General features: G+C 72.7%; 52 protein-coding genes, 1 pseudogene and 1 riboswitch. Of the genes and pseudogenes, 31 read left to right on the plus strand and 22 right to left on the minus strand.

Annotated features, from left to right (window positions below; translation table 11 throughout):
• Positions 1-193: pseudogene (locus F1615_RS37055) on the plus strand (IS481 family transposase); the annotation flags it as partial.
• Positions 194-257: 64 nt separating this feature from the next.
• Positions 258-364, plus strand: a riboswitch (ZMP/ZTP riboswitch).
• A 32-nt stretch (positions 365-396) separates the two neighbouring features.
• The gene (locus tag F1615_RS02775) at positions 397-1,845 is read left to right on the plus strand and encodes a glycine hydroxymethyltransferase (protein WP_149547252.1); all 1,449 of its coding nucleotides are present in this window, start codon (positions 397-399) and stop codon (positions 1,843-1,845) included.
• 62 nt (positions 1,846-1,907) lie between these two features.
• On the opposite strand, the gene F1615_RS02780 is transcribed toward F1615_RS02775, so the two are convergent.
• The 3 genes from F1615_RS02780 to F1615_RS02790 form a co-directional block, all read right to left on the minus strand.
• The gene (locus tag F1615_RS02780) at positions 1,908-2,624 is read right to left on the minus strand and encodes a hypothetical protein (protein ID WP_149547253.1); all 717 of its coding nucleotides are present in this window, start codon (positions 2,622-2,624) and stop codon (positions 1,908-1,910) included.
• 138 nt (positions 2,625-2,762) lie between these two features.
• Positions 2,763-3,638, minus strand: coding sequence for a hypothetical protein (locus tag F1615_RS02785; RefSeq protein ID WP_341873406.1), 876 nt, complete (start codon positions 3,636-3,638; stop codon positions 2,763-2,765).
• Complete coding sequence (locus F1615_RS02790) at positions 3,631-4,191, minus strand: RNA polymerase sigma factor (protein ID WP_149547255.1); 561 nt, start codon at positions 4,189-4,191, stop codon at positions 3,631-3,633. The genes F1615_RS02785 and F1615_RS02790 overlap by 8 nt, the downstream gene beginning before the upstream one ends.
• Positions 4,192-4,378: 187 nt before the next feature.
• Between F1615_RS02790 and trpS the strand changes: the two genes are divergently transcribed.
• Both trpS and F1615_RS02800 read left to right on the plus strand, forming a co-directional pair.
• Complete coding sequence (trpS, locus tag F1615_RS02795) at positions 4,379-5,389, plus strand: tryptophan--tRNA ligase (protein WP_280118883.1); 1,011 nt, start codon at positions 4,379-4,381, stop codon at positions 5,387-5,389.
• Positions 5,390-5,575: 186 nt separating this feature from the next.
• Complete coding sequence (locus F1615_RS02800) at positions 5,576-6,154, plus strand: 2'-5' RNA ligase family protein (RefSeq protein ID WP_149547257.1); 579 nt, start codon at positions 5,576-5,578, stop codon at positions 6,152-6,154.
• A 16-nt stretch (positions 6,155-6,170) separates the two neighbouring features.
• Here the strand turns inward: F1615_RS02800 and F1615_RS02805 are convergent, their stop codons facing one another.
• Entirely contained in the window at positions 6,171-6,926 is a 756-nt protein-coding gene (locus tag F1615_RS02805) for a decaprenylphospho-beta-D-erythro-pentofuranosid-2-ulose 2-reductase (RefSeq protein WP_149547258.1), read from the minus strand.
• Between the two features lie 32 nt (positions 6,927-6,958).
• Positions 6,959-8,314 (minus strand): FAD-binding oxidoreductase, encoded by a 1,356-nt coding sequence (locus F1615_RS02810; RefSeq protein WP_149547259.1) that lies wholly within the window; start codon positions 8,312-8,314, stop codon positions 6,959-6,961.
• Between the two features lie 133 nt (positions 8,315-8,447).
• Between F1615_RS02810 and F1615_RS02815 the strand changes: the two genes are divergently transcribed.
• The 4 genes from F1615_RS02815 to F1615_RS02830 are packed head-to-tail and all read left to right on the plus strand — an operon-like array spanning position 8,448 to position 11,252.
• Complete coding sequence (locus F1615_RS02815; protein WP_149547260.1) at positions 8,448-8,981, plus strand: phosphatase PAP2 family protein; 534 nt, start codon at positions 8,448-8,450, stop codon at positions 8,979-8,981.
• Complete coding sequence (locus F1615_RS02820; protein WP_149547261.1) at positions 8,978-9,913, plus strand: decaprenyl-phosphate phosphoribosyltransferase; 936 nt, start codon at positions 8,978-8,980, stop codon at positions 9,911-9,913. Before F1615_RS02815 ends, F1615_RS02820 begins: the two co-directional genes overlap by 4 nt.
• On the plus strand, positions 9,910-10,347 hold the full coding sequence (locus tag F1615_RS02825) for a GtrA family protein (protein WP_167533645.1): 438 nt from the start codon (positions 9,910-9,912) through the stop codon (positions 10,345-10,347). Before F1615_RS02820 ends, F1615_RS02825 begins: the two co-directional genes overlap by 4 nt.
• The gene (locus tag F1615_RS02830) at positions 10,335-11,252 is read left to right on the plus strand and encodes a YihY/virulence factor BrkB family protein (RefSeq protein WP_149547262.1); all 918 of its coding nucleotides are present in this window, start codon (positions 10,335-10,337) and stop codon (positions 11,250-11,252) included. The genes F1615_RS02825 and F1615_RS02830 overlap by 13 nt, the downstream gene beginning before the upstream one ends.
• Here F1615_RS02830 and F1615_RS02835 read toward each other — a convergent pair.
• Positions 11,200-12,483: a D-alanyl-D-alanine carboxypeptidase family protein gene (locus tag F1615_RS02835; RefSeq protein ID WP_244328623.1), complete on the minus strand. Its 1,284-nt coding sequence runs from the start codon at positions 12,481-12,483 to the stop codon at positions 11,200-11,202. The two genes, F1615_RS02830 and F1615_RS02835, sit on opposite strands and share 53 nt — an antisense overlap.
• 172 nt (positions 12,484-12,655) lie before the next feature.
• On the opposite strand from F1615_RS02835, the gene F1615_RS02840 reads away from it, so the two are divergent.
• The 3 genes from F1615_RS02840 (at position 12,656) to F1615_RS02850 (ending at position 14,959) form a co-directional block, all read left to right on the plus strand.
• Positions 12,656-12,907: an SCO4848 family membrane protein gene (locus F1615_RS02840; RefSeq protein ID WP_149547264.1), complete on the plus strand. Its 252-nt coding sequence runs from the start codon at positions 12,656-12,658 to the stop codon at positions 12,905-12,907.
• A gap of 24 nt (positions 12,908-12,931) precedes the next feature.
• A complete protein-coding gene (locus F1615_RS02845) occupies positions 12,932-14,248 on the plus strand; it encodes a metallophosphoesterase (protein WP_149547265.1) in 1,317 nt (438 codons plus the stop codon).
• Between the two features lie 240 nt (positions 14,249-14,488).
• Positions 14,489-14,959, plus strand: a complete 471-nt coding sequence (locus F1615_RS02850) for a carboxypeptidase regulatory-like domain-containing protein (protein WP_425385616.1) — start codon at positions 14,489-14,491, stop codon at positions 14,957-14,959.
• On the opposite strand, the gene F1615_RS02855 is transcribed toward F1615_RS02850, so the two are convergent.
• The 6 genes from F1615_RS02855 to F1615_RS02880 form a co-directional block, all read right to left on the minus strand.
• Positions 14,952-15,740 carry a TetR/AcrR family transcriptional regulator gene (locus tag F1615_RS02855; RefSeq protein WP_149547266.1) on the minus strand — a complete coding sequence of 263 codons (789 nt, stop codon included), beginning with the start codon at positions 15,738-15,740 and terminating at the stop codon, positions 14,952-14,954. The genes F1615_RS02850 and F1615_RS02855 overlap by 8 nt on opposite strands.
• A 216-nt stretch (positions 15,741-15,956) precedes the next feature.
• On the minus strand, positions 15,957-16,736 hold the full coding sequence (locus F1615_RS02860) for a succinate dehydrogenase iron-sulfur subunit (protein ID WP_149547267.1): 780 nt from the start codon (positions 16,734-16,736) through the stop codon (positions 15,957-15,959).
• Positions 16,736-18,490 (minus strand): succinate dehydrogenase flavoprotein subunit, encoded by a 1,755-nt coding sequence (sdhA, locus tag F1615_RS02865; RefSeq protein ID WP_149547268.1) that lies wholly within the window; start codon positions 18,488-18,490, stop codon positions 16,736-16,738. Before sdhA ends, F1615_RS02860 begins: the two co-directional genes overlap by 1 nt.
• A gap of 19 nt (positions 18,491-18,509) precedes the next feature.
• Entirely contained in the window at positions 18,510-18,992 is a 483-nt protein-coding gene (locus F1615_RS02870; protein WP_149547269.1) for a succinate dehydrogenase hydrophobic membrane anchor subunit, read from the minus strand.
• A gap of 5 nt (positions 18,993-18,997) precedes the next feature.
• The gene (gene sdhC / locus F1615_RS02875; RefSeq protein ID WP_078903214.1) at positions 18,998-19,378 is read right to left on the minus strand and encodes a succinate dehydrogenase, cytochrome b556 subunit; all 381 of its coding nucleotides are present in this window, start codon (positions 19,376-19,378) and stop codon (positions 18,998-19,000) included.
• 169 nt (positions 19,379-19,547) lie between these two features.
• On the minus strand, positions 19,548-20,084 hold the full coding sequence (locus tag F1615_RS02880; RefSeq protein ID WP_341873407.1) for a 2-oxo-4-hydroxy-4-carboxy-5-ureidoimidazoline decarboxylase: 537 nt from the start codon (positions 20,082-20,084) through the stop codon (positions 19,548-19,550).
• A 320-nt stretch (positions 20,085-20,404) separates the two neighbouring features.
• Between F1615_RS02880 and F1615_RS02885 the strand changes: the two genes are divergently transcribed.
• The 4 genes from F1615_RS02885 to F1615_RS02900 all read left to right on the plus strand — a co-directional run bounded on the left by F1615_RS02885 (position 20,405) and on the right by F1615_RS02900 (position 23,862).
• Complete coding sequence (locus tag F1615_RS02885; RefSeq protein WP_149547729.1) at positions 20,405-22,021, plus strand: beta-N-acetylhexosaminidase; 1,617 nt, start codon at positions 20,405-20,407, stop codon at positions 22,019-22,021.
• A 111-nt stretch (positions 22,022-22,132) separates the two neighbouring features.
• A complete protein-coding gene (locus F1615_RS02890; RefSeq protein WP_149547730.1) occupies positions 22,133-22,639 on the plus strand; it encodes a hypothetical protein in 507 nt (168 codons plus the stop codon).
• A 108-nt stretch (positions 22,640-22,747) separates the two neighbouring features.
• Positions 22,748-23,308 carry a hypothetical protein gene (locus F1615_RS02895; RefSeq protein WP_149547271.1) on the plus strand — a complete coding sequence of 187 codons (561 nt, stop codon included), beginning with the start codon at positions 22,748-22,750 and terminating at the stop codon, positions 23,306-23,308.
• A 158-nt stretch (positions 23,309-23,466) separates the two neighbouring features.
• Complete coding sequence (locus F1615_RS02900; RefSeq protein ID WP_208818236.1) at positions 23,467-23,862, plus strand: hypothetical protein; 396 nt, start codon at positions 23,467-23,469, stop codon at positions 23,860-23,862.
• Positions 23,863-23,992: 130 nt separating this feature from the next.
• On the opposite strand, the gene F1615_RS02905 is transcribed toward F1615_RS02900, so the two are convergent.
• Positions 23,993-26,686 carry an FG-GAP-like repeat-containing protein gene (locus F1615_RS02905; RefSeq protein ID WP_149547273.1) on the minus strand — a complete coding sequence of 898 codons (2,694 nt, stop codon included), beginning with the start codon at positions 26,684-26,686 and terminating at the stop codon, positions 23,993-23,995.
• A 287-nt stretch (positions 26,687-26,973) separates the two neighbouring features.
• On the opposite strand from F1615_RS02905, the gene F1615_RS02910 reads away from it, so the two are divergent.
• The 6 genes from F1615_RS02910 (at position 26,974) to F1615_RS35530 (ending at position 32,482) form a co-directional block, all read left to right on the plus strand.
• Entirely contained in the window at positions 26,974-27,402 is a 429-nt protein-coding gene (locus F1615_RS02910; protein ID WP_244328624.1) for a hypothetical protein, read from the plus strand.
• Positions 27,403-27,644: 242 nt separating this feature from the next.
• The gene (locus tag F1615_RS02915; protein WP_425385617.1) at positions 27,645-28,433 is read left to right on the plus strand and encodes a DUF3152 domain-containing protein; all 789 of its coding nucleotides are present in this window, start codon (positions 27,645-27,647) and stop codon (positions 28,431-28,433) included.
• Positions 28,434-28,604: 171 nt separating this feature from the next.
• Entirely contained in the window at positions 28,605-29,222 is a 618-nt protein-coding gene (locus F1615_RS02920; protein ID WP_149547274.1) for an RNA polymerase sigma factor, read from the plus strand.
• A 209-nt stretch (positions 29,223-29,431) separates the two neighbouring features.
• Positions 29,432-30,364, plus strand: a complete 933-nt coding sequence (locus F1615_RS02925; RefSeq protein WP_149547275.1) for a hypothetical protein — start codon at positions 29,432-29,434, stop codon at positions 30,362-30,364.
• Between the two features lie 388 nt (positions 30,365-30,752).
• On the plus strand, positions 30,753-31,415 hold the full coding sequence (locus F1615_RS02930) for an RNA polymerase sigma factor (RefSeq protein ID WP_149547733.1): 663 nt from the start codon (positions 30,753-30,755) through the stop codon (positions 31,413-31,415).
• Positions 31,415-32,482, plus strand: a complete 1,068-nt coding sequence (locus tag F1615_RS35530; protein ID WP_167533646.1) for a hypothetical protein — start codon at positions 31,415-31,417, stop codon at positions 32,480-32,482. The genes F1615_RS02930 and F1615_RS35530 overlap by 1 nt, the downstream gene beginning before the upstream one ends.
• Before the next feature lie 187 nt (positions 32,483-32,669).
• Here the strand turns inward: F1615_RS35530 and F1615_RS02940 are convergent, their stop codons facing one another.
• Positions 32,670-33,515, minus strand: coding sequence for a L,D-transpeptidase family protein (locus F1615_RS02940; RefSeq protein ID WP_149547276.1), 846 nt, complete (start codon positions 33,513-33,515; stop codon positions 32,670-32,672).
• 304 nt (positions 33,516-33,819) lie between these two features.
• On the opposite strand from F1615_RS02940, the gene F1615_RS02945 reads away from it, so the two are divergent.
• Together F1615_RS02945 and leuE are read left to right on the plus strand one after the other, a co-directional pair.
• Positions 33,820-35,418 carry an acyl-CoA mutase large subunit family protein gene (locus F1615_RS02945; protein ID WP_149547277.1) on the plus strand — a complete coding sequence of 533 codons (1,599 nt, stop codon included), beginning with the start codon at positions 33,820-33,822 and terminating at the stop codon, positions 35,416-35,418.
• A 65-nt stretch (positions 35,419-35,483) separates the two neighbouring features.
• Positions 35,484-36,134, plus strand: coding sequence for a leucine efflux protein LeuE (gene leuE / locus F1615_RS02950; RefSeq protein ID WP_149547278.1), 651 nt, complete (start codon positions 35,484-35,486; stop codon positions 36,132-36,134).
• Positions 36,135-36,155: 21 nt separating this feature from the next.
• On the opposite strand, the gene F1615_RS02955 is transcribed toward leuE, so the two are convergent.
• From F1615_RS02955 to F1615_RS02980, 6 genes are all read right to left on the minus strand, one after another.
• Positions 36,156-37,073 (minus strand): class I SAM-dependent methyltransferase, encoded by a 918-nt coding sequence (locus tag F1615_RS02955; RefSeq protein WP_149547279.1) that lies wholly within the window; start codon positions 37,071-37,073, stop codon positions 36,156-36,158.
• Between the two features lie 177 nt (positions 37,074-37,250).
• Positions 37,251-38,345 carry an acyltransferase gene (locus tag F1615_RS02960; protein WP_149547280.1) on the minus strand — a complete coding sequence of 365 codons (1,095 nt, stop codon included), beginning with the start codon at positions 38,343-38,345 and terminating at the stop codon, positions 37,251-37,253.
• Between the two features lie 88 nt (positions 38,346-38,433).
• Complete coding sequence (locus F1615_RS02965) at positions 38,434-39,789, minus strand: polysialyltransferase family glycosyltransferase (protein WP_149547281.1); 1,356 nt, start codon at positions 39,787-39,789, stop codon at positions 38,434-38,436.
• Positions 39,790-39,792: 3 nt separating this feature from the next.
• Complete coding sequence (locus tag F1615_RS02970; protein ID WP_149547282.1) at positions 39,793-40,758, minus strand: glycosyltransferase family 2 protein; 966 nt, start codon at positions 40,756-40,758, stop codon at positions 39,793-39,795.
• A 45-nt stretch (positions 40,759-40,803) separates the two neighbouring features.
• Positions 40,804-43,023, minus strand: a complete 2,220-nt coding sequence (locus F1615_RS02975; protein WP_149547283.1) for a polysaccharide pyruvyl transferase family protein — start codon at positions 43,021-43,023, stop codon at positions 40,804-40,806.
• The gene (locus F1615_RS02980) at positions 43,020-44,273 is read right to left on the minus strand and encodes a tetratricopeptide repeat protein (RefSeq protein ID WP_149547284.1); all 1,254 of its coding nucleotides are present in this window, start codon (positions 44,271-44,273) and stop codon (positions 43,020-43,022) included. The genes F1615_RS02975 and F1615_RS02980 overlap by 4 nt, the downstream gene beginning before the upstream one ends.
• A 309-nt stretch (positions 44,274-44,582) precedes the next feature.
• Between F1615_RS02980 and F1615_RS02985 the strand changes: the two genes are divergently transcribed.
• Positions 44,583-45,827 carry an RCC1 domain-containing protein gene (locus tag F1615_RS02985; RefSeq protein WP_149547285.1) on the plus strand — a complete coding sequence of 415 codons (1,245 nt, stop codon included), beginning with the start codon at positions 44,583-44,585 and terminating at the stop codon, positions 45,825-45,827.
• Here F1615_RS02985 and F1615_RS02990 read toward each other — a convergent pair.
• Both F1615_RS02990 and F1615_RS02995 read right to left on the minus strand, forming a co-directional pair.
• Positions 45,824-47,155, minus strand: coding sequence for a polysialyltransferase family glycosyltransferase (locus F1615_RS02990; protein ID WP_149547286.1), 1,332 nt, complete (start codon positions 47,153-47,155; stop codon positions 45,824-45,826). The genes F1615_RS02985 and F1615_RS02990 overlap by 4 nt on opposite strands.
• The gene (locus tag F1615_RS02995; protein ID WP_149547287.1) at positions 47,155-48,141 is read right to left on the minus strand and encodes a glycosyltransferase family 2 protein; all 987 of its coding nucleotides are present in this window, start codon (positions 48,139-48,141) and stop codon (positions 47,155-47,157) included. Before F1615_RS02995 ends, F1615_RS02990 begins: the two co-directional genes overlap by 1 nt.
• Before the next feature lie 199 nt (positions 48,142-48,340).
• Here F1615_RS02995 and F1615_RS03000 point away from each other — a divergent pair, with 199 nt between their 5' ends.
• The 7 genes from F1615_RS03000 (at position 48,341) to F1615_RS03030 (ending at position 57,153) form a co-directional block, all read left to right on the plus strand.
• Entirely contained in the window at positions 48,341-49,648 is a 1,308-nt protein-coding gene (locus F1615_RS03000) for a DUF6716 putative glycosyltransferase (RefSeq protein ID WP_149547288.1), read from the plus strand.
• Positions 49,649-49,692: 44 nt separating this feature from the next.
• Complete coding sequence (locus F1615_RS03005; RefSeq protein WP_149547289.1) at positions 49,693-50,910, plus strand: acylneuraminate cytidylyltransferase; 1,218 nt, start codon at positions 49,693-49,695, stop codon at positions 50,908-50,910.
• 13 nt (positions 50,911-50,923) lie between these two features.
• Positions 50,924-51,862 carry an N-acetylneuraminate synthase family protein gene (locus F1615_RS03010; RefSeq protein WP_149547290.1) on the plus strand — a complete coding sequence of 313 codons (939 nt, stop codon included), beginning with the start codon at positions 50,924-50,926 and terminating at the stop codon, positions 51,860-51,862.
• A 59-nt stretch (positions 51,863-51,921) separates the two neighbouring features.
• Entirely contained in the window at positions 51,922-53,010 is a 1,089-nt protein-coding gene (locus F1615_RS03015; RefSeq protein ID WP_149547291.1) for a hypothetical protein, read from the plus strand.
• A 307-nt stretch (positions 53,011-53,317) separates the two neighbouring features.
• Positions 53,318-54,541, plus strand: coding sequence for an amidohydrolase (locus F1615_RS03020; protein WP_149547734.1), 1,224 nt, complete (start codon positions 53,318-53,320; stop codon positions 54,539-54,541).
• Positions 54,542-54,791: 250 nt separating this feature from the next.
• On the plus strand, positions 54,792-55,841 hold the full coding sequence (locus tag F1615_RS03025; protein WP_149547292.1) for a BMP family lipoprotein: 1,050 nt from the start codon (positions 54,792-54,794) through the stop codon (positions 55,839-55,841).
• Positions 55,842-56,103: 262 nt separating this feature from the next.
• The gene (locus tag F1615_RS03030; protein WP_149547293.1) at positions 56,104-57,153 is read left to right on the plus strand and encodes a BMP family lipoprotein; all 1,050 of its coding nucleotides are present in this window, start codon (positions 56,104-56,106) and stop codon (positions 57,151-57,153) included.
• The last annotated feature ends 181 nt before the right edge of the window (positions 57,154-57,334 follow it).

The following is a 57,334-nucleotide window of genomic DNA, read 5'->3' on the forward strand; positions in this document are numbered from 1 at the left end:
TGACCGACAACGCCTGGGCTTACACGAAGAACACCTGGCGCGACACCTGCCGGAATCTGGGGATCCAGCCGCGCTGGACCCGGCCGTGGCGACCGCAGACCAACGGCAAGGTCGAACGCACCGACCCCACACCGGCATCGACGGCCACACACCCGCCAGCCGCGTCACCAACCTGTCGGAACAACACATCTAGGGCCCCTGCTGTCGCCCGCATGATGGACGCCTCCCCATGGCACTTCGTGCCAGCCGGTAACCTGACCGTGGGCCGTGACTGGCGCGCTGGGATGGAGCAACCATCAGGAAGCGGCCCCCGGAACCGTGACCCGCAGGGACCGGAAATGTGCCGTGCGCCTGGGCCGTACCGTGAACGCTGAACGCCACGTCCGGAGGTCCCTCATGTCTGCCGAGCCCCTCTCCACCGCTTCCACCGCCTTCCGCGCCGCCCTCGACGTGATCCGCGCCGTCGAGCCGCGCGTCGCCGACGCCATCGGCCAGGAGGTCGCCGACCAGCGCGAGATGCTCAAGCTGATCGCCTCGGAGAACTACGCCTCCCCGGCCACCCTCCTCGCGATGGGCAACTGGTTCAGCGACAAGTACGCCGAGGGCACCGTCGGACGCCGCTTCTACGCCGGCTGCCGCAATGTCGACACCGTCGAGTCGCTCGCCGCCGAGCACGCCAAGGAACTCTTCGGCGCCCGACACGCCTACGTCCAGCCGCACTCCGGCATCGACGCCAACCTCGTCGCCTTCTGGTCCGTCCTCGCCGACCGCGTCGAGGCCCCCTTCCTGGAGAAGGCCGGCGCCCGCCAGGTCAACGACCTCTCCGAGGCCGACTGGGCCGAACTCCGCCAGGCCTTCGGCAACCAGCGCATGCTCGGCATGTCCCTGGACGCCGGCGGCCACCTCACCCACGGCTTCCGCCCGAACATCTCCGGCAAGATGTTCGACCAGCGCTCCTACGGCACCGACCCGGCCACCGGCCTGATCGACTACGAGGCCCTGCGCACCTCCGCCCGTGAGTTCAAGCCGCTGATCATCGTCGCCGGCTACTCCGCCTACCCCCGTCTGGTGAACTTCCGGATCATGCGCGAGATCGCCGACGAGGTCGGCGCCACGCTCATGGTCGACATGGCGCACTTCGCCGGTCTCGTCGCGGGCAAGGTCCTCACCGGCGACTTCGACCCGGTCCCGCACGCCCAGATCGTCACCACCACCACCCACAAGTCGCTGCGCGGCCCGCGCGGCGGCATGGTGCTGTGCGACGACTCCCTCAAGGACCAGGTCGACCGCGGCTGCCCGATGGTCCTCGGCGGCCCGCTCCCGCACGTCATGGCCGCCAAGGCCGTCGCCCTCGCCGAGGCCCGCCGGCCCGCCTTCCAGGACTACGCCCAGCGCATCGTCGACAACTCCCGCGCCCTCGCCGAGGGACTGATGCGCCGCGGTGCCGCCCTGGTCACCGGCGGCACCGACAACCACCTCAACCTGATCGACGTCGCCACCTCCTACGGCCTCACCGGCCGCCAGGCCGAGGCCGCGCTGCTCGAGTCGGGCATCGTGACCAACCGCAACGCCATCCCCGCCGACCCCAACGGAGCCTGGTACACCTCCGGCATCCGCATCGGCACCCCCGCGCTGACCACCCGCGGCCTGGGCACCGCCGAGATGGACGAGGTCGCCGGCCTCATCGACCGCGTCCTCACCACCACGGAGCCCGGCACCACCAAGTCCGGCGCCCCGTCCAAGGCCTCCCACGTCCTCGACGCGAAGGTCGCCGACGAGATCTCCCGCCGCGCCACCGACCTGGTCGCCGGCTTCCCGCTGTACCCGGAGATCGACCTCGGCTGAGGCGTCCCCTCGCGAGCGACGCACGGCGGTCCGGTTGCGCACCGGGCCGCCGTGCGCCGTCGTCAGACGTCCAGCAGTTCCTGCCGCGGACCGGGGTCGTCCTTCCGCCGGTGGATCAGCCGTGCCACATGCGGGCGCAGCAGCAGGGCCAGCGCCGCTCCGGCCACCACCCCCGGTATCACCCACCACCAGTCGGTGGAGTCGGCCGGCGCAGCGCGGGTCTCGGATGCCGCTGCGGCCGTACCTTCGTCGGTCGCCGGGCCGGCCTGCGCCGTCTCCCACGGTGCCGGGTACACCCCGGATGCCGGTGCCGGGGCTGTCGTCGTGCCCATGACGCCCAACTCGAACAGGAACTTGTACACATCCGAAGGGTTATCGGCACGGTGCCAGAACCCGTTCGGCGACTCAGGGACGTGCGACGCCGTGTGTATCCATACGTCATCGTTCGGGAGCCCCACGAAGACCCGGTCCACGCGCCAAGGCGTCACGTCGTGCACCATCCATGTCACATTGATCAGCCGGGCCGATCCCGAGACGGCTTCCGGCGGCCTCTCACGGGTGCCTTCGCCGACCGGGCCGAGCAGTCTCTCCAGCCGGCCGTACTCCGCGTCGGAGTAGAACAGCGAGGCCGTCTCCCGGCTCTCCGGCGAGACCACCAGCACGCTCGTCGGCCCCCCGGCGACGGCCGGCGACGCTCCCCACATCATCAGGGCCAGCGCGGCCGCCAAGGCCCCCGCACTCGCCGTCAGTTGTCGGACACTGCCCTTCCATCCGCGCATCCGGGCCCCCACTCGGCCGGTCGATCCCCGTGCGGCCCGCGCACGAGCCGCCTGTCACTTCTGGTACACCGCCCGGACCGCCCAGGTTCCCCACCGGTCCACCTCGATTCCGCGACATCCGCCGGCGAGGCCCAGCCGTCACCCGCCCGATTCCTCGGCCGTCGCCGCGATCTCCAGCGCCCGCGCCTTGGACGCCACCCCCTCCAGCCGCAGCGTCACACCGTCCGCCGCCGCCCCCTGACCGTCCACCGCACCCCTGTGACCCCACAGCAGCGTCGGCCCCGCCGTGCGCTCCGCCCGGGTGAACCGGTGCCCGTCCGTGTCGACCATCCAGAAGGTCAGCACATGCGGCCGCGGGAACCACAGAACCGGCTCCGCACCCCGGTCCTCCGTGCCCTCCTCGCCCAGCGACGCCCACTCCGGCTGCTCGCGCACGCTCTTGACGAAGGTGATGTCCAGGCGGCCCGGGAACTCGTCCAGCCGGATCGTGCGCCCCTTCTCCCGCCAGCACAGGCTCACCTGGGACCGTCCCCGCGGCAGCCCGCTCACCGTCACCGCGTCCGGAAGCCCCAGCGCCTTCGGCACCAGCGGCGTGAACCCGGCCCGCCGTTCCGCCTCACCGAGCGGCACCGACCGCCCGCAGCCGGGCACCTCTGCCCCCGAAGAGGGCACCGCCGACGGGTCGTACCGCACCTCGACCCCTCCGAAGGCGAACCAGTCGGTCACCGCGGCCCGCACGGGGGGCGTCAGCGCCAGCACCGTCAGCAGCCCGCACACCGCCGCGACCAGCTTCCGCCGGCGCGCCCGCGCCCAGCGCCGCACCGTCAGCAGCCGCGCCCGGGCGCCCGTCGGCTCGGCGACCGGAACCGGCACCCGCTCGGCGAGTATCTGCCCCAGCACCCGCTCGACCATCGACTCGGACCCCGCGGCCCCGCCCGGCCCGTCCAGGGACCGGCCGAGGGCCCGCAGCTCCTCCCGCAGCCGCTCGGCCTCGCCGTCGTGGCGCTCACCCACACCTCTCACCCCCTTCCCGGGGCCGGAAGTCCGGCAGCAGGCGCTCCAGCTTGCGCAGGGCGCGGTTCAGCCGGGACTTCACCGTGCCCCGCGGCCAGCCCAGGGCCTGGGCGGTCTCCCGCTCGTCCATCTCCAGCAGATAGCGGTAGGTGACGACGAGCCGGTGCTCCTCGCTCAGCTTCTCCAGGGCGGCCACCAGCGCCCCGCGGCGCTCCGTCTCCAGCGTCGCCACCGCCGGATCGGCCGATTCCGGTATCACGGGCTCCGCCTCCACGAACGCCGCCTCACGGCCGGCGAGGGTGCTTCTCCGCACCGCCGCGCGCACGGTGTTCCTCGTCTCGTTGGCCACGATCGACAGCAGCCACGGCCGGAACGCCGTCCCGTCCCGGAACCGGCCCAGCGCGCAGTACGCCTTCACGAACGCCTGCTGCACCACGTCCTCCGCGTCCGCCCCCGCACCGAGCGCGGCGGCCGCCCTGAGCGCGATGCCCGTATGGGCCCGCACCAGCTCCGCGTACGCCTCCGGCTCCCCGGCGCGTACGCGTGCGATCACCGCGGCCTCATCGACGATGCGGCCCCCCTCCCGCGTCCTCACACCCTTGTTACACCGCCGGGCTCGGATCGGTTCCCACCTGTTTCCGGTCGGTTCCGGACCGCTCGGCGGGACCTGAGAGAATGAGGGCATGGCTCCTGACCGCCCGCCCGTCTCCCACCACCACCCTCAGGGGAATGGCTTCGCCATGCAGCATCGTCCTCGCGTGCTCTCCGGAATCCAGCCCACCGCAGGCTCGTTCCACCTCGGCAACTACCTCGGTGCCGTCCGCCAGTGGGTGGCCCTGCAGGAGACCCACGACGCGTTCTACATGGTCGTCGACCTGCACGCGATCACGCTTCCGCAGGACCCGAAGGAGCTGCGCGCCAACACCCGCCTCGCGGCCGCCCAGTTGCTGGCCGCCGGACTGGACCCGGACCGCTGCACGCTCTTCGTGCAGAGCCATGTGCCCGAGCACGCCCAGCTCGCCTGGGTGATGAACTGCCTCACCGGCTTCGGCGAGGCCTCCCGGATGACCCAGTTCAAGGACAAGTCCGCCCGGCAGGGCGCCGACAGCGCCTCCGTCGGCCTGTTCACGTACCCGATCCTCCAGGTCGCGGACATCCTGCTCTACCAGGCGGACGAGGTGCCGGTGGGCGAGGACCAGCGCCAGCACATCGAGCTCACCCGCGACCTGGCCGAGCGGTTCAACGGCCGGTTCGGCGAGACGTTCACCAAGCCGAAGCCGTACATCCTCAAGGAGACGGCGAAGATCTACGACCTCCAGGACCCGTCGATCAAGATGAGCAAGTCGGCGTCCACGCCGAAGGGCCTCATCAACCTCCTGGACGAGCCGAGGACCACCGCCAAGAAGGTGAAGAGCGCGGTCACCGACACCGACACGGTGATCCGCTACGACGTCGTGGAGAAGCCCGGTGTGAGCAATCTCCTCACGATCTATTCGACCCTCACCGGAGCGGACATCCCCGCACTGGAGCAGAAGTACGCCGGCAAGGGCTACGGTGCGCTCAAGACGGACCTCGCCGAGGTCGTGGTCGACTTCGTCACCCCGTTCAAGGAGCGCACCCAGCAGTACCTGGACGACCCCGAGACGCTTGACTCGGTCCTGGCCAAGGGCGCGGAGAAGGCGCGTGCCGTCGCCGCGGAGACCCTTGCGCAGGCGTACGAACGGGTGGGTTTCCTGCCCGCCAAGCACTGAACCGGCGCTGAACCGGCACACGGCGCGATCCGTACCACCGCACAGCGCTGCACATCACTCCGGTTGCGCCTGCCCGCATCCGGGTCGTGGTCGTACAGTCGATATCCGGGTGACCGTTTCGGCGGTCACCGGGTGCTCACCGCAGTTTCACCACCGCGCTTCACCACCACTACGACAGGAGACGACGTGGGGACCGTAACGATCGGTGTGTCGATCGCGGTCCCGGAGCCTCACGGCAGCCGGCTTCAGCAGCTGCGCGCGGGCTTCGGCGACGCCGCGGCTCACGGCATCCCCACCCACGTCACCCTGCTGCCGCCGACCGAGCTCGAGGACCGCGACGTGCCCGCCGTCGAGGCGCACCTGAGCGAGGTCGCCACGGCGGGCCGGCCGTTCCCGATGCGGCTGTCGGGCACCGGCACGTTCCGTCCGCTGTCGCCGGTGGTGTACGTCCGGGTCGTCGAGGGCGGTGAGGCCTGCGCCTGGCTGCAGAAGCACATCCGCGACGCCTCCGGGCCGGTCGCCCGCGAGCTGCAGTTCCCGTACCACCCGCACGTCACCGTGGCGCACGGCATCGAGGAGGCGGCCATGGACCGCGCCTTCGAGGAGCTCGCCGGCTACGAGGCCGAGTGGCCGTGCACGGGCTTCGCCCTCTACGAGCAGGGGGCCGACGGGGTGTGGCGCAAGCTGCGCGAGTTCCCGTTCGGTTCCGTGGTGGTGCCCCCGCAGGCCGGCAGCGTGGACCTGGGATCCGTCTCCGCCCACTGAACACCCGCGCCGGGGCTCAGACCGGCAGCCGCCGGAACACCCCGCGCGGCAGGTGCCGCAGCGCCGACATCACCATCCGCAGCGCCCCCGGCACCCAGACCGTCTCCGCGCGGCGCCGCAGCCCCAGCTCCACGGCCGCCGCGACCGCCTCCGGGGTGGTGGCCAGCGGCGCCTCGGGCAGCCCGGCCGTCATCCGCGTACGGACGAAGCCGGGGCGTACGACCATGACGTGCACGCCCGTGCCGTACAGCGCGTCGCCGAGGCCCTGGGCGAAGGCGTCCAGGCCGGCCTTGCTGGAGCCGTAGATGAAGTTCGCGCGGCGGGCCCGCTCGCCCGCGACCGAGGACAGCACCACCAGCGAGCCGTGCCCCTGCGCCTGGAGCGCGCCCGCGCACACCAGGCCCGCCGAGACCGCGCCGGTGTAGTTGGTCTGCGCGACCCGTACCGCGGCTCCCGGGTCCCGCTCGTCGTGCGCCTGGTCGCCCAGGGTGCCGAAGGCGAGCAGCACCATGTCGATGTCGCCCTCGGCGAAGACCTTGCCGAGCGTGTCCTCGTGGGCGGCGGGGTCGAGCGCGTCGAAGGCGACGGTGCGCACCTCGGCGCCGAGACCGCGCAGCTGCCCGGCGGCCTCGTCCAGGCCCGGGGAGGGGCGGCCGGCCAGCCACACCGCGCGGGTGCGGCGGGCGATCAGCCGCCGCGCGGTGGCCAGCGCGATCTCGGACGTACCGCCGAGGACGAGCAGGGACTGGGGGAGGCCGAAGGCGTCCTTCACGACAGCTCCTCAGGGGGCTGGGGTCGACGGTTTCAGAGGTGGAGCCTGCGGGACAGGTCGGAGGTGAACACCCCGCGCGGGTCCAGTTCGGCGCGCAGCGCGCGGAAGTCGTCCAGGCGGGGGTACATGGCCGCGAGCAGCTCCGGGCGCAGCCGGGAGTCCTTGGCGAGGTAGACGCGCCCGCCCGCGCCGGCCACCTCCTCGTCGAGCTCGTCGAGGAAGCCGCTGAGTCCGGGCAGCGACGCGGGGACGTCCAGGGCCAGGGTCCAGCCCGGCACGGGGAAGGAAAGCCAGCCCGGATCGGCCTCACCGAAGCGTTTGAGGACGGCCAGGAAGGACGGGCAGCGCCGTGCGGAGATCCGGCGCACGATCCGGCGCAGGGTGTCCTCCCGCCCGTGCCCGACGACGAACTGGTACTGCACGAAGCCGCCCCGCCCGTAGACCCGGTTCCAGTGCGGCACGCCGTCCAGGGGGTGGAAGAAGGCCGGGATCCGCTGGAGCTGCCCGGTCCGGGCACGGGGCGCCTTGCGGTACCAGAGCTCGTTGAACAGCCCCACGGTGGTGCGGCTGAGCAGGCCCTCGGGGACGAAGGCGGGGGCGGCCGGGAGACGCGAGGTGCGGAAGGACAGGGGCTCCCCGCGCGCGCGGGTGCCGCGGGGCAGCGCGTCCAGGGGCGCGTGGTCGCCCCGTGTGAGCACCGCGCGGCCGGTGGCGCGGCCCCGGGCCAGCAGATCGATCCAGGCGACCGAGTACCGGTAGCGGTGGTCGGTGCCGGTGAGACGGGCCATCAGGTCGTCGAGATCGGTCGCGCGTTCGGTGTCGACCGACATCAGGGAGGTCTCGACCGGCTGGAGCCGGATCGTCGCGGTGAGGACCACCCCGGTCAGGCCCATGCCGCCCGCGGTCGCCTCGAACAGCGGCGTGCCCGGCACGACCGTGCCGACCCGCCCGTCGGCGGTGAGCAGTTCGAAGGACAGCACGTGGCGGGAGAAGGAGCCGGACACGTGGTGGTTCTTGCCGTGGATGTCGGCGCCGATCGCCCCCCCGACGGTCACGTAGCGGGTGCCGGGCGTCACCGGCACGAACCAGCCGAGCGGCAGCAGCACCTCCATCAGGCGGTGCAGGGACACGCCCGCGTCGCACAGCACCGTGCCGCCGTCGGCGTCGATCGCGTGGACCCGGTCCAGGCCCGTCATGTCGAGCACCGCGCCGCCCGCGTTCTGCGCCGCGTCCCCGTACGCCCGTCCCAGGCCCCGCGCGATGCCCCCGCGGGGGCCGCACTCCCGGACGGCCAGGGCGGCCTCCTCGTACGTCCGTGGGCGGATCAGCCGGGCGGCGGTGGGAGCCGTGCGGCCCCACCCCGTGACGGAAACGGTGTCGGCGGGCATGACGGCGACCGTATCGCCCCTGTGTGACTCATTGGATTTGAAACGTCACCCTCGTCCCCGAAATGGGTGATTAATGGGATGTCGCTCAATAGTGGCGGAATTCCGGCCCGCCGGGGGTGAACAGTGGGTCCACATGGACGACCACCACGACCTCCCGCACCCCCGCGGTCTCCACGCCCTCGACCACCGGATCGTCGCCGCGCTCAGGGCGTGCGGCACGGACCCGCGCGTGGGTGCCACCGCGCGGGCCCTGTCCTGGGCGGGGGAGCACGGGGCGCTGTGGCTCGCGGCGGGACTCGCCGGAGCCGTCGCGGACCGCCCCCGGCGCGGCGCCTGGCTGCGCGGCACCGTGCTCACCGCCGGCGCCCACGCCGTCAGCATGGGCGTCAAGCGGGTCGTGCGCCGCCCCCGCCCCGCCCATGTCGAACCGCTCGTCGGCACGGCCGGCCGGCACTCCTTCCCCAGCTCGCACGCCACCTCCGCCGCGGCCGCCGCCGTCGCCTTCGGCGCGCTGGGCGCCCGCGCGGTGCCGCCGCTGGCCGCCGCCGTGTGCGTCTCCCGCCTGGTGGCCGGCGTCCACTACCCCTCGGACGTGGCGGCGGGCGCCGCCCTCGGCGCGCTGACGGCCCGGCTCGGCACCCGCTGGATGACGGGAGGCCCCGCGTGACCCTGCTGCGCGAGCGCTCCGGCCGACGGCAGGCCGCACCGTCCGGCAGGGGCGGCCTCCTCAAGGGCCTGCTCAGAACCGCACGGCCCAAGCAGTGGGTCAAGAACGTTTTGGTGATCGCCGCCCCGGCCGCCGCCGGCCAACTGTTCTCCGCCCACGCGCTGACCCGACTCGCCCTGGTGTTCGTCCTGTTCACCGCCTGCGCCGCCGCCGTCTACCTGGTCAACGACGCGCGCGACGCCGCGGCCGACCGCGCCCACCCCACCAAGTGCCGCCGCCCGGTCGCCGCCGGCCAGGTCCCCGTCCCGGTCGCCTACGCCGCCGGGATCACCCTCGGTGTCCTCGCACCGGTCGTCGCGGCCCGGCTGTGCCCACCGGAGGTCGCCGCGCTGCTGACCGCCTACCTCGGCATGCAACTGGCGTACTGCCTCAGCCTCAAGCACGTCCTCGTCGTCGACCTCGTCGTCGTCACCACCGGCTTCGTGATGCGCGCGGTGATCGGCGGGCTCGCCCTCGGCATCCCGCTGTCGCGCTGGTTCCTGATCACGACCGGGTTCGGAGCGCTGTTCATGGTCGCGGCCAAGCGCTACTCCGAGGCCGTGCGGATGGCCGGCACGGCGGGCGCCACGCGCGCGCTGCTCACCGAGTACACCACCGGCTACCTCCGCTTCGTCTGGCAGCTCGCCGCCGGTGTCGCCGTCCTCGGCTACTGCCTGTGGGCCCTGGAGGAGGGAGGGGTGCCGCACACCAGCGTGCTGCCCTGGCGGCAGCTGTCCGTGGTCGCCTTCGTCCTCGCCGTCCTCCGCTACGCCGTCTTCGCCGACCGCGGGACCGCCGGCGAACCCGAGGACGTGGTGCTGGGCGACCGCGCGCTCGCCCTCATCGGCGTGGTGTGGGTGGCGATGTACGCCGCGGCGGTGGCGGACTGGTGAGAGCCCGTCTGCTCCGGCACCGGCGGGAGCTCCTCGGTTTCGCCACCGCCGGTCTGCTCGCCTACGCCGTCGACCTGGCCCTCTTCACATATCTGCGCGGCCCCGCCGGATGCGGCCCGCTCACCGCCAAGGCCCTCTCCTTCGTCGCCGGCTGCACGGTCGCCTACGCCGGCAACGCCTACGGCACCTACCGCGGCACACGCGTGCGCGGCGCGCGCCCCTACGCGGTGTTCTTCGCGGTCAACCTCGCAGGCGCCGCCGTGCAACTGCTCTGCCTGGCCGTCAGCCACTACGGGCTCGGCCTCACCTCGCAACGCGCGGACACCGTGTCCGGCGCGGTGATCGGCATGGCACTGGCCACCATTGTCCGGTTCTGGGGCACCCGGACATTGGTCTTCCGCGATGCGGGCAGAGTCGGGTCATGGACTGGCTGAAAAAGCTCCCGGGTGTGGGGCCGTGGGTGGCGCGCCTGATGCTCACGCACGCGTGGCGGTCGTACGAACGTCTGGACCGCGTGCACTGGACGCGGCTGGCCGCCGCGATGACGTTCAGGAGCTTCGTCGCGCTGTTCCCGCTGCTCACCGTGGTGGCGGTGATCGGCGCCGCCACGCTCAGCCAGGACCGGCAGGACACCCTCCAGGACAGCATCACCGACCAGGTGCCCGGCATCTCCGACCAGCTGAACGTCGAGGACCTGGTGCAGAACGCCGGCACCGTCGGCCTCATCGCCGGTGCCGTCCTGCTGTTCACCGGCATCAGCTGGGCCGGAGCCATGCGCGACTGCCTGCGCGCGGTGTGGGAACTGCCCGACGAGGAGGAGAACCCCGTCCTGCGCAAGGGCAAGGACGCGGGCATCCTCGTCGGGCTCGGCGGCGCGCTCCTGGTCACCCTCGTCGCCTCCGCCGTCGCCTCCGCGCTGGTCGGCCGGATCAGCGACGCCATCGGGCTGGAGAAGGGCGGCTGGGGCGGGATCGTGCTGCACGTCGCGGCGTTCGCCGTCGCCGTGGGCGCCGACTTCCTGCTCCTGCTGTACGTCCTCACCCTGCTGCCCGGCGTCGAACCCACCCGGCACCGGCTGACCGTCGCCGCGCTCACCGGCGCGATCGGCTTCGAACTGCTGAAACTGCTGCTCAGCGGCTATATGCAGGGAGTCGCCGCGAAGAGCATGTACGGCGCGTTCGGCGTTCCGGTGGCCCTGCTGCTGTGGATCAACTTCACCTCGAAGCTGGTCCTGTTCTGCGCCGCCTGGACGGCGACGCAGAGCAAACTGGACGAGGTGCCCGAGGTCACGGACGCGAGCGGCGGCGCACCAGGTCCGGCAGCGGCCAGCGCCGGCTGACCAGGTACGCACCGCCCGCGAGCAGCACCAGCAATCCGCCCGCGATGCCCAGCGCGATACCCATGCCGTCGGTGCCGCCGCCCGTCGGGGCGCTCGCCACCGGCTTCGACCCTGCCGCGGCGCCACCGGCCTCCCCCGCCTCCGACGGGGAGGCGGACGGACCCGGCCGGGCACCGGCCCGGGCGGCGCTCCTCGGCGGCACCAGCTCACCGACCGGCTCGACCTTGCCGGCTGCCTTGAAGCCCCAGTCGAACAGTCGTGCGGTCTCCTTGTAGACCTCGTTCGACTCGTCCTTCTGCGGGTTCATCACGGTGACCAGCAGCACCTTGCCGCCCTGCTCGGCGACGCCGGTGAAGGTGGCGCCGGCGTTGGTGGTGTTGCCGTTCTTCACACCCGCTATGCCCTGGTAGACGGGCACGTCGGAGTCACCGCTCAGCAGCCGGTTGGTGTTCTGGATCTCGAAGGACCCGCGGACCTTCTTGCCCTTCTTGTTCTTCTTCGTCCCGCCCGGGAACTTCGCCCGCACCGTCGAGGCGTACTCCCGGAAGTCCTTCTTCTGCAGCCCCGAGCGGGCGATCAGCGTCAGGTCGTACGCCGACGACACCTGCCTCTCGGCGTCGTAGCCGTCCGGGCTGACCACGTACGTGTCGAGGGCCTGGAGCTCCTCGGCGTGCTCGTTCATCTCGTCGACGGTGTTCTCGACACCCCCGTTCATCGCCGACAGCACATGCACCGCGTCGTTGCCGGAGCGAAGGAACACGCCCAGCCACAGGTCGTGGACCGTGTAGGTCTCTTCCTCCTTGATCCCGACCATGCTGGAACCGGCCCCGACACCGGCCAGGTCGGAGACCTGCACCTTGTGCTCCGTCGTCCTGGGCCACTTCGGCAGCAGCGTGTCGGCGAACAGCATCTTCAGCGTGCTCGCCGGGGCCAGCCGCCAGTGCGCGTTGTGCGCGGCGAGCACCTCGCCCGACTCGGCGTCGGCGACGATCCAGGACCGGGCCGACAGCCCCTTCGGCAGCACCGGGACCCCGCCCGCCAGGTTGACCTGGGTCCCCGGCTGCCCGAGCCGGGCGCCGCCCACCGTCGACATCGTCGCCGGGGGAGTGGCCGACGGGGTCGTCGACGGCTTGGGTGCCGCCAGTGCGACGGGCGCGGTCAGCGCGGTGGACAGCAGGACGGCGGAAGCGACCAGCAGCGAGCGCCGGACGGTGTTCTTGGGTGCGGGCACGGTCGGAAACGTACATGCCACATCTGCGGAAGTCCCGCCCCGCTCCCCACCCCGGGCAAGGAACCGGACAGTGGCCGGTGATACTGGAGGCATGCCGTGCTCATCCGGGGGACACACCCCGGACCCCCGGCCGGCCGCGGGAGCCCGGCGCTGCGACGAAAGGTCTGTTTCGGTGAAACTCAGCCGCCCCGTCTCCTGGTTCCTGCTCGCCTTCGGGGTGTGGAGCTGGGTCATCTGGATCACTTTCGTCAGGAACCTGGTCAAGGACAGCAGCGGGCTCGCGTTCGATGACGGGAATCCGACGGCCTACTTCTTCGTTCATCTGACGCTCGCCGTCGTCTCCTTCGTATTGGGGACGGTCATCGGCGGCATCGGGTTGCGCGGACTGCGCGCACTGAGCCGGACGTCACGAACGGCGTCGTAACGGAAAGCAGGGGAACTCCGCACCGTGGCCATCGTCTTCGTACTCATCGCGCTGCTGGTTCTGGCCGTCCTGGTCACGGGCAACTGGTACGTGTGGCGGCGTCTGTTCCGGGACACCACGCGGGGCCCGGGCGCGGTGCGCCGCGCGGGTGCGGTGGTGATCGCCGGGGGCTGGGCGCTGGCCGTCGGCGCTCTCGTCGCCGAGAACGCCGGTGCGCCCTTCTGGCTCCAGCAGGTGCTGGCCTGGCCGGGGTTCCTGTGGCTGGCGCTGTCCCTGTACCTGCTGCTGGGGGTGCTCGCGGGTGAGCTGGTGCGGCCGGTGCTGCGCCGGGTCCTGGAGCGGCGGGCGAGGACGGCGGAGGCGGCGACCGCCCCGGCGAAGCCGGAGCCGATACCGGCCGGACAGGGGGCGGGACCCGCGGGGTCCCGTGCGCAGGGTGCCGGAGCGGGCGGGGACGGGGCCGGCGGCGGCCCCGCCGACCCGGACGGCCCGGGCGTCCCCGCCTCGTCCTCCGGGCCTTCCCGGCGGCTGTTCGTCTCCCGTGTGGTCGCAGGGGCCGCCGCCGCGGCGGCCGTGGGGACCGTCGGCCACGGAACGTACGGGGTGCTGCGCGGGCCGGGCGTGAAGCGGGTCACCGTGCCGCTGGCCAGGCTGCCCCGCGCGGCCCACGGTTTCCGGATCGCGGTCGTCAGCGACGTCCATCTGGGGCCGGTGCTCGGGCGGGGCTTCGCGCAGAAGGTCGTCGACACGATCAACTCGACCCAGCCGGACCTCATCGCGGTCGTCGGGGACCTGGTGGACGGCAGTGTGAAGGATCTGGGGCCGGCCGCGGCTCCGCTGGCGCAGCTGAGGGCGCGTCACGGATCCTTCTTCGTCACCGGCAACCACGAGTACTTCTCCGGTGCCGAGCAGTGGGTCGAGGAGGTGCGGCGGCTCGGGCTGAATCCGCTGGAGAACGCGCGGACGGAGTTGCCCCACTTCGATCTGGCGGGGGTCAACGACGTGGCCGGTGAGGACGAGGGGCAGGGGCCGGACTTCGCGCGGGCGCTGGGGGACCGTGATCGGGAGCGGGCGTGTGTGCTGCTGGCACATCAGCCTGTGCAGATCCATGAGGCCGTGGACCATGGGGTGGACCTGCAGTTGTCGGGTCATACGCATGGCGGGCAGCTGTGGCCCGGGAATCTGATCGCCCGTGGCGCGAATCCGACGCTGGCGGGGCTGGACCGCTACGGGGACACGCAGTTGTACGTCAGCCGGGGTGCCGGTGCGTGGGGGCCGCCCACCCGGGTGGGTGCGCCGTCGGACGTCACGGTGATCGAGCTGGCTTCGCGGCAGGCCTGAGGGCGGGGCGCCGGGGCGGGCCGGGGGCGGGTCGTCTCACCTGCGCTTGCGGGGTGCCTCCCGCAGGGGGCGCCCCCAGCGCCCGCCGGTGCCGCCCGGGGACACCTCGCGGGCCCACAGGGCACGGGGGAGGCACGACTGCCCGCGGCTGCGAGGGGCGGCTGCCGTCAGGCTGTGTGGGCGGCCTCGGGTGTCGGGGGCGGTGCCGGGCACCGTACCGGGTGCGCCGGCAGCGTCACGGTGACCGACAGACCCTCGCCCGGCGCCGTCCGCACCGCGCTGGTCCCGGCGGTGATGCACCTGCTCGGCCGGGCCAACTGGTGGCTGCCGGCCGCCCTGGACAAGCGGCTGCCGCAGCTGGCGGTCGAACCCGGGGAGGACGGTCCGCAGTCCGGCCCCGGGGCACCCTCGGCGATCCCCGCCCAGCGCGGCGGCCCGTCCTCCGTCGTCCACGGTTTCGTCCGCACCGCCGACGGCGAGCCCGTCGAGGGCGCGGCGGTCACGCTCATGACGTCCGGCGGCCGCCAACTGGACCGCGTCGTCTCCCTCGCCGACGGCGCGTACATCGTCTCCGTCCCGGCCCCGGGCACCTACCTGCTCGCGGTCACGGCGGCTGCGCACGGCTCCCGGGCGGCGCACGTGACCGTGACGGACGGACCGCTGGTGCACGACGTGGAACTCACCCCCGGCGGGGTGGACGCCGTCAACTGACGGTGCCGGGGCGCCCGTCGCCGTCGACGGGTGCCCCCGTCCCCGTGGGCGCCGCCTTCTTCGCGGGGTCGGGAAGCGCCTTCGTCATCCCCGGCAGGAAGTCCGTGAACAGTTCGTGCACCTCGCGGACCAGCGGCCGCAGCACCCGGAAGCGGGCCAGGGCGATGCCCCGCGCGGTGAGCCGGGCACCGCGCTCGGCGAGCCGGTAGCTGCGCTCGCGGCCCTCGGTGCGGTCGAAGATCCAGTACAGGCACAGCCCCATCTGCGACAGCCACATCAGTTCGGGCAGGATGTCGCGCAGTTCCTCGGGGACCTTGGTCTTCGTCCCGGCGAGCACCGCCCGGTGCACGCTGATCGCCTCCGCGCGCGCGTGCTCCGACTCCGGGGAGAAGGGGCTGAGCGGGCTGTCCGGGTCGGCGGCGTTCTTGAAGAACTGCACCGCGAACTCGTGGTACGGCGCGGCGATGTCCAGCCATGCCTTCAGCACGCCCGCGAGGCGGGCCTCCAGGTCGGTCTCCCGGGCGAGGATCTCCCGGGTCGCCACCTGGTGCTCGGCGGCGATCCGGTCGTAGAAGCCCTGGATCAGGTGTTCCTTGCCCTCGAAGTAGTAGTACGCGTTGCCGACGGAGACCCCGGCCTCCTTGGCGATGGCCCGCATGGTCGTCTTGTCGTAGCCGCGTTCCTGGAACAGCCGCATGGCCGTCTGGAGGATCAGGGCGCGGGTCTGCTCGGACTTGCTGAGGGTGGCGCCGTCGTCGGGGCCGTCGTTCTTCGCGGGCACGATGGGAGCCTAACGCCCGGGGCGGGTGCCCTCCGGCGCGCTGCAGGTACCGGCGTCGCAGCTCGGCGGGGGTGCCCGGCGCGCGGCTCAGCCGGCCTTGCGGGGCCGCCCGGCGCGGAGGATCTCGGCCAGGGGGCGCTCGACGGGCCGCGGCAGATGCCGGAGGGCCCCGTCTCCAGCGGAGACGGGGCCCTCACGGACGTACGGCGACGTACCTCAGTAGCGGCGCGTGATCAGCGCGCGCTTCACTTCCGCGATCGCCTTCGTGACCTCGATACCGCGCGGGCAGGCGTCCGTGCAGTTGAAGGTCGTGCGGCAGCGCCAGACGCCGTCGCGGTCGTTGAGGATCTCCAGGCGCTGCTCGCCGGCCTCGTCACGCGAGTCGAAGATGAAGCGGTGCGCGTTGACGATGGCGGCCGGGCCGAAGTACTGGCCGTCGTTCCAGAACACCGGGCACGACGTGGTGCACGCGGCGCACAGGATGCACTTGGTCGTGTCGTCGAAGCGCTCACGGTCCTCGGCGGACTGCAGGCGCTCGCGCGTCGGCTCGTTGGTGTCCTTCGTGATCAGGAAGGGCATCACGTCCCGGTACGCCTGGAAGAACGGCTCCATGTCCACGACCAGGTCCTTGAGGACCGTGAGGCCCTTGATGGCCTCGATCGTGATCGGCTTCTCGGGGCTGATGTCCTTGATCAGCGTCTTGCACGCCAGGCGGTTCTTGCCGTTGATCCGCATGGCGTCGGAACCGCAGATGCCGTGGGCGCAGGAGCGGCGGAAGGTCAGCGTGCCGTCCAGATCCCACTTGATCTTGTGCAGACCGTCGAGGACGCGTTCCTTGGGGTCGATCTCCAGCTGGAAGTCTTCCCAGGTCGCCTCGGCCGAGACCTCCGGGTTGAACCGGCGGATCCGGAAGGTGACGGTGATGTAGGGGGAGTCGGCGAAACCGGGCTCGGGGGAACCGGCCGCGTCCGCCTTGTCCAGAACAGGGGTAGCCATCAGTACTTACGCTCCATCGGCTGGTAGCGGGTCTGGACGACCGGCTTGTAGTCCAGACGGACGGTCTCGGTGCCGTCGGCGCCGACCTCGCGGTAGGCCATGGTGTGGCGCATGAAGTTGACGTCGTCGCGGTTCGGGTAGTCCTCGCGGTAGTGACCGCCGCGGGACTCCTTGCGGGCCAGCGCGGAGACGGCCATGACCTCGGCCAGGTCGAGCAGGTTGCCCAGCTCGACGGCCTCGAGGAGGTCGGTGTTGAACCGCTTGCCCTTGTCCTGGATGGCGACGTTCTTGTAGCGCTCGCGCAGCTCGGCGATCTTCTCGACCGCCGTCTTGATCGTCTGCTCGGTGCGGAACACCATGACGTTGGCGTCCATGGTCTCCTGCAGCTCGCGGCGGAGCTCGGCCACCCGCTCGTTGCCGGTGGAGGAGCGCAGGCGCTCGATCTGCTCGACGACGAGGGACTCCGGGTTCTCCGGCAGCTCCACGAAGTCGGCGGTCTGCGAGTACTCCGCCGCGGCGATGCCCGCCCGCTTGCCGAACACGTTGATGTCCAGCAGCGAGTTCGTGCCCAGCCGGTTGGCGCCGTGCACGGACACGCACGCGACCTCGCCGGCCGCGTACAGGCCGGGGACGACGGTGGTGTTGTCCGCCAGGACCTCGCCCTGGACGTTGGTCGGGATGCCGCCCATGGCGTAGTGGGCGGTGGGCTGGATCGGGATCGGGTCCGTGTAGGGCTCGATGCCGAGGTAGGTCCGCGCGAACTCCGTGATGTCGGGCAGCTTGGCGTCCAGCTGCTCCGGCGGGAGGTGCGTGAGGTCCAGGAAGACGTGGTCGCCCTCGGGACCGCAGCCGCGGCCCTCGCGGATCTCCGTGTAGATGGAGCGCGAGACGACGTCACGCGAGGCGAGGTCCTTCATGACCGGCGCGTACTTCTCCATGAAGCGCTCGCCGTCCTTGTTGCGCAGGATGCCGCCCTCACCGCGGGCGCCCTCCGTCAGCAGGATGCCCATGCGCCAGATGCCGGTCGGGTGGAACTGGAAGAACTCCATGTCCTCCAGCGGCAGCCCGCGCCGGTACACGGCGGCCTGGCCGTCACCGGTCAGCGTGTGCGCGTTGGACGTCACCTTGAAGAACTTGCCGGTGCCGCCGGAGGCGTAGATCACGGCCTTCGCCTGGAAGATGTGGATCTCGCCGGTGGCCAGCTCGTACGCGACGACGCCGGCCGACCGCTTGACGCCGCCGACCTCGGTGATCAGCTGGTCCAGGACGTAGAACTCGTTGAAGAACTCCACGCCCTCCTTGACGCAGTTCTGGTACAGCGTCTGGAGGATCATGTGGCCGGTGCGGTCCGCCGCGTAGCAGGAGCGGCGGACCGGGGCCTCGCCGTGGTTGCGGCTGTGACCGCCGAAGCGGCGCTGGTCGATCGTGCCGTTCGGGGTCCGGTTGAACGGCAGGCCCATCTTCTCCAGGTCGAGGACGGAGTCGATGGCCTCCTTCGCCAGGATCTCGGCGGCGTCCTGGTCGACCAGGTAGTCACCGCCCTTGACCGTGTCGAAGGTGTGCCACTCCCAGTTGTCCTCCTCCACGTTGGCCAGCGCGGCGGCCATGCCGCCCTGCGCGGCGCCCGTGTGGGAACGGGTGGGGTAGAGCTTGGTCAGCACGGCGGTGCGGCTGCGCTTGGTCGCCTCGATGGCGGCCCGCATACCGGCGCCACCGGCGCCGACGATGACGGTGTCGTACTTGTGGATCTTCATGATTCTCGCAGCCCCGTGCCTAGCGGATGTTCGGGTCGAAGGTGAAGATCACCAGCGTGCCCAGCAGGATGGTGAACACCGTGGCGGTGTAGAGCAGGCCCTTGAGCCACAGCCGGGTGTTCGGCCGCTCCGCGTAGTCGTTGATGACCGTGCGCAGGCCGTTGGCGCCGTGCAGCATCGCGAGCCACAGCATCAGCAGGTCCCAGACCTGCCAGAACGGCGAGGCCCAGCGGCCGGCCACGAAGGCGAAGCCGATCTTGGAGACGCCGCCGTCGAGCACCAGCTGGATCAGCAGGTGGCCGATGACCAGGACGACCAGGACGACGCCGGACAGGCGCATGAACAGCCAGGCGGCCAGCTCGAAGTTGCCCCGGGTGGACTTCGGGGTCTTCTTGGTCCGCTTGCGCGGGGGCTCGATGACCGGTGCCGGGTTGTCGACGGAGTAGAGCGAGTCGCCCTCGACGGGGCCGATGCCCGAGGCGGTGGTGTCAGTCGTGGACATGGGTGTCAGCTCCCGAACAGTTCACGAGCGGCGTGGCCGAGCACGGGGTAGATCGCCCCGATCATCAGCACGAGCCACAGGGCGACGACGGTCCAGAGCATCTGCTTCTGGTAGCGGGCGCCCTTGACCCAGAAGTCGACGGCGATGACACGCAGGCCGTTGAGCGCGTGGAAGAGGATGGCGGCGACGAGGCCGTACTCCAGCAGCGCGACGATCGGCGTCTTGTACGTGGCCACGACGGTGTCGTAGGCCTCGGGGGACACCCGCACGAGAGCGGTGTCCAGCACGTGAACGAACAGGAAGAAGAAGATGAGGACGCCGGTGACTCGGTGAGCCACCCAGGACCACATTCCTTCCCGGCCGCGGTACAGCGTTCCAGCCGGCACGGAAATTTCCTCCGGGAGCGGGGATTGGGGCCGCGCCGGCTTTCCTTGTCGGTCGGGCCCGGCCGGGTACGGTCCACCGGCCCCCAGCATGGTAGCGACGTGTGTCTGCGGCGCTCACGGGGGGCCTGCCGGTGTGATCAAAGTTGCACTCAAAGGAGTGCGGGCCGGGCTACCGGGGCGGGACTTTGTCGTGTTTGCCGGGTGCGGGCCCGTTGGTGACCGGTCGCGAAGTTCCCCGCGCCCCCAGGGTCTGGGCCAGCCGCTCCCTGGCGAGGAGCCGGAGCTGCTCGGCGGCCACCGCTCGCTCGTCCTCCGGATCGTTCGCCAATCGTGACCGGATGTCCTCCAGGACCCGGTCCAGGACCTCGTCCTCGGGGACCCCGTCCAGGCAGATCACGAACACGTGGCCGAACTTCGCCTCGTACGCCGCGTGGGCCGCGTTCAGGGCCGTGTGGGCGGCCGTGTAGGTGTCCTCGGGGAGGGAGGGGAGCGCCTCGGCGGAGAGGGCCTCGGCGAGCTCCTCGGGGGAGAGGTCGTACGTCGCCTCGTCCGAGGCCGCCAGGAGGGACGCCACGTCGGGATACGGGCGGTGGCCGGCGAGGAGCAGGGCCCAGCGCGGGCTGTGCAGACAGGCCAGGAGGGCGCGCTCGGCGTCCTGGGCGGGGGCGGTGTTGAACCGCTCGAGCGGGGACGTGGTGCCGGGCACGCCGCGGGACTGTCCGGGTATGGCGACTCGGCCGGGGAGGTCTGGGAGACGGTGCGCAGGCAGCGTGGGTCCTCGTGGGCGTCGCGTGTGTGTCGGTGGAAGATGCTGTGAGAGTTGTGACGTCACGTTATCGAGTGAGTCCGAGAGGTGTCCGATCGGTACCCCTGATTCACCCGTACGGCAGAGTTTGAGAACGGCTCGTCGACACCCCTCACCCGAATGGGCCGTACGTTGGCGGGGTGAGTCAGCACAGGCAGCACAAGCGGCACAGGCAGCACAGGCGGCGCTCGGCGGCGGGGGCGGTGAGCGAGCGACGGGTGCTGGTCGCGGCCGTCGCCGGGGGAGCGCTGGTGGCCGCGTCCGGTGTGAGCCTCGGCCTGTGGGCCACCTCCGGCGACGACGGCGCGTCCGCCGGGCCGGCGGCGTCCTCCGCGGAGAGCCCCGGCGGTGCGGACGAGGCCGCCGGGACGACGCCCGGAGCGAGTCCCCGTCCGAGCCCCAGCCGCCTCTTCCCCCTGTCGAAGGCGCCGCGCACCATACCCGCCGTCCGCGCGCACACGGCGGAGCGCGGCCCGGGGTGGCGCCCGGCGCGTGACCACCGGGTGGTCGTGGCCGATCCGGTGCTGGCCGACGAGGGCCGGCTGATAGCGGGGGAGCTGGGACTGACGTACGCGGGCGGGGAGGACGACGAGCGGGACGGGGACCTCCGGCTGGAGCTGAACCGCGACGCCGGCGCGAACCCCGAGTCGTACACGATGACCGTGCGCGGGGGGCGGGTGACCGTCACCGCCCCCGCGGAGGCGGGCGTGTTCTACGGCACCCGCACCCTCAAGCAGGCGGTGAAGGGCACCGGCGCCGCCCCCGAGGGCGTGGTGCGTGACGAACCCGCCAAGCAGCGGCGCGGGCTGATGCTTGACATCGCGCGCAAGCACTACGACGCCGACTGGATCGAGGACCGGATCCGTGAGCTCGGCGACCTGAAGTTCAACGAGATCGGCCTGCACTTCTCCGACGACCAGGGCTTCCGCATCGAGTCCGACACGCACCCGGAGATCGTGTCCGCGGACCACCTGACCAAGGCGCAGGTCAAGAGGATCGTCGGCCTCGCGGAGAGCCGGCACATCACCGTCGTGCCCGAGATCGACTCGCCCGGGCACCTCGGCGCGGTCCTCGCCGCCCACCCGGACCTCCAGCTCCGCGACGCGGGCGGCGGTGCCGTGCGCGGCGCGATCGACATCTCCGAACCCCGGTCCGCCCGGATCGTCGACGATCTGCTGAAGGAGTACGCCGGGCTCTTCCCCGGCGGACAGTGGCACCTCGGCGGCGACGAGTACCAGGCGCTGGTGGTGAACGACCCCGAGGCGTCGTTCCCGGACCTGGCCGCCGCCGCGCGGGAGAAGTACGGCTCCGGCGCGACCGTGGAGGACCTGGCCACCGGGTGGCTCAACGACCGGGCCGCCACCGTCCGCGCCCTCGGCCGCACGCCCCGCGCCTGGAACGACGGATTCTTCCGGGACGGGTCGGTGCGGGCCGCGAAGGACATCCAGGTCGCCTACTGGACCGGCAAGGAGATCGGCGCCCGGCAGCCGGCCGAGTACCTCGGCGAGGGCCGCGAGGTCGTCAACCACAACGACGAGTTCCTCTACTACGTGCTCGGCGAGCCCCTGACCTTCGTCTACCCGACGGGGGAACGGATCTACGAGCAGTGGACGCCGCGGGTGCTGCGCGGCACCACCGCCGTCCCGGAGCGGTACGACCGACAGATACTCGGCGGGTCGTTCGCCGTCTGGGGCGACCTGCCCCGCTCCCAGACCCAGGAGCAGGTGGCGGCAGGCATCCGCATGCCGCTGCGGGCGACCGTGCAGAAGCTGTGGGACCCCGACGAACCCGAACTGTCCTGGGCGGAGTTCCGGAAGCTGGCGGACGAACTGGGCTGACCGCCGCGCCCTGCCGTCCGCAGACGGATTGCCGCATAAGCCTGCGGACCTCCGTACGACTGTGGTGGTGTTTTCGTGATCCGAACCGACACACGGGGGGAACACCGGCACATGGGCTACTGGGGGTATTTCGTCGTGGGCCGCGGGGAGCGGCCGCTCGCCGAACTGGACGCGCTGGCCGGTGCGGCCGGGGGCATGACCCTGCGCACCTCGGCGCCGGACGGATGGCAGGTGTGGGAGTACCCGGGCGGCGAGGGCGACATCGGGAACATGAACGACCTGGCCCGGGAGACCGGTGCGCCCGCGCTCTTCGGATACGTCATGGACAGCGACTGCGTGGTGGTGGAGGCGGCGTCGCCGGAGAGCGGGGCGTGGACGACGTGCCTGGCGCGGGACGCCATGGCCGGGTACCTCGACGGGCAGCGGGAGGGGCTGACCGTGGACGACTACTTCCTGGAGCCCGCCGACGCCGCCGAGCGCGCCGTTTTCTGGGCCGAGGAGGCGGGCCACACCGTGTCCGCCGACGAGGTGGCCGAGGTGCTGAGGTCCGCCCCCGATCCGATGGCCGAAAATCTCTTCTTCCGTCTTCTCGACCGGCTCGGCGTGGTGCCCCAGTGACACTCCGGGCCCGTCGCACGCAGTAAGGGGAGATGCGGGCTCCGTAGGGGATGAGGCCCGTGAAGGGCCTCGTCCGGGGCCTGTGACGACCCGCAGTGGGAGGCGTGGATGAGCCTGGTGGAACTGATCGCACAGGCCGACGAGCGCGGGCTGGCCGTGAGCGGGTTGGCTTGTTTGGACCGGTGCGTGCCGTTGCTGGGCGGCGACGACGAGGTGCTGCGCCCGCTGTGGGCGAGCCTCGCGGCGGACGCCGCCCCCGCCGACTGGACCGAACGGCTGGAGCAGACGCGCGGCAAGCTGGACGCCGCGGCGGGCGACGCGGACGAGGCCGTGGTGCTCGCGCACCGGATGCTCGTCACCGCCCCCGCGGAGCGGTCCGCCGCGGGGCTGCGGGAATGGGCCGACGGCTGCTCCCTCGCCGCGCTGCGGATCCACCGGCTGCTGGACGGCGCCGGCGCCGGGGGAACCGGCCCGGCCGACGAGTGCCGGGAGGGCGCCGCGGAGGGCCTGTCACCGCTCCTCGCCGCCGAACTGCGCCGCCAGATCACCGTGCTGGAACTCCTCTCCGCCCACGGCCCGGCGGGGCTGCGCGGTGCGCTGGAGGTGTCGACGGAGGGACGGCGGGTGCTGCGCGCCGCGGTGTCCCGCCGCAGCCGCAGGGACGGCTGACACCCCCGGCCGGCCCGGCACGTCCACGGGGCCGCCGGGTACGGCGGGTCATGTGACCGTCCCGGGGCGGTCCCGCGCCCGTTGCGGGAACCTTCCGGAACCCGGGTGACGAAACCCTTCGCCGCAGCGCTCTTGAGGATGTGACGACTGCGACGACTGTGACGACACAGCAGGAGACCAGGCCCTCGGCGGCGACGAAGCCGGCCCGCTGGGCGGCGGACGCGGTGGCGGCGATGCGCGAAGGGGCACGGCTGCGCCTCGACTACTCGGCGCGCAGTCTGTGGAGCGTCGACCGGATGATCGAGGACATACGCGGCGAGGCGGCGCCGTACGCCGCCGTGGAGCTGGTGCTGCGCGGATTCGGCGCGTACGCGGGCGAGGTGATCGTGCGTCAGACCGGAGGGGAGTGGTGGTCCTCCGGCGGCGACCACTGGGTCCGCACCCCCGACGGCCGCCTCTGGGACCCGATCGACGAGGCCCGGCGCTGCTACACCCACGACGGTTCCCTGCGCCTGCTGTGCCGTGACGCCACCGGCGGGGGACCGCACCCGTGACCGCCCGGCGCCGTCCGGCCGTGCGCGGTGTGACGTCTTCACGCGCCGGCCGGCCGGTAACCGGGGCGGACACGGAGCGGACGGGGTCCCGCGCGGGTCGCGCGGGGCCCCGTCCGTCGTCGTCACGGTGTCACGGTGTCAGCGTCTGGCCCAGCCGCAGGTCCGCCGCCAGGCCGAACGTGCCCCTGCCGTAGAAGACCGTGGAGCTGTAACCGAGTCCTGAGCCGTTGCTCGGGAGGTACAGGACCGCGCCGTCCCACGTGTCCTCGCCCTCGGCGCCGAACGTCAGGTCCGCGCGGCCGTAGCCGGACAGGTCCGTCAGGGAGACCGCGGAGCCGAACCGGTCACCGGACTCCGTGGCACCGGGGACGCCGGAGGTGTCCTGGGAGATGAACAGCGAGCCGGATCCGGTGATGCCGGACGAACCGCCCCGGAAGAGGATCGCGCTGCCCGCGTCCTTGCGGTTGACGCCGTCGCGGGTGAGGTCCTCACCGAGGGAGCCGGCCAGGACGTCCGCGTAGCCGTCGCCGTTGAAGTCGCCGGCCGAGACCGAGATGCCCAGCGCGTCGCCGGCCTCACCGCCGCCGGGGACACCCGAGGTGTTCTGGTGGATCGTCCTCATGCCGGTGGTGGTGAACCCGCTGGACGTGCCCAGCAGCATGGTGATCTGCCCGCCGGACGCGCTGCCGGACTCGGCGGTGTACGGCTGGCCGATGACGATGTCGTCGTACCCGTTGTTGTCGAAGTCGCCCGCGGTGATGGAGCGCCCGCCCTTGACCGAGATGACGCCCACCTTGGCCAGGCCGGACGCGGAGCCCGCGAAGCGGACGACGCGGCCGGTGCCGCCGGTGTCGCGGTAGTTGAGGGCGACGTCCGCGTAGCCGTCCCGGTTGAAGTCGCCGCTCGCGGCGTCCAGGTGGGCGAGGGATCCCGTGGAGCCGGTGAGCGTGCCGTACTTGGTGGCGCCGCCGGTGTGACGGGCGTTCCAGTTCCCGCCGTTGCCGGAGCCGGCCGCGAACACGTCCGCCTTGCCGTCGCCGTTGAAGTCGCCGACGGCGACCGTGCTGCCGAGCTTCGCGCCGGAGCCGGTGACACCCGACGTGGTGTACCCGAAACCGGTGTTCAGCGCCGGGCCGTACATCACCACGACCGAGCCGCGGTCGGTGTAGGTGTGGTCCTCGCCGGGGGCGCCGATCGCGAGGTCGGCGTGGCCGTCGCCGTTGACGTCGCCCCAGGCGGTGGAGGTGCCGAAGGCGTCACCGTTCTCGTTGTTGCCGGACACGCCGGTGCTGTTCTGCGAGAGGGTCCTGGCGGCACCGGAGACCGGTCCTTCGACCCCACCGGGGACCACGGTGACGCTGCCGGCGCCGCTGAGGGCCTTCGGGGTGCCCGCTACCAGGTCGGCGAGGCCGTCCCGGTTGTGGTCCGAGGTGGCCAGGGCGTGCGAGATGCCCGGCGTCTTCGCGAGCGCGGCGATCCGCGACAGCTTCGGGTACAGGTTGAGGCCCGGGCAGGCCGTGTAGTTGGTGTCCCGGTGGCCGAAGACCCGCGGCAGGGTGACCGACTCACCCTTGTCGATCTTGTTGCCGCTGACCCCGGCGTCCGTGCCGGAGGTCAGCGTGACCCTGCCGGTCGGGTCGATGCCGTACATCCCGAACTTCCAGGCGACGACGCGCGCGATGGAGTCCATCGCGGCCCGGCTCGGGTGCGCGCTCTCGAAGTTGCCGATGTACGAGATGCCGAGCGTGTCGGTGTTGAAGCCGACGTCGTGGGCGCCGACCACCGGCAGGTCCATGCCGCCGCTGCGGCCCTCGAAGATCTGGCCGCAGCGGTCGACGACGAAGTTGTAGCCGATGTCGTAGTAGCCGCGTGCGAAGTGCTCCTGCTGGATGGAGCGCATCCGGGCGCGCGAGTCGGCGCAGGACACGGCGTTGTCGCTGTCGACACCGGTGTGGTGGACGACGGCGGCCTTGATCTCGGTGCCGTAGCTCGGCGTGCCGTCGTAGTCGGTGGACGCGCCCCACTCGGCCTGCGTGATGACGGGCGGCTTCACGACCGTCGAGGGGCGGGGCTCGGGGACGGTGGGCGTCGGGGAGGGCGACGCGGTCTCCGTGGCGGTCTCCGACGGGGATCCGCTCGGCGCCGGGGACGCGGTGTCCGTGGCCGTCTCCGTCGCCGGCGGCGACGACGGCGGCTCGGTGGTCTGCGTCTGAGTCGGCGCGGGCGTCACCGGGGCCGTGGTCTCCGCCGTGAACGCGACCGGGTCCATGCCGGCCACCGCCGGGGCGCCCTCGGGGTCCGTGCCGGGGTCGAGCAGCTTGACGTCCATGCCGGCCGGCTGGCCGCCCGCCTGGGTGCCGTCGTCCTTCACCACCCGGACCTCGACGCCGTCGGCGTCACCGGTCCACACCGAGGCCGTGCCGCCGCGGGTCGCCGCCCGCTCGCCCTCCGCGCCGTCGGCCTGGTTCTCCTCGTTCTCCAGTTCCTGCCAGCCGGACCACTTGCCCGTCTCCAGGTCCCGGGTGCGCACCTCGGGCGTGCCCTTGGCCTCCGCCTCGGGGTTGTCCCAGGTCACGAGCACCGCGCTGAAGCGGTCGGTGGTCTGCCGGTCGAGACCGCGGCGGCCGGCACCCCGGTCCTCCAGCCTCAGTGTGTGGATGCTCGGCTCGCGCGGCTTCTCCGCGGTCTCGGCCGGTGCGGACGACTGCTCGGCCACCGCGTACGTGACGACGCCCGCGCCACTGAGCACGACGGCTCCGACGGTCAGCCACGCACGCCGTTTCAGGCTGAGCGGCTTGTACGCATGGGTCCTGCGAGGACTCAACTACCCCACCCCTAGACAAGGAACATGGACACCACCTGTCCCACAGGTGGCACTCACACAGCGCCAAGCGCTGGCCAAACGTCACAGTCCTGGTCACGGGACCCGCGCATTCCCCGGCCGCCTTCACGGACGTACGGGAGGTCGAAAAGTTGTAGAGGGACTGTGAGTTGACCGTGTGGTGATCGCCACGTCCGTGACCCGTGATGATCGCGGCGCCGCGCCCGCTTGGTCTGCCGGGGGGACCCGTCCCGGGTTGCCCGGCAGAGCGAGCGGAGGGGCGGTGTCCCATGGAGGGGGCGGACGAGCGAGTGCCGGGCGCGTCACAGATGCGCCCGTACGCGGCGGCCTTCGTCGCCCGGGCGACCGCCCGCAGCAGGCTGCCGCTGGACTACTCCGTGGCCAGCCTGCGCGTGGTGGACGCCCTGGTCGACGGCCTGCGCAAGGGCGGGGCGGACCGCGAGCGGGTGCGCGGAACGCTGCTCGCGCTCGGCGCGTACGTCGGTGAGGTACTGGTGCGCCGCGCGGGCGGAGTGTGGGTGGACCTCGACGAAGGGCAGCGCGCGTACTTCGGCCAGCCGGTCGGGGTCCGGATGCCGGACGGCCGCATCTGGAACCCGGTCGGCAAGGTGCACAACCGGTTCGAGGCGGGCCGGCAGGAGTCGCTGCAGACCTTCTACCTGGTGCTGCACGGCCGGGCCGGCCGGACCGCCGCCTGACGACACGAACACAGAGACATGGGGGGATTCCCGTCGTGGGGAAGCGTGACGGACGCGGGGAACGACGAGGGCGCGGGAAGGGGCGCGGGGACGGAGACCGGCGCGGGAGCGGAGACCGGCGCGGGAGCGGACCGGGACGCGGCTCCCCGCGGGGCCGGTCACGGGCCGGGGGGCGACGCTGGACGCGGACCGTACCGGCCGGGCTGGCCTTCGCGGCCGTGATGGTCGCCTCGGGAGCCGCCGTGGCGTACTACCAGGACCGGCGGGGCGCCATTCCGGACGACGCGGCCGCGGCCGCCGGGGACATGCTGGAGGGCAACGCCCTCGCGACCGGCACGGCCCCCGAGCCGCGCCCCTCGGACAGCCCCGAGCCCTCCCCCTCCCCCTCGCCCTCCGCGTCCTCCGCGCCCCCGTCCCCCGGTCCGTCCGCCTCCGCCCCGGCATCGCCCGGGCGGACCGCCGTCCCCGCCACCGGCCCCGGCACCTTCACCACCGCGCGGGCCGACGGAACGGTCGTCGGCACCGGCGGCCGCGTCCGGCGCTACATGGTGCTGGTCGAGGACGGCATCGACGTCCCGGCGAGCGCGGCCGCCGCCGAGATCTCCGCGGTCCTGGCCGACCGCCGGGGCTGGACCCGGGACGGTGTGAACGCCTTCCGGCTCGTCGGCTCCGGTCCGTACGACTTCGTCGTGAAGATCGCCACACCCGGCACGACCGACCGCATCTGCGGCGCGGCCGGCCTGCTGACCCGCGGTGAGGTGAACTGCAGTGTGGGCACGGACGTGGTGGTCAACCTCAAGCGGTGGGTGCTGGGCTCGCCTCAGTTCGACGGGCCGATCGGCGAGTACCGCGCGCTGATCGTCAACCACGAGGTCGGCCACCGCATCGGACACGGCCACGAGGGCTGCCCCGGACCGGGACGCCCGGCCCCCGCGATGATGCAGCAGATCAAGGGGCTGGACGGCTGTGCCGCCAACGCCTGGCCCTACGAGCGGGACGGCTCCTATCTGGGCGGTCCCGCCGTTCCCTGACGGCAGGTCAGCGGCGCCGGCCGGCCCGTACGCCGCGCACGCGGTGTCTGACGGGCTGTGACACTTTCGTGGCGCCGGACGCTGATGACCGTGGGGGTGTGGGCGCCGTCGGACGTGCTCACGCCAAGCGATAGCGATGCGCTACCCGCTCGGTACGGACGAGGACAGTTCTTGGGCCACGGAGGGGAATCCCGCCGCACGCAGGCGTACGACGGGGAGCTGGGCGCGGCCGTCGCGCGGGCCCAGAGGGGGGACGAGGCCGCCTTCGCGGTGGCCTACCGCCTCGTGCAGCCCGGACTGCTCGCGTACGTGCGCGGGCTGGTCGGGGACGACGCCGAGGACGTGATGTCGGACGCCTGGCTGGAGATAGCCCGCGACCTGGGGAGGTTCCAGGGCGACGGGGCCGGCTTCCGGGGCTGGACGGCGACCATCGCCCGGCACCGGGCGCTGGACCACCTGCGCCGGCAGCGCGTACGGCCGCGGGCGTCGGCGCTGGAACAGGACGTGCTGGACCTGCCCGGACCGCAGAGCACCTACGACCAGGCCATGGAGTCCATGTCCACCGAGCACGCCCTCGAACTGGTCGGCGGGCTGCCGCGGGACCAGGCCGAGGCCGTGCTGCTGCGGGTGGTGGTCGGTCTCGACGGCCCCGCCGCCGCCCGCGTCCTCGGCAAGCGGCCGGGCGCGGTACGGACGGCCGCGTACCGGGGTCTGAAACGGCTGGCCAAGCAGCTCGGCGTCGAAAGTGTGACGGATAAGGCGTCGCGGACGCTGGGTGATTCGACATGAACGTGGGCCGGGACGGCGGGCGGCGCGGCGACGCCCGGCCCGGACCGTCCGGTCCCGGCGGCCCACGGCGGCCCCCGGGGGCCGGGCGCTGAACAGGCCGGACACGCGGAACGTATCCGTCGGTCCGGGCGGAGCCGCCCACGCGGGCACGCCGCACGGGCGCGGCGCGCCGCGTGAATCGAGTGGATCGAGCAGGGACGGGAACGCACATGGGTGAACGGCAGAGCGACGGCGGGCAGGGCGGCCGCCGGCGTGTGCACCCTGAGGGCACGGCGGCCGCGCAGGGCCGTCCGGCTCCCGTCCTCGGCGGGCGGCGTGCCGTCGACACGGCCGAACTGGAGGCCCTGCTGGCCGCCGCGCTGATCCGCGGCGGCGTGGACGCCGGGGCCGAGGAGCGGGCCGTCGCCGCGTTCCTGGCCGCCCGTGAGTCGGGGGCGCATGGCGCGCGCACCCGGCGCCGGGACGACTGGCGGGCCCGTCGGTGGCGGTTCGGCAGCCACTCGCTCAGGGCTACGCTCTCCGCGCTGGTCGCCGGCCTCACCCTGAGCGGGGTCGCGGTCGCCGGGATCGGCGTGACGGGCTCCTCGACGGACGGACCGGCGGAGGACGGCAAGGGCACCCGCGCGCCGTCCGGCGCCACCGCCCCCGCCACCCCGAAGTCCGCCGGTCCGGGCGCCGGCTCGGACCGGCCGGACCCGGACCGCCCCGGCACGGCCCGGGACACCGAGGCCCGCTGCCGTGCCTACGAGCAGGTCGAGGGGCGCGGTGAAGCGCTGGACGCGACGGCCTGGAAGCGGCTGACGGAGGCCGCGGGCGGCGCGGCGCACGTCGACGCCTACTGTGCCGGGCAGCTGGAACGGGACACGGCGCGGCCCGGGAGCACCGGGACGCCGGAGAACAAGAACACCGGCGGGACGGACGGGGCCGGGAACGGCTCCCCGGGCAAGGCGGGTGACACCGTCCCGGACAACGCGGACGGCAACGCGGGCAGCGGCGTCGGCCCTGCGGACGGCGCGGACAACGCCGACAACGCCGACAACGCGGAGAACCCTGAGAACCCGGCCGCCGGCTCCGGCGGTGCCGGCAGCGGTTCGGACGGAAGCGCGGGCAAGCCCGCCAAACAGGGCGCCCAGAACCCGTAACGCACGCCCCATGGAGCCTGTTGACGGGAGGGACGGACGAACGCCCGCCCGCGCCGCTGCCGCCGAGGCAACGGCCGAGGCCGCCACCCCCCACAGGAGAGGCCCCGGCCGTCGCGCGGCACGGGCCGCGCGGCGACCCGTACTCTCTACAGCGCCAGGGGTGCGTTTTTTGTCACACCATCCTGTGTCACGGGTCAGTTGCATCTTGGACGGACATGGACGGGGAGAGGATTCAGGCCGTAACGTGCCTTTCGCGCCAGGCTGCGGCGGACACATGACCACGAACCGCCCGCGGCCTCGAGACCGCAATCACCAATTGAGCAACCACGACGGCGAGCAACCCGGTCCGCGAGAGCGGCGCCGGCTGAGGCGCAGAAGGGCGCGCGCGGTGCTGGGGGACGACGCGGAGCTGACCGCCGCGGTGCGTGCGGCACAGGACGGGGACGAGACCGCGTTCCGCACGGTGTACCGCGCCGTGCACCCGCGGCTGCTGGGATACGTCAGGACACTGGTCGGCGAGCCCGACGCCGAGGACGTGACGTCCGAGGCGTGGCTGCAGATCGCCCGTGACCTGGAGAGGTTCACCGGTGACGCGGACCGGTTCCGCGGCTGGGCCGCCCGCATAGCCCGCAACCGCGCGCTGGACCACATACGCATGCGCGGACGCCGCCCCGCGATCGGCGGCGACGAGACCGAGCTCACGGGGCGGGCCGCCGAGTCCGACACGGCGGGCGAGGCGATCGAGGCGCTGGCCACCGACGGCGCGTTCTCCCTCATCTCCCGGCTGCCGCAGGACCAGGCCGAGGCCGTCGTCCTGCGCGTGGTGGTGGGCCTCGACGCCAAGTCCGCCGCCGAGACGCTGGGCAAGCGTCCCGGCGCCGTGCGGACGGCCGCCCACCGGGGCCTGAAGCGGCTGGCGGAGCTGCTCGGTGACGATCCGGAATCCGCCGGGGTGCTGGACGCCCTTCCGCCCCAGAGAGAACCACGCCGTCGTACGGTGAGGTCCGCGAGTGTGACGCAGATGCGAACGCGGACGCAGAAGGACATGTGATGGCCGACGAGCAGGACAGGTGGCTGGACCGCGGGACCGCGGAGCGCTTGCTGAACGGAGAGCCACCCGAAGCTGCCGACCCCGCCACCCGTGACCAGGCCGAACGGCTCGCCGGAACGCTCCGCGCGCTCTCCGGCCCGCCTCCCTCGGCCGACGGGGAACTCCCCGGTGAGGCGGCCGCGCTGGCCGCCTTCCGCGCGTCGCGGGCCGAACGCCAGGTGCGGGCCGGCGCGGACCGGGACACTGCTCACCACGCCGGGACGAAGGCCTCCGGCCCCGGTCCGGTCCGTGTCGGTGCCGCCCGCGGTGATCGTTCCGGAACCGCGGACGGACCCCGACCTTGGCGGCCCCTGCGCCTCGGTCTGGCCGCCGCGCTGGTCGCCGGCATGGTCGGTGGCGCCGCGGTCCTGGCCGGCGCGGGAGTCCTGCCCACGCCGTCCGACGAGACCCGCTCCGGCCCCGCGGCCTCCGTCACCGCCACCGCCACGCATCCCGAGCGCCCTCTGCCGTCGTCCCCGCCGGGGGACGGCGGAGCCACGCCCGGGGGAGCGCACTCGGAGAGCGCCGCCGGCCGGGGCGAGGACGGGTCGGACGCCCGGGGCGACGGGGACGCCGACGCGCCGGGGAAACCCGGCCCGGACGCCGGTGACCCCGCGGCCCGTTCGGGACGCGGCGGGAAGCTGATCGCGTCGGCCTGCCGCGCCTGGCGCGAGGGCAAGCAGCTGAACGGCGAGCGCAAGCGCCTCCTCGAGAACGCGGCGGGCGGCCCCTCCCGGGTCGGCGGGTACTGCGCGCACGCGCTGTCCGCGGAGGACACGAAGGACACCAAGGACACGAACGGCGCGGGGGGTGCCGAGCGCACGGGGGAAGCGAAGGACACGGACGACACCGGTTCCGGGGCCGGGAACGGCACCGGCGAGGGCACCGGCAAGGACCAGGGCGGGGACGACGGCAAGGGCAACGGCAGCGGAGGCAGCGAGGGTCAGGGGCAGGGCAGGGACCGCGGTGCCGACAAGGGCGGGAGCGGACAGCCAGACCACGGAAACGCACCCGGAAACCGGCCCTGACCTGCCTTTTCGTCGGCCGCTGAAAATTTCTCGCCGACGGGTGTGACACTTCTGGCCCCCGTGACGCAGTAATGAGTGAGCCGACTGGTCATCGGCCGTCGCACGGAGCCGGGGTTCCCCCCGTACCCGCGGCTCGTGCACCCGGCGCGGGCGGGACACGTTCCCCCGGTCCCGCCCGCGCCCCATCTCACCAGTGCACGACGACCTTGTCGCCGTCGCGCACCTGCCCGTACAGCCGGGCGATCGCCCCCTCGTCCCCTACGTTTACGCAGCCGTGCGAGGCACCGGCGTATCCCCGCGCGGCGAAGTCGGCAGAGAAGTGCACGGCCTGGCCGCCGCTGAAGAACATGGCGTACGGCATGGGGGAGTCGTAGAGCGTGGACACGTGGTGCCGGGACTTCCAGTAGACGCGGAAGACACCCTCACGGGTCGGTGTGTACGCGGAGCCGAAGCGCACCGGCATCGTCGACACCGTGCGGCCGTCGATCATCCAGCGCAGGGTGCGGGTCGACTTGCTGATGCACAGCACCCGGCCGGAACGGCAGCGCGGGTCGGGCGCGTCGGCCGGCTGACCCCCCATCAGGTACAGCTCCCACGTGCCCGGCTCGCGCGTCATGGCGAGCAGCCGCCGCCAGGTGACGGTGTCGGTCACCCCGGTCCTCGGCAGTCCGCGCTTGCCCTGGAAGCCCCGGACCGCCTCCACCGTCAGGTCGTCGTACGTTCCCGTGGGCCCGTGGAAGATCCAGGCGACCTGCCGCAGCCGGGCCTGGAGTTCGCGCACGTCCCGCCCGGAGTCACCGGGGGACCACAGCACGCGCGGCGCCCGCCGCGCCGACGGGGCGCCGGAAGGGGACGCGCTCCCGGCGCCGTCCGGAGCCCGGGACGCCGGCGGGGACGGCGTCCGGCCCGGCACCTCGATCCGCACCGGCGGCCGGCGCTCCCCGTCCGCGCCGGAGGGCTGCACCGTGCAGCCGGCGGCACACGCCGCGAGGGCGGTGAGCGCCGCGAGACCGCCGGTCCCCTTCCTCCCCATGCCCGTACTACGCACCACAGCCCCCCGTCGTCTCAGCGGCCCGCGCCCGGATCTCACTAGAGATTTTCCCCGGACGTGACCGCCGCCGAACAAAGGGGCATGGTGGTGAGTGACCGGCAGGACGACCGCCGAGGTGGACGCTGTGAGCGAGGCCCCATCACGGCTGTGAGGAAGGTCCCAGCGTGCCCCCCTGCACCGGGCCGCACGCGCACCGCTACAGTCCGTCGCAGGTCGGCCTGTACCGGCACCACGACAACCGACGGGTACTGGGCGAGCAACGCCGCTCAGCGGGAGGCATCACACCATGGCGCGCGAGTCGGGCAGTGCCCGATCCACCGAGAGTGGACTGCCCATCGAACCGGTCTACGGGCCGGACGCTCTCGAGGGCTGGGACCCGGCCGAGAAGCTGGGCGAGCCGGGGACGTACCCCTTCACCCGGGGCGTGTACCCGACCATGTACACGGGCCGGCCCTGGACCATGCGCCAGTACGCCGGTTTCGGCACGGCGACCGAGTCCAACGCCCGCTACCAGCAGCTGATCGCCAACGGCACGATGGGCCTGTCGGTCGCCTTCGACCTGCCCACCCAGATGGGCCACGACTCCGACGCCCCGATCGCCTCCGGCGAGGTCGGCAAGGTGGGCGTCGCCATCGACTCGATCGACGACATGCGGGTGCTGTTCAACGGGATCCCGCTGGACAAGGTCTCCACGTCGATGACGATCAACGCCCCCGCCGCCCTCCTGCTGCTCCTGTACCAACTCGTCGCGGAGGAGCAGGGCGTCGGCGCCGACAAGCTCACCGGCACGATCCAGAACGACGTGCTGAAGGAGTACATCGCGCGGGGCACGTACATCTTCCCGCCGAAGCCCTCCCTCCGGCTGATCGCCGACATCTTCAAGTACTGCAGGGCCGAGATCCCGAAGTGGAACACGATCTCGATCTCCGGCTACCACATGGCCGAGGCGGGCGCGTCCCCCGCGCAGGAGATCGCGTTCACCCTCGCCGACGGCATCGAGTACGTCCGCACGGCGGTCGCGGCCGGCATGGACGTGGACGACTTCGCCCCCCGCCTGTCCTTCTTCTTCGTGGCCCGGACGACGATCCTGGAGGAGGTCGCCAAGTTCCGCGCGGCCCGCAGGATCTGGGCCCGGGTGATGAAGGAGGAGTTCGGCGCGAAGAACCCCAAGTCGCTGATGCTGCGCTTCCACACGCAGACGGCCGGGGTGCAGCTGACGGCCCAGCAGCCCGAGGTGAACCTGGTGCGCGTCGCCGTCCAGGGCCTGGGCGCGGTGCTCGGCGGCACCCAGTCGCTGCACACCAACTCCTTCGACGAGGCGATCGCCCTCCCGACCGACAAGTCCGCCCGCCTCGCGCTGCGCACCCAGCAGGTCCTCGCCTACGAGACGGACGTGACGGCGACCGTCGACCCGTTCGCGGGCTCCTACGTCATCGAGAAGATGACCGACGACGTCGAGGCGGCGGCCGTCGAGCTGATGCGGAAGGTCGAGGACCTCGGCGGCGCGGTCAACGCCATCGAGCACGGCTTCCAGAAGAACGAGATCGAGCGCAGCGCCTACCGCATCGCCCAGGAGACCGACTCAGGCGAGCGCGTCGTGGTCGGCGTCAACCGCTTCCAGCTCGACGAGGAGGAGCCGTACGAGCCCCTGCGCGTCGACCCCGCCATCGAGGCCCAGCAGGCCGACCGCCTGGCGAAACTCCGCGCGGAGCGCGACCAGCAGGCGGTCGGCTCCGCCCTCGCCGCACTGAAGAAGGCGGCCGAGGGCGAGGACAACGTCCTGTACCCGATGAAGGACGCCCTGAAGGCCAGGGCGACGGTGGGCGAGGTGTGCAACGCGCTGCGGGAGGTCTGGGGCACGTACGTGCCGACCGACGCGTTCTGAGTCACCTTCTCGCGGGCTGAGATACCCCTGGCGGGAGTGTCGCACCCTCGTGCGACACTCCCTCCATGTTCGGCGTCATCGACCTTCCCACCTACCTGGCGGGGCTCGTCCTCATCATCCTGCTGCCGGGGCCCAACTCGCTCTACGTCCTCTCCGTCGCGGCCCGCAAGGGCGTCCGTACCGGCTACGCGGCGGTGGCCGGCGTCTTCACCGGGGACGCCGTCCTGATGACGCTGGCGGCGCTCGGCGCGGCCTCGGTGCTCAGCACCACGCCGCTGCTGTTCCTGGTGGTGAAGTACGCCGGCGCCGGATACCTGGCGTGGATGGCGTACGGCATGCTGCGTTCGGCGTGGCACATGTGGAAGACGCCGGGCGGGCCGGCACCGGCCGAGGTGCCCGCGCTCGCGCCCGCGGAGGAGCGCCCCTACCGCCGCGCCCTGGTGGTGTCGCTGCTCAACCCGAAGGCGATCCTCTTCCTGATCTCCTTCTTCGTGCAGTTCGTCGACCCCGGGTACGCCTATCCCGCGCTCTCCTTCGTCGTCCTGGGCGCGCTGCTCCAGACGGCCAGCTTCCTGTACCTGTCGCTGCTGATCTTCGGCGGCACCCGCCTGGCCGACGCGTTCCGCCGCAGGCGGCGGCTGGCGGCCGGTGCGACCTCGGCGGCCGGTGCCCTGTTCCTGGGCTTCGCGGCCAAGCTGTCCCTGGCGAGCGCCTGACCCCGCGGGGTGCGCCGAGGTTCAGGAGGCGCGCAGGAACGCCGACAGTGACGCCTTGCCGAGCCAGGTGAGGCGGGTGTCGCCCGCGAGGTGCTTGTCCAGCGCCTCCTCGATGCCGGGCCACTTGGGGTCGCCGAAGTCGTCGAGTACGACGATCCCGCCCGGGGCGGCGATCTCCTCCGCCCACTGCAGGTCCTTGGCGACACCCTCCGCCGAGTGGTCGCCGTCGACGACGATCACGCCGTAGCGGCGGTCCGAGACGGCCGCGCGGGTGCCGGGGTCCTCGGAGAAGCCCCGCTGGATCCGGGCGGCCACGCCCGCGGGACCGGCCAGGGCGAGATTGGTGCGGACGGCCCGCTCGTCGACCGGGGTGCCGGAGGGGTCCGAGCGCCGCGGCGTACCGGGCTGGAGCTGTACACCGGCGAACGGGTCGACGATCGTCACGCTCGGGCTGCGCCCGTCGCGCTCCAGCATCCGGACCAGCCCGGCGGAGAACATGCCGTAGAGCGTGCCGATCTCGAGGACCTCGTCGTTCGGCGGGTCCAGCAGGGGGATCGTGCCGAGCTTGCCGCAGATGTTCATGGTCCCGCCGGCGATCCGGCCGGCCCCGAGCGATTCGAGACCGACCAGCAGCCGGTAGGCGGCCGCGACATTGCGGACGGCGGCCTCCCGGTCCCCGGCCAGCTCCGCCACCTCGTCGTGCAGGCGGCTCAGCGGACCCGGGCTCACGACCCGGGACAGACCGCGCCCGGAGGAGCCGAGCAGCAGATCGAGGGTGAGCTGCTGACGCTTCACCGTCTCGGCGAGGTCGCGGAGTCGCTCTCTGCCCGCGGCGTCCGCGGCGCGCATCCGCCGCTCGATGCGCTGGTCGACGAGGTCGGCGACCGGGCGCAGCAGCCGTCGGGACACGGACGTGGTGAGCAGGGAGCGGGTGTTCATGGATCCGGAGACCTCAATCCGTCGGAAGAGCGCGGTGGGAGTGGTGTGGCTCACGGGTTGAGGACAGGCTAGGCGGGCGCCGCCGGCGGGGAAGGGATGGGGAGTCGAGCGGAACCCGAACACCTGGCGAACTCCCCATGGCGCCGGGGCGACGGGCCGTGCGGCGGGACCGCCCGGTCAGCCGAGCAGGCGGCGCAGGTTCAGCTTCCCCCACAGCAGGCTGGTGGCGAACGACAGCACCATGACCGCGGCCAGCAGGCCGGTCAGGAGCAGTCCCGCCGCCGGTCCGCTCAGATCCGGCGACACCAGGGGAGCGGCGATCTCCTCGACGAACAGCACATGCACCATGTACGCGCCCAGCGCGGCACCGGCCAGCTTCTTCAGCAGGGGCCGCCACTTCTCCGGCACCCGGATCCTGCTGACCAGGAGCAGGACGCAGACGCTCATGGCGGCGACGAACAGGTGCGCGTTGGGCATCACGTAGTGGATCTGCGTGTTGTACCAGAGCGCCCCGGCCATGGTGAGCGGCAGCAGCACGAACAGCGGCCACCGCCACCGCACGGCCCCGGCCGGCAGGGCGAACAGCAGCGCGCCGCCCACCGCGTAGACCAGCGAGTAGGTGCCGAATCCCCAGGCCGACGCGGGCATGTCGCGGCCCGTCACCTCGGTGATCGTGGTCAGCACGCTGGGCAGGACCGCGATGCCCAGCAGTGCCGCGCCCAGGCCCCAGGGCCGCCTCCCCGCCTTGATCAGCATCGCGAAGGCGAGCAGCGCGATGATCGGGATGTAGTTGTACATGAACCACAGGTGGTAGGCGGGCTGGACGGAGCCGAACAGGGAGTCCGTCGCCAGCTCCGTCATGGGGCGGTCGTTGCGGTCGCGCAGCCAGGCCCAGAGCAGGTAGACCGCCGTCCACACGAAGAGCGGGACGGTGTTGCGGACGATCCGCTGCCACATGCGTGCGCTGTCGCGCGGGGGTGCGCCGACGAGGACCGCCCAGCCGGCGATGGCGAAGTACAGGGGGACGGCGAAGGGGTTGATCGCCTCGGCGACGTGTCCCGCCCAGTAGGAGCCGGAGCCGCCCGCCGGGTCGTTGCCGGTGGAGCGGATGAACTGGGCACCCACGTGGCCCACCATGATGGTTGCCGAGCAGATCAGCCGCATCAGGTCGATGTCGAAGCGGTGTTCCCGCGCGGCGGGGGCGGGCTCTCCCTGGAGGGAGCCGGCACTGCCCTTCTGCTGGGGCAGGCGTACGGCGATGTCGTTGGGCACCGCGTCACTCTGGGATGGTGCGGTGTACGGGAGTTGAAGAGCGGGTGGCACCTCCGTGGCCGGCGCGTCTCGGTTGGCGGCACGCGCGTCACCCCTTGCGGGTGCCACGACGCACCGCCCTGCCCATCACACGCTTCGCACGGGCGGCCTGGATCCTGGCGCGGGTGCGGGGGGTGCTGCCCGGGAGGGACAGCTCGGCCAGGCGCAGCTCGGGGAAGTAGTGGCCGGGCGTGTCCGCCAGGTGGGCGCGGAGCCAGTCCGCCGTCGGCTCCCGCAGGCTCGCGTACGTCTTCGGCTGCATGCAGAAGCCGATCGACCGGACCAGCGGGGACAGGGTGTCCGGGGCCGGGCCGACGACAGCCGGGGTCTCCCCCCGCTCCAGGTCCGGCACCAGGTGGTCGATCACGGCCAGCGGCACCCGGTTGCTGTTCGGGTAGGGCTTGAGGCGGCCCATCACCAGATCGGTCCCGACCCGGGCGACGGGCACGTCGTAGTAGGCGGACGCGGTCACCATGGCCGTCGAGAAGCAGCCCACGACGAGCTCGGGACGGCAGTGCTGGTACAGCGTCTCGGCCAGCAGCGGCGCGTCCAGCACGGTGAGCCGCACGCCCGCGTCCGCCGCCGCCTTGCTCAGCGCCGCCGAGTAGCCGGCGGGGGCGGTCGGGTGGGGCTTGAACACCACGGACCGGTGCCCGGCGCGCACGGCCCCGGTGAGCATGCGGACGTGGAGGTCCTCCTCCTCCCGCGCGCTCAGGATGTTGATCGCCGCCAGGTACTGGCCGAGGAGCACGGCGGTCGGCGCCTCGTCGAGCACGGGCGCGAGCCGCGGGTCGTCCGCGGCGTCCCCGGAGATCTCGTCCAGCACGCCCCGGAACGCCCCGTCCGGCACGATGACCGGTTCGACTCCGTACTCGGACAGCAGCAGCGGCCGCAGGCCCGGGATCAGATCGAGGTGGAGCAGCCGCCGGATGCGGCGCGCGAGGGTCAGCGGCAGCTTCTCCCGGGTCGGTCCGTAGCTCATCAGACCGTCGGCGTACACGTCGACGGCGGACTCGGAGAAGATCGCCACCAGCGCGCGGGCGGGGTTGACCTGGATCGACTCGACGGCGAGCTCCACCGTCTCGCGTTCGTCGACGCCCCACAGCAGACGGAAGGCCCGCTGCCACAGCACCGTGTCGTTGCCGCGCGGACCCCAGGTGCTCGGGTGGTACGGGCTGATCGCCTCGTTCCAGCTCACCACCGTGTCGAAGCGGCCCGCCAGCGGGCCGTAGCCGTGCATCTCGTCCAGGCGCAGCGCGGTCTCCGGTACGGCGGCGTTGTTGGAGACCAGCAGGACGCGCCGGGCCTCCTCGCGCGGGCCGAACAGTCCCGCGTCCAGCGCCGCGGCCAGGGTGGCCGCACCGTAGAGGGTCGAAACCTGGAAGATCTGGGTCGTACGGTGCATGGGTCAGGCAGCCTTCCGCCCGTCACGCAGGCGGCTGAGCAGCCTGCTCCGGGTGCTGTCGATGGTGGCGAGGGTCTCCTCCAGCGCCTGCTGGGGCATCCGGTGCAGCGCGTCCCGCGCCTCACGCCGCAGCCGCTGGGCCGCCGAGGGCTCGTACTCGTCCGCCTTGCCGACGTGGAAGGCGATCATGGCGCAGTAGGTGCGTACGGCCTTGAGGAGGAAGCGGTCGGTCTCCGGGTCGTCGCGCAGGTCCCGCAGCAGCAGGTCGTACGCCGGGATGAAGTCGAGCTGACGGGAGTCCTTGATCTGGGTGAGGGAGGTCGCGACGCCGCGCCGGTAGAACACCCCGTGCAGTCCCAGGGACGCGTACGTCCGGGCCTTCAGGTGCAGCCGCCAGATCCACAACCGGTCCTCGGCGGTGCGCAGTTCGGTGACGAAGCGCATGCCGCCGTCGGCGAAGAGGTGCCGGCGGTAGATCCCCGCCCAGACGAACGGGTAGTCGACCATCGTCTCCGTGTCGACGGGCGTGATCCCGTCCCGCGGATCCATCACCGCGTTGCGCAGCCTGGCCGGGGGCCGCTTGATCACCCGCTCGGTGCCGGTGGCCTGGACGTGATCGGTGCGGGCGAAGTCGCAGCCCAGCTCCTCCATCGCCCGCACCATCCCGGCGAGGTGGCGGGGGCCGTACCAGTCGTCGCCGTCGAGGAACGTGAGGAACTCCCCGTCGGCCGCGTCGATGCCGGTGTTGCGGGCCTGGGCGATGCCCCTGTTCGTCTCGTGCCGGATCACCCGCGCGCCCGGGAGTTTCTCCGCCCAGCGGTCGATCACCCAGGGCGTGGCGTCCGTGGAACAGTCGTCGACGAGCAGGAACTCGTAGTCCGGGTGCGCGTTGGCGGCGAGACTGCGCAGGGTGCTCTCCGCGAACGCCTCCACGTTGTGCATCGGGACGACGACGGACAGTTTCGGCACGTGGTTCTCTCTTTCGAAGGCTCGAAGCGGCGGTGATGCGGTGACTCAGGTCCGGCCGAAGGTCTCCCCGAGTTCGTCGAGGTTGGACCGCGTGGTCTCCCACAGGTACTTCTGCGCGTCGTGCACGTCCGCCACGGCGGCCGGGTGGTCGTCGAGGACCGCCGCGGCCCGCTCCAGGAGCCGGGAGCCGAGGTCCCGGTCGTGCACGGACAGCCCCCACTCCTCGCGGCCGATGTCGGACAGGAAGTAGGCGAGCTTCGGATGGGAGACGAGGCTGAGGATCGGGGTGCCGCAGCCGAAGGGGATCATCCCGGCGTGCCCGCGCATCCCGATCACCAGCCGCGACCGGCGGAAGAGCGCACGGATCCCGTCGTTGTCCATGTCGTACAGCTGCTCCACGGGCAGACTCAGCCCGTGCTCCCGCCGCAGGTCGTGCACGAACCTCTCGTCGGCGGGCATGTGCGCCGCGTACCGTACGTCGGCCCGGTCGCGCAGACCGCGCAGCGCGGTGGCCATCTGGGCGAGGAAGCCGCCGTAGTCGTGGCCGAAGCGCAGACCGGCGCGGTCGTACGCGCAGTTGACGAGCACGGTGTCGTCCCGCTCCACCGGGTCGAGCCACCCGGGGACGAGGTGGCGGGCCACCGTGGTCGGGCAGGGCTGGTAGCGCACCCGGTCGCGCAGCTGAGCGGGGAGCAGTTCGCGGACGCGGTCGATCGAGCCGTGGTTGCGCAGCCCGAAGAACGCGGACCGCTCGACGAGGACCCGCAGGCTCTCGGCGAACCGGCCGCGACGGTAGAGCTGCCCGTCGAACACGTTGTAGCCGACCGCGAACACGGCCAGCGGCGCGGTCAGCCGGGACAGCGCGTCGTCCGGGACGTTCCACTGCCAGTGGCTGTTGCCGTTGGGGGAGGTGTCCGGCAGGAAGAGCCCGCCGCCGCCCACCACGACCCCGCGCCGCGCGTTCAGTTCCTCCAGCGCCGCCTCGTCGACCAGCCGGTGCACCGGCTGCTTGTACCAGCGGCGCGGGCCGGTGTCGGTGCCGAAGCACAGGCGCACGGCCTCGGGCAGCACCTTGTCGCCGGCGTTCTCCTGCCCCTCGGCGAACAGCGCCACGTGGGCCAGCTGCTCCCCGGGTGCCACCGGCTCCGCCTCCGGGCGGTCCTCCGCACGGGTACGGACGTACCAGCCGTGACACCCGGAGTCGGTGGGGTCGGCCTCCAGCCCCGCCCGGGCGTAGGCGTGCGCGTCCGCCTCGCGTCCGCACAGCCACGCCAGCCGCGCGAGCTGGGCGAAGGCACGCGGCGCCACGTCGGGGGACGCCGCCGCCAGCAGCAGCCGCGCCTCGGCCTCCGCGTAGCGCGACAGCGCCATCAGGCAGACGCCCAGGGTCTCCTGGCAGCGCGGCGCGTCCAGCCGGTCCCCCACCACCGGGGCGAGGACGTCGACGGCCTCGTCGTAACGGCCCTGCCCGCGGTACACGTCGGCGACCGTACGGGCCAGGCCGAGGGAGGGACGCGCCCGGAGCAGGGGCGGCGCGAGGTGCGCCAGCAGGTCGGGGTGTTTGTCACCGGGCAGGGCGCAGTACGCGGCCCGGAACTCCTCGTCGCCCATCTCGAAACGGCTCCGCGCCTCGGCGGCCGGACCGTACCCGGGCTCGTCGTCCGGCCCGGGGAAGCGCAGCACGGCGACCCGCTCGGGCACCGGCGCGTCGTCGTACAGCCGGCGGGTGAGGAAGTCGTACCGCGCGTCGAGGGGCGTCAGGACGCCCTCCAGCACCGCGCCCCAGTCGCCGTCGCCGTCGAGCCGCGCCACCACGGCGTCGTCCACGTCGGCGCGCTGCACGACCAGCAGCCCGTCCGGCAGGACCGTACGCCGCTCCTCGCCCCGCCCGTCCCACAGCACCTGCGGTACGGCGCCCACCCCGTGCCGCATCCGCAGCAGCGCGCCGATGTCCCCCAGCACCACCATGCCGGGGGAGAGGGCGACGACGGTGTCGTAGCCCTCCAGCCGGAAGACGTCCGTACGGCGGTCCGCGCGGCGGGTGACCACGCGCGGGTGCAGCCGGCGCAGCGCGTCGAACGCGGAGTCCGGCAGCCCGGGGTGCAGCACCACGACGTCCTCGCACACGCCCGGGTTGGTCAGCGCCAGGCTGCGGACCAGCGTGGCCAGGCCGGGCAGGCGGTCGCCGTCGGTGTGCACGGCGAAGGCGATCCGGCGTCTGCCGGTGACGGCGCTCCGGTCGTCCGCGGAGGAGGAGTGGGTCATCGCAGGGCGATCCTCATCTTGCTGTCGTCGACGTGTGTCGCGCGGTCCATGACCCATTCGGCCTCCGCCGGCCGCAGCCGGCCCGGCTTGTCGAAGCCGATGAGGTCCAGGCGGGGGCTGACGTCCAGGAAGTCCAGCAGCCGCAGCACGGTGAAGGCCGTGCCGGCCCCGGGCCCCCAGCGGTCCTCTCCCAGCAGCGCCGGGTCGCTCAGGGGCCGCCGCAGCGTGGCGTCGCCGACATGCTCCTGCGCCCCGGCGACGAGCCGCTCCCGCGTCGCGCGGCGCCACGCCCCGGCCGGGTCGCCGAACACCAGCCGGACACCGGCCCGCTGCGACCAGGCGGGCCCCTCCCACGGGGCGTCGCCGCGCAGCGAGACGGCGTGCAGGCCGGTGCGCTCCCCGGTGCCCTCCGCGCGGATCCGGAACGCGTCGCAGCGCACGACCAGGTCGTAGGCGTCGATCTCCGCGCCCAGCGTGCTCCCGGCGACCTCCCCGGCGTTCGAGACCAGGCACACCGTCCGCCCCGCGACCAGCTTCCGCAGCCCGCCGACACCGATCGGCGTGCTCCCGCCGAGCAGCGGATCGGGCATCACGGACCGCTCGACGAGCCGCCGGTAGGTGCCGTACAGCTCCAGCAGGCGGCGTACGGCGGGGTCGTCCGGGCCGTGCTCGGCCACCCGCGCACGGACGTGGCCGGCGAACTCCTGTGCCACGGCGGCGGTCGGTCGGCCGGTCGGGTCGCGCAGCGCGGCGCCGGACCCGGGGAAGAGCGCGGCGGCCTCCTCCAGGCACTCGCGGCGCCGCCGCAGGGTGCCGGCCCGGCGGGCCACCGCCCCGGCCGGGGCGCCCTCCTGCTGCAGCGCCAGGCAGCGGCCGTAGCACTCCAGCGCCTCGTCGTCGCGCCCGAGCCCGTCGAGCGCCAGGCCGCGCAGCCGCCACGCGCCCTTGGACCGCTGCCGGATCCCGGTCGCCGTCCCGGCGACCCCCAGGGCGAGCTCCAGCCCGTCGCCGCCGGCCTCCAGGGCGTACTCGCCGACCTGGAGCAGGGCGTCGAAGGGATCGGCCGACGGAGCGTCGAGGGAGGCGGCGAGGACACCGATCGCCCGGGTGAGGCGGGCGTCGCGGGGAGCGGACCGGTCGCCTCGGGCCGCGAGATGCTCACCGCACAGGCGCAGACCCCGGGCGTACAGCTCCCGCCTGGCGGTTTCCTTCTGCCGAGCCGTGAACAATCCCGCCAGGGGGTTCGTCATGCCTTCCACCGTCCTCCGATCGGAGGCCGAATGTGCCCCAGCACGGCGGTCGGCCGGTGGCATCCGCGTGGACAACGGGTGAACAGTCCCCCTCGAACAGTCCGCCGCGTGCCGGGCGTTCGTACTCAGGCCGCCCCGGCTCCACGCCCCGCGCCCGTACCCGCGCGTCCGGGGTCCCGGCCCCGGCGCGGGTGAGTACATCCGCCCTGCCGCGCGGGATCCGCCCCCGGCATGGTGGTGGCCGGTGAGGGAGCCCCCCACCGCCCGTCGGATGCGCCCGGGTCCTTCCCGGCACGAGCGGAGTGTCGTATGGCCCGGAAATCGTGGCTGCGGGTGCTGGTCGCGGGCGCCGTGCTCGGTGCGGCCGGATGCGGCGAGGCCGACCGCGCGGTCCTCGGCGCGCCCCGGTGCCCGGACGGGCCCCCCGCGCGGCCCGCGCCGCGCCAGGCGCAGCCGGGCTTCGCCTGGGCCTGGTTCCCGATGGCCGGCGCCCCGGCCGGCGGCATCCAGGCCGGACCGGTGCCCGGCTGGACCGACGTCGTCTCGGTCGCGGACGGCCGTTTCACCACGGTCGCGGTACGCGCCGACGGCACCGTGTGGTCCTACGGCACCAACGTCGGCGGCTCCCTCGGGCAGGGCCACACCGAGCGCCACTACCAGGCCGAGCCGCGGCAGGTGCCGGGCATCGACGACGCGCGCGAGGTCCACGGCAGCGGGCCGACGTTCTACGTCGTACGGCGGGACGGCACCGTGACGGCCTGGGGGTCGGACCGGTTCTTGGTCAACGGTGGGAAGCGGGAGGGGTACGACGGCGTGGCGACCCCGCGACGCGTCCCCGGCCTGGGGGACGTCGTCTCGATGGGGCCCGGCTCCCTCAACGCCTTCGCCCTGCGTTCCGACGGCCGGGTACGGGGATGGGGCATCAACCTCACCGACGTCCTCGGCGGGACCGACGGCACGCGGCTCACCACGATCGACGGTGTGAGGGGTGTCGTCGACGTGGCCTCGGCGGGCGGTGCCGTGGTCGCGGTCAAGGGGGACGGGCGGGTTTGCGCGTGGGGGAACAACGCCTACGGCCTGCTGGGGGCCGAGCCGCGCGGCGGCCAGTCCGGCCGCCCGGTGCTCGTGCCCGGGCTGACGGACGTGGTCCAGGTGGCGGGCGGCGAGAACGTGGCCTACGCCCTGGACCGGGACGGTGTGGTGCGGGCCTGGGGCCGTGGAGCGGGCGGCGCGCTGGGCGACGGCCGCACCTCGGACCACACCTCCGCGAAGCCGGTCTGCGTGACCGGTCTCCCCGAGATCCGCCGGATCGCCGCCCTGGGACTCACGGGACTCGCCATCGACACCCGGGGCGGTCTGTGGGGCTGGGGGTCGGGCCTGGGCCTCGGCGGCCGGGCCGGGGCCGGCGCTGCCCGGCCGGTGCGGATACCGCTGCCCGGCCCCGCCCTGGACCTGTCCGGTCGGCACGTGATCCTCGAACACGCCCCGTCCGCCGACGCCACCGGCCGTGGGCCCTTCCAGGACGCCACCTCGGAGTCCAGCCGGCACGACTAACCCCCCACGGCCTTCTTCAGCGCCCGCGCCCGCCGCACCACCCGGCGCGCGGTGGCGTTGCGCGGCAGGAACGCCAGCCGCTTCGGGATGCCGCCGGGCAGCCCGAGCGAGGTGAGCCGCTTGCGCCGGAACCAGCGCCGGGTGCGCGGGTGGCCCGCGTGCCGTGCCAGGTACCGCTCCGCGGCCGGGCGCAGGGACGGGCGCAGGTGCGGCTGCATGGTGAAGCCGAGCGCGGTGACCAGGTCGGCCGGCTCACCGGCCGCGAGCGCCTCCGCGCTCCCGGGCTCCGGGCCCGGCAGCAGCGCGTCCGCGAGGACGGCCGGGACCCGGTGGCCGTTCTGGTACGGCGTCAGCCGCTCGAGGAGGCGCCCGGTGCCCACGCGGGCGACCGGCAGACCGTAGAACGCGGACGCCGTGAACAGCGCGGTCGAGGAGCAGCCGACGACCAGCGCCGGCCGGAACCTCTCGAACAGCACCTCGGCGAGCACGGGGACGTCCAGGACGGTGAGGTCCACCCCGAGCCGCTCCGCCTCGGTCCGCAGCGCGCGGCCGTGCCGGACCGCGGCGGCGGGGTGCGGCGCGAACACCACCGCGCGGTGCCCGCGTCCGGCCGCTGACCGCAGCATCCGCACGTGCAGGTCGTCCTCCTCCGCGGGGGAGGGGATGCCGAGCGCGGACAGGCACTGGCCGACCAGCAGCGCCGCGCCGTCCGGCACCTGCGGCAACCCGTCCACGGCCGCGGACATGTCCCCGACCACCCTCAGGAAGGCGTCCGTCGGCACCACCCGCGCCGGCACGCCGAACTCGGCCAGCAGCATCGGCGTCAGACCCGGCACCAGGTCCAGGTGGAGCACCTGCCGCACGCGCGTGCCGATCAGCGGGTCGAGCTTGCCCCGCGTGGGACCGTAGCCCGCCGTCCCGCCGGCGTGGACGTGCACCGGGGCCCCGGTGAACACCTGGGCCACCGCCAGGGCCGGAGGAACGTCCGGGGACTCCAGCACCAGTTCCACGCGGTCGTCGCCGAGCCCCCACAGCAGCCGCAGATGCCGCTCCAGGAGCGGGACGTCGTCGCCGCGGGGTGTCCAGGCCGCCGGGTGGAAGGGCCGGACGGCCTCGTTCCAGGAGAGCACCTCGTCGAAGTGGGCGCGCAGCGGCGCGAAGCCCGGTATCTCCTCGGGCGCCGGCGCGGCCTCCGGGACCGCGGAAGCGTCGCAGTACAGCAGCAGCCGCCGCTCCGCCCGCGCGAAGCAGCCGGACTCGACCGCGGCCGCCAGCGTGGCGACGCCGTACGGCGTCGAGGCGCAGAAGATCTGAGTGGTGCGGGACATCAGGCGGCCCCCTTCCCCGTGCCGGGCCGGCGCCGAAGCCGCCGCAGCCGGGCGGAGCGTCGCAGGTCCATGGTGTCCAGTACGCCGTCGAGCACGTCCTGCGGCATCCGCCGGAGCGCCGCCGCACTCATCGACCGCAGCCGCCTGGCCACGGCGGGCTCGAACTTGTCCTCCTCGGCCAGGTGGTGGGCGATGACCGCGCAGTACGTCCGCACCGCCTTGGGCAGCAGCCGGCCGGCGTCCCGGTCCGCCGACGTCTCCTCGACGACCTGGTCGAAGGCGCGGATGAAGTCGAGTTGGCGGGCATCACCGGTCCGGGTCAAGGAGGAGGCGACGCCGCGCCGGTAGAACACACCCAGCAGGTCGGTCACGGCGAACGACTCCGCCTCCCGGTGCAGCCTCCAGGCCCACGGCCGGTCCTCCGCCGTGTGCAGCCCCTCGGTGAAGTGCAGCAGGCCCCGCTCCAGCAGCCGCCGGTGATGGATGCCGGCCCAGACGTACACGTAGTCCACCGAGGTCGTCCGGTCCGCGGGCAGGATCGCGTCCCGCGGGTCAAGCACCTCGCCGCGCAGGCCCACCGGCACCCGGCGCACGGTCCGTGCGCGGTCGGTGACCTGCACCATGTCCGTGCGGACGAAGTCGCAGCCCAGCCTTTCGGCGGCCGCCACCAGGCGGGACAGATGGCCCGGGGCCAGCCAGTCGCCGGCGTCCAGGAAGGCCAGGTACTCGCCGCCCGCCGCGTCCAGCCCGGTGTTGCGCGCGGTGGCGACCCCGCGGTTGCTGTCATGGCGGATGAGGCGGACCCGGGCGACCTCGGAGAGTTCCTCGGCCGCGCGCTCGAGAATCGCCCGTGTCCCGTCCTGGGAATGGTCGTCGACCAGAATGAACTCGAAGTCCTCCCGGGCGTTCGCGCGCAGACTTCTGAGGGTGTCCGGGGCGTATTGCCGGACATTGTGGAACGGGACGATCAGCGAAAGCTTCGGCACTCGCAAAACTCTAGGAGTCCCGCCCGGATCGGCAACTTTCCGATGACCGTACGGGCGGTGAACTCCGTGTGTCGGTACGGTGTATCACGCCTACGTGCCGCGTTCTCGCGGGCCGGTTCGGCTTGCGGTGGGGTGTTGTTAACTTTTCGTTGATTCGCGGTTGGGCCATACCTAGAATTCGCTTCCTAGCGTCTTCGGCGTGCCAGCAAGTGCAACGAAGCCCCTCAGGGTGGCGGTCCTCGCGGATTCCGACACCCGCTGGAAATGGGGCGCGCTCACCGCGAACCGCGTCACGCCGCGGGACATCCGCATGGACGGATTTCTCCTGCGGGGCCGCGCCACGCCCACACCCCGCCAGCTCGGCGAGGTGGGGGTCCGCGCGGACTCCCTCCGGGAGGTCACCGCGGTCGAGTTCCTGCGCGCGATGCGGGAGGAGCCGTACGACGTCCTCGTGCTCGCCCTGGTCGGCGGGGGCGTGCAGGCCGTGCTGCACGGGCTGAAGCGGGCCTGGGAGGACCGGCCCCACCGGCCCGTCGTCGTCACCGGATACGTCGGTGTCGTCTACGAGAAGCTCGCCGACGGCCTGCTGCTGCGCCACGGCGCCGACCTGGTGCTCGCCAACTCCCGCCAGGACGCGGACCGTTTCCGCGCCGTGTACGAGGGAGTGGGCGCCGACGCCGGCGCGGTGACCGAGGTCGCGCTGCCGTTCCTCGGCGGGGCCGCCCACACCGGCGCACACGAGCCCTACACGGTCGTGTTCGCCGCCCAGCCCTCCGTGCCGGACAGCCGCAGGGACCGCGCGTACCTGCTGGACCGGCTGGTGCGGCACGCCCGCCTCCACCCGGAGCGCGAGGTGCTGCTGAAGCTGCGCTCCAAGCCCGGCGAACACACCACGCACATCGAGGAACTGCCCTACCAGAAGCTGTCCCAGCGGCTCGACCTCCCCGCCAACTTCCGTCTGGTCTACGGGCACATGGGCGAGGTCCTGGACCGGACCGACCTGCTCGTCACGGTCAGCTCCACGGCCGCCCTGGAGTCGCTGCACCGCCGCATCCCCACCGCGGTCCTGACCGACCTCGGCATCCGGGAGGCGCTCGGCAACCACCACTTCATCGGCTCCGGCTGCCTCGCCTCCTGGGACCAGCTCGACGGAGGACACCGCCCGGAGCCCGACGCCCGGTGGGTGGCACGGCAGGGGGTCGCCACGGACGGGGCGTACGAGACGGCCTTCGACACCGCACGCGCACGCATCACCGACCTGCTCGGCCGCCCCGGCGGACTCCCGCCCCTGACCCCGTACTACACACCGGTCACCGCGCCCGGCTATCTGCCCGGCATCCTCGCCCGCCACCACCTCGGCCCGGACGGCACGCCGCTGCCCGGCGCACCCGCCGCCGGCAAGGAGCCCGGACCGGTCCGGCAGATCGTGCGCCGGGCGGCGCGCGGGGCCTACCGGCACGGCGTGCAGCGCGTGGCCCCGGTGATCCGCCGGATGGGCGACCTGTGACCGCCCGGGCCGCCGCCCCGAACCCCGCTCGAGGAGCTGATCCCATGTCCAACCCACCGGTGGTGCGCCGGGTGCTCGCCGTGATCCCCGCACGCGGCGGCTCCAAGGGCGTGCCCGCCAAGAACCTCGCCCCCGTCGGCGGCGTACCCCTGGTGGTGCGCGCCGTGCGCGAGTGCCGGGCCGCGCGGAACGTCACGGACGTGGTCGTCTCCACCGACGACCAGGCCATCGCGGCGGCCGCGCGACAGGCCGGCGCCGAGGTCGTCCTGCGGCCCGCCGCCATCGCCGGCGACACCGCGACCTCCGAGGCGGCCGTCCTGCACGCCATGGACGCCCACGAGGCCCTGCACGGCGCGCCGGTGGACGTGGTGCTGCTCGTCCAGTGCACCAGCCCCTTCCTGGTCCGCGAGGACGTCGACGCCGTGGCCGCCGCGGTCGCCCACGGGGACGCCGACACGGCGGTGACCGTCGCCCCGTTCCACGGCTTCGTCTGGCGCGACGCCGACGACCGGGAGACCGGGGGCGGCCACGGCGTCAACCACGACAAGTCCTTCCGCCCCCGCCGCCAGGACCGCCCCCAGGACTTCCTGGAGACCGGCGCCGCCTACGCCATGGACGCCGCGGGCTTCCGCGAGCAGCGGCACCGCTTCTTCGGCCGCACCGAGCTCGTACGCACCGACCCGGCCCGCGTCCTGGAGATCGACGACCCGCACGACCTCGACCGGGCCCGGGCCCTCGCGCCGCTCTTCGACGCGGACCTCCCCGGAGCCCTCCCGACCGCGAACGACGTCGACGCGGTCGTCCTCGACTTCGACGGCACCCAGACCGACGACCGGGTGCTGATCGACTCCGGTGGACAGGAGTTCGTCGCCGTGCACCGCGGCGACGGACTCGGCATCGCGGCCCTCCGCCGGAGCGGCCTGAAGATGCTGGTCCTGTCCACGGAACAGAACCCGGTCGTCGCCGCCCGCGCACGCAAGCTCCGCATCCCCGTGCTGCACGGCGTCGACCGCAAGGACCTCGCACTGAAGCAGTGGTGCGAGGAGCAGGGCATCGCGCCGGAGCGCGTGCTCTACGTCGGCAACGACGTCAACGACCTCCCGTGCTTCGCCCTCGTCGGCTGGCCCGTGGCGGTCGCGAGCGCCCACGACGTCGTACGCGGCGCCGCACGCGCGGTCACCACCGTCCCCGGTGGCGACGGCGCCATCCGAGAGATCGCCAGCTGGATCCTCGGCCCCTCTCTCGACTCCCTCACCAAGTAAGGACATCTCTGCCATGAGCACCAACTCCCGTCTCCGCTCCTTCGGTTCGCGCGAGGTCGGCCCCGGGCGCCCGGTCTACATCTGCGGCGAGATCGGCATCAACCACAACGGTGAGCTGGAGAACGCCTTCAAGCTCATCGACGTGGCCGCCGAGGCCGGCTGTGACGCCGTCAAGTTCCAGAAGCGCACCCCGGAGATCTGCACCCCGCGTGACCAGTGGGACATCGAGCGCGACACTCCCTGGGGCCGGATGACCTACATCGACTACCGCCACCGCGTGGAGTTCGGCGAGGACGAGTACCGCCGGATCGACGAGTACTGCAAGGAGAAGGGCATCGACTGGTTCGCCTCCCCGTGGGACACCGAGGCCGTCGCCTTCCTGGAGAAGTTCGACGTCCCGGCCCACAAGGTCGCGTCCGCGTCCCTCACCGACGACGAGCTGCTGCGCGCCCTGCGCTCCACCGGCCGCGCGGTCATCCTCTCGACCGGTATGTCCACCCCGCGCCAGATCCGCCACGCGGTCGAGGTCCTGGGCTCGGACAACATCCTGATGTGCCACGCCACTTCGACGTACCCCGCGAAGGCCGAGGAGCTGAACCTCCGCGTGATCAACACGCTGGAGAAGGAGTTCCCGAACGTCCCGATCGGCTACTCCGGCCACGAGACCGGCCTGCAGACCACCCTCGCCGCCGTCGCCCTCGGTGCCGCGTTCGTCGAGCGCCACATCACCCTCGACCGCGCCATGTGGGGCTCCGACCAGGCCGCCTCCGTGGAGCCGCAGGGCCTGACCCGGCTGGTCCGCGACATCCGCACCATCGAGGCGTCCCTCGGCGACGGCGTGAAGAAGGTCTACGAGTCCGAGCTGGGCCCGATGAAGAAGCTGCGCCGCGTCGCCGGCGTGGTGGCCGAGGCGGAGATCGCCACGGCCGCGGGCGAACCGCTGTCCGTCTGACCCGGACCCGGTCCACCCCACCCCACCCCCACCACGACGACGGGAACGGTCGTACGTCGATGAGCCCCCGCGCCGGCCGGCCCGGCCCCCGCACTCTCGCCTTCGTCGAGAGCCCGGTACAGCTGCTCAACGTGCTGGAGTGGGCGCACGCGCACGCGCCCGGCGTGGGGCTCACCCTCGTGGTGCTGTCCCCGGTGGACCCGATGACCCGCGGCCAGCTGCGCCGGATGGCGGAGCTGGCCCGCGAGGAGGGGCACGAGGTCCGCTGGGAGGAGGCACGCGGGGGAGCGGGCGCCCCGCTGCGGACGGTCGGCGGACTGTCCGGGCCGCTCCGCCGGGCCACCCGTGTCGTCCTCGGCGACCCCTTCTCGCGCTACGTCCAGCTGCTGCTGACGATCACCCGGGCGCGGGACGTCGTCGTGGTCGACGACGGCACGGCGACCATGGAGTTCGTCGGGCAGCTGGCCCGCGGCGAGCGGCTGGTGCGCTGGCACCGCAAGGGCGGCCGCCCCGGCCCCCGCGACCTCCTCCTCGCCCCCGTGTCCGCCGCCGCCCGGCGCCGGCTCACCCCGGGCGGGAGACGCGCGGTGGAGGTCTTCACCTCGATGCCCATGGAGGACACGCCGCCCGGAGTCACCGTCAGCGCCCACACCTTCGCCTGGACCCGGGACCGCTTCGGCCCGCCCCGCATCACCCAGGGCGCGGACCTGGTGGGCACGTCGCTGGTGGAGACCGGCGTGGTGGACGGCGACGCCTATCTGGAGGCCGTGCGGTCCCTGGCGAGGACCCACGGCGCCCGGCGCTACTTCGCGCACCGCCGCGAGAGCGCGGAGAAGCTCCACCGGCTGGCGGTCGAGACGGGCCTGGAGATCGTCCGCCCCGAACTCCCGCTGGAGCTGGTCGCCCGCCGCGGCCCCATCGGCCGCACCGTGCTCAGCTTCCCGTCCACGGTCGTCCACACCCTCCCCCTCGCCCTGACCGGCACGGACGTCCGCGTCACGGTCTGCGACATAGACCCGGCCTGGCTGACCAGGACGGCCTCCCCGCGCGCGCGGGGCTTCCTGTCCGGGGTGACGGACTCGGCGCGGGACGTCCACCGGCTCCCGGCGGTGGTGGCGCCGGCCAGGCCCTGCGGTCTCGGGTGCTGAACCGGCCGCCCGACCCGCCCCGACCCGCCCCGGCTGTCCGCCAGATGAACCGGTCCGCGTGGGCTGGGCCGAGCGTGGTATCCGTGAAGGAGGCGGATGGGTGCCGGAGCATGACACGGCTGTGACACATGTCATGGTCCGGCAGGTCAGGGGGCCTTCATCCCGCAAAAGGGCGGCGAGTTTACCCATCCGGATCGACAGCTATGCGTAGGGCAGCCGACTTTTCTTCGCCTGACGGGCTGATTTTTCTTGATCGGGGGTCAGTAACGGGCGTCGGCGCCCTACTCTTCAAAGGGTGAAGCCACTGATGTCACTGGAGTCCGAGGTCGACCTCCCCGGCGGAGCGGTGCTCCCCGGAGCGTTGCCCGAGGCCCTGCGTGCCGAGCTGGTCGCGTTCCGGCGCGACCTGCACATGCACCCGGAGCTCGGCAACCAGGAGTTCCGCACCACCGCCGCGATCAAGGAACGTCTGGAGCGGGCCGGCCTCCGGCCGCGCGTACTGTCCAGCGGGACCGGCGTGATCTGCGACATCGGAACCGACGGTGGCACCGACTCGGCGATGCTGGCCATGCGCGCCGACATCGACGGCCTGCCCATCCCCGACATGAAGACCGAGTGCCCCTACCGCTCCACCGTGCCCGACCGTGCCCACGCCTGCGGCCACGACGTGCACACCACCGTGGTGCTGGGCACCGGCCTCGTCCTCGCCGAACTGCACCGCCAGGGCCTGCTGCCCCGCCCCGTCCGGCTGATCTTCCAGCCCGCCGAGGAGGTGCTGCCCGGGGGCGCCGCCGACGCCATCGCGGACGGCGCGCTCGACGGCATCGCCCGGATCATCGCCGTGCACTGCGACCCCCGCGTCGACGCCGGCAGGATCGGGCTGCGCCAGGGCCCCATCACCTCCGCCTGCGACCGGCTGGAGATCGCCCTCGACGGCCCCGGCGGTCACACCGCCCGGCCGCACCTGACCACCGACCTGGTCACCGCCGCCGCCCGCGTCGTCACCGACGTGCCCGCCCTGGTCGGCCGGCGGATCGACAGCCGCAGCGGACTCGCCGTGACCTGGGGCAGGATCGAGTCGGGCCACGCGCCCAACGTCATCCCGCAGCACGCCGAGCTGTCCGGCACCGTGCGCTGCCTGGACCTGGAGGCCTGGCGGCAGGCCCCCGACATCGTGGTCGCGGCCATCGACGAGGTGGCCAACCTGCACCGCGCCAAGTCGGAGATCAACTACGTGCGCGGCGTCCCGCCCGTGGTCAACGAGGCGGGGGTCACCGAACTGCTGCGCGACGCCATGATCGCCCGGCGCGGAGTGGAGTCCGTCGAGGACACCCAGCAGAGCCTCGGCGGCGAGGACTTCTCCTGGTACCTCGAGCGCGTCCCCGGCGCCATGGCCCGCCTCGGCGTCCGCACGCCCGGCGAGCGCACCGTGCGCGACCTGCACCAGGGCGACTTCGACGTGGACGAGCACGCGATCACCGTGGGCGTGGAGCTCTTCACCGCCGCCGCCCTCCTGGACGCGCTCCGCTGAGGCCCCTCCCGCCCCCGCTCCGCTTGCGTGCCGGGCGGGGGCGGGGCAGCGTGGGGCGCGTGCAGGCACGCGCGTCATGCCGACCGCCCGTTTCGGTCCCCTACGGCCCTCTGGTTCACAAGGACGTAACCGGCCATCGGCACGAATGGATAACGGCCCCGCGGAACCCCGTTCCCAGGAGTGTCTACGCGCGTTAATGTGCGCCGAACCGAGCACCCGCTGCGGGGCTTTGGAGAATGGGGAGCTTGAGATGCGTCGGATATCCAAACTGACCCGCGTAGCGGTGGGGGTCGCCTCGCTCGCACTCGCCGCCACCGCCTGCGGCGGCACCAGCAGTGACAACGGCGACAGCGGCGGCTCCAAGGAAGACCTCGGTCTCGCCATCGCCTACGACATCGGCGGCAAGGGCGACCAGTCCTTCAACGACGCCGCCTTCGCCGGCCTGACCAAGGCCAAGGACGAGTTCGGCTACAAGACCGCCGACGTGGAGCCCACCGAGGGCGAGACCGACGCGGACAAGGAGCAGCGCCTGGCCTCGCTGGCCCGCCAGGGCTACAACCCGGTCATCGGCGTCGGCTTCGCCTACGGCCCCGCCATGAAGGCCGTGGCCGCCAAGTACCCGAAGACCACGTTCGGCATCGTCGACTCCGTGGTCGAGGGCGAGAACGTCGCCTCCCTCGTCTTCGCCGAGGAGCAGGCCTCCTACCTCGCCGGTGTCGCCGCCGCGAAGGCCACCAAGACCGACACGGTCGGCTTCATCGGTGGTGTGGACATCCCGCTGATCCACAAGTTCGAGGCCGGCTACAAGCAGGGCGTGCAGGACACCGACGCCAAGGTGAAGGTGGTCTCGCAGTACCTGACGCAGACCGCCGAGGAGGGCGGCTTCTCCAGCCCGGACAAGGGCAAGGCCGCCGCCGAGGGCCAGATCGAGAAGAAGGCCGACGTCGTCTACCAGGCGGCCGGACTGTCCGGTCAGGGCGTCATCGAGGCCGCCGCGAAGGCCAAGGTCTGGGCGATCGGCGTCGACTCCGACCAGTACCAGCAGGAGGCCCTCGCCGCGTACAAGGACTACATCCTCACCTCCGCCCTGAAGGACGTCGGCGGCGCGGTGTACGCCCTGGCCAAGTCGGTGGAGGACGAGAAGCCGCTGACCGGCACCCAGGTCTTCGACCTCAAGGTGAACGGCGTCGGCCTCTCGGAGAGCAACCCGAAGATGGCCGAGGTCCCCGGTCTGACGGACGCCGTGGCCAAGGCCAAGGAAGGCATCATCGGCGGCTCCATCACGGTCAAGACGGAGTAGTTCGCGGTACGGGACATCCGTACGAAGCGGGCGGGCGCCCTCCGGCGCCCGCCCGCTTCGGCGTTCCCGGGTCCGCTCACCCACCGCCACCCTCCGTTCGCGATCGGCCAGCCCCGACCACGGCTGGGAACCGTGTTGGGCACGGCCGGATAACAAGGTGGACAGAAGGGGTTTTCAGGCAGGTCTACGCGCGTTAATCTGCGGCAAAGCCAGCGCCGTAGCTGAACCGTCCCGGCGCTTTGTACGACTAGGAGCACCACACATGCGCCGGATTTCCCGGATCACGGTCGCAGGCGCAGCGACCGCCTCCCTGGCCCTCGCCCTCTCCGCCTGCGGCGGCACCTCGACCTCCTCGAGCTCCTCCGACGCGAAGGGCGACAAGGGCCTGGCCATCGCCTACGACGTCGGCGGCAAGGGCGACCAGTCCTTCAACGACGCCGCGTACGCCGGCCTGGAGCAGGCGAAGAAGGAGTTCGGCTACGAGACCGCCGACGTCGAGCCCACCGACGGTGAGACGGACGCCGACAAGGAACAGCGCCTGGTCTCGCTGGCGAAGCAGGGCTACAACCCGGTCATCGGTGTCGGCTACGCGTACGCCTCCGCCGTGAAGGGTGCCGCGGAGAAGTTCCCGGACACCACCTTCGGCATCGTCGACGACGCCACGGTCGAGGCCGGCAACGTGGCCGACCTGGTCTTCTCCGAGGAGCAGGCCTCCTACCTGGCCGGCGTCGCCGCCGCCGAGAGCACCAAGACCGACGTCGTCGGTTTCGTGGGCGGCGTGGACATCCCGCTGATCCACAAGTTCCGCGCGGGCTTCGAGCAGGGCGTCAAGGACACCGACCCGAAGGTCAAGGTCATCTCGCAGTTCCTGACCCAGACCGCGGAGGAGGGCGGCTTCTCCAGCCCGGACAAGGGCAAGTCCGCCGCCGAGGGCCAGATCGAGAAGAAGGCCGACGTCGTGTACGCGGCCGCCGGTCTGTCCGGACAGGGCGTCATCGAGGCCGCCGCCGCCAACAAGGTGTGGGCGATCGGCGTCGACTCCGACCAGTACCAGCAGGAAGCTCTTGCCAAGTACAAGGACTCGATCCTCACCTCGGCGATGAAGGACGTCGCCAAGGCGGTGTACAACCTGGCGAAGTCGGTCGAGGACGGCAAGCCCGCGACCGGTATCGTCAAGGGCGATCTGAAGACGGGTGAGGTGAGCCTGTCGAACTCCAACCCGAAGTTCGCGGACGACGCCGAGCTCCAGGAAGCCATCAAGACGGCCAAGGAGAAGATCATCAGCGGCGAGATCAAGGTCAAGTCCAGCTGAGCAACCCTCTGAGGGGGTGTCCTCAGAGGGCCGCGGGGTCGCGACCGCTGGACGGGGTACGGGGAGCCGGGCTCTCCGTACCCCGTCGGTCAGGGGCGCCACCCCTTTGTATGCCGTAGGGGCGCTACGCGCGTAGACGGCCCCCGTCCCCAGGAGAGTGCGTCATCAACGCGTCCAGCAG

This window comes from Streptomyces marokkonensis (assembly GCF_008312835.1).
GTDB lineage: Bacteria > Actinomycetota > Actinomycetes > Streptomycetales > Streptomycetaceae > Streptomyces > Streptomyces marokkonensis_A.

Coding starts and splice junctions, on each gene's coding strand:
- F1615_RS02810 (WP_149547259.1), bottom strand. CDS start 8,314: ATGCCCGCCGACACCGTTTCCGTCACGGGGTGGGGCCGCACGGCTCCC.
- F1615_RS03010 (WP_149547290.1), top strand. CDS start 50,924: ATGAGCACCAACTCCCGTCTCCGCTCCTTCGGTTCGCGCGAGGTCGGC.
- F1615_RS03030 (WP_149547293.1), top strand. CDS start 56,104: ATGCGCCGGATTTCCCGGATCACGGTCGCAGGCGCAGCGACCGCCTCC.
- F1615_RS02895 (WP_149547271.1), top strand. CDS start 22,748: ATGAGCCTGGTGGAACTGATCGCACAGGCCGACGAGCGCGGGCTGGCC.
- F1615_RS02925 (WP_149547275.1), top strand. CDS start 29,432: ATGGGTGAACGGCAGAGCGACGGCGGGCAGGGCGGCCGCCGGCGTGTG.
- F1615_RS03025 (WP_149547292.1), top strand. CDS start 54,792: ATGCGTCGGATATCCAAACTGACCCGCGTAGCGGTGGGGGTCGCCTCG.
- F1615_RS02780 (WP_149547253.1), bottom strand. CDS start 2,624: ATGCGCGGATGGAAGGGCAGTGTCCGACAACTGACGGCGAGTGCGGGG.
- F1615_RS02990 (WP_149547286.1), bottom strand. CDS start 47,155: ATGTCCCGCACCACTCAGATCTTCTGCGCCTCGACGCCGTACGGCGTC.
- F1615_RS02870 (WP_149547269.1), bottom strand. CDS start 18,992: ATGTCCACGACTGACACCACCGCCTCGGGCATCGGCCCCGTCGAGGGC.
- F1615_RS02965 (WP_149547281.1), bottom strand. CDS start 39,789: ATGCACCGTACGACCCAGATCTTCCAGGTTTCGACCCTCTACGGTGCG.
- F1615_RS02945 (WP_149547277.1), top strand. CDS start 33,820: ATGGCGCGCGAGTCGGGCAGTGCCCGATCCACCGAGAGTGGACTGCCC.
- F1615_RS02860 (WP_149547267.1), bottom strand. CDS start 16,736: ATGGCTACCCCTGTTCTGGACAAGGCGGACGCGGCCGGTTCCCCCGAG.
- F1615_RS02985 (WP_149547285.1), top strand. CDS start 44,583: ATGGCCCGGAAATCGTGGCTGCGGGTGCTGGTCGCGGGCGCCGTGCTC.
- F1615_RS03005 (WP_149547289.1), top strand. CDS start 49,693: ATGTCCAACCCACCGGTGGTGCGCCGGGTGCTCGCCGTGATCCCCGCA.
- trpS (WP_280118883.1), top strand. CDS start 4,379: ATGCAGCATCGTCCTCGCGTGCTCTCCGGAATCCAGCCCACCGCAGGC.
- F1615_RS35530 (WP_167533646.1), top strand. CDS start 31,415: ATGGCCGACGAGCAGGACAGGTGGCTGGACCGCGGGACCGCGGAGCGC.
- leuE (WP_149547278.1), top strand. CDS start 35,484: ATGTTCGGCGTCATCGACCTTCCCACCTACCTGGCGGGGCTCGTCCTC.
- F1615_RS02980 (WP_149547284.1), bottom strand. CDS start 44,273: ATGACGAACCCCCTGGCGGGATTGTTCACGGCTCGGCAGAAGGAAACC.
- F1615_RS02775 (WP_149547252.1), top strand. CDS start 397: ATGTCTGCCGAGCCCCTCTCCACCGCTTCCACCGCCTTCCGCGCCGCC.
- F1615_RS02815 (WP_149547260.1), top strand. CDS start 8,448: ATGGACGACCACCACGACCTCCCGCACCCCCGCGGTCTCCACGCCCTC.
- F1615_RS03015 (WP_149547291.1), top strand. CDS start 51,922: ATGAGCCCCCGCGCCGGCCGGCCCGGCCCCCGCACTCTCGCCTTCGTC.
- F1615_RS02910 (WP_244328624.1), top strand. CDS start 26,974: ATGGAGGGGGCGGACGAGCGAGTGCCGGGCGCGTCACAGATGCGCCCG.
- F1615_RS02975 (WP_149547283.1), bottom strand. CDS start 43,023: ATGACCCACTCCTCCTCCGCGGACGACCGGAGCGCCGTCACCGGCAGA.
- F1615_RS03020 (WP_149547734.1), top strand. CDS start 53,318: ATGTCACTGGAGTCCGAGGTCGACCTCCCCGGCGGAGCGGTGCTCCCC.
- F1615_RS02955 (WP_149547279.1), bottom strand. CDS start 37,073: ATGAACACCCGCTCCCTGCTCACCACGTCCGTGTCCCGACGGCTGCTG.
- F1615_RS02830 (WP_149547262.1), top strand. CDS start 10,335: ATGGACTGGCTGAAAAAGCTCCCGGGTGTGGGGCCGTGGGTGGCGCGC.
- F1615_RS02940 (WP_149547276.1), bottom strand. CDS start 33,515: ATGGGGAGGAAGGGGACCGGCGGTCTCGCGGCGCTCACCGCCCTCGCG.
- F1615_RS02890 (WP_149547730.1), top strand. CDS start 22,133: ATGGGCTACTGGGGGTATTTCGTCGTGGGCCGCGGGGAGCGGCCGCTC.
- sdhA (WP_149547268.1), bottom strand. CDS start 18,490: ATGAAGATCCACAAGTACGACACCGTCATCGTCGGCGCCGGTGGCGCC.